The sequence below is a fragment of the Delftia sp. UME58 genome (genome assembly GCF_014170385.1).
In the GTDB taxonomy this organism is placed as follows: domain Bacteria; phylum Pseudomonadota; class Gammaproteobacteria; order Burkholderiales; family Burkholderiaceae_C; genus Comamonas; species Comamonas acidovorans.
This window is the reverse complement of record NZ_LZZV01000036.1, coordinates 1-41,402: the sequence shown is the minus strand read 5'-3', so window position 1 is coordinate 41,402 and position 41,402 is coordinate 1. Positions and strand designations below refer to the sequence as shown.

31 protein-coding genes and 4 pseudogenes are annotated in these 41,402 nt (G+C 69.1%); 10 read left to right on the top strand and 25 right to left on the bottom strand.

Annotation, left to right across the window (positions count from 1 at the left end; translation table 11 throughout):
- The 7 genes and pseudogenes from A9976_RS11355 to A9976_RS11325 all read right to left on the bottom strand — a co-directional run.
- Window positions 1–193: pseudogene (locus A9976_RS11355) on the bottom strand (helix-turn-helix domain-containing protein); the annotation flags it as partial.
- A 107-nt stretch (window positions 194–300) separates the two neighbouring features.
- Entirely contained in the window at window positions 301–6,681 is a 6,381-nt protein-coding gene (locus tag A9976_RS11350; RefSeq protein ID WP_183019089.1) for an Hpt domain-containing protein, read from the bottom strand.
- A 50-nt stretch (window positions 6,682–6,731) separates the two neighbouring features.
- The gene (locus A9976_RS11345; RefSeq protein WP_183019088.1) at window positions 6,732–8,981 is read right to left on the bottom strand and encodes a methyl-accepting chemotaxis protein; all 2,250 of its coding nucleotides are present in this window, start codon (window positions 8,979–8,981) and stop codon (window positions 6,732–6,734) included.
- Between the two features lie 18 nt (window positions 8,982–8,999).
- Window positions 9,000–9,527 (bottom strand): chemotaxis protein CheW, encoded by a 528-nt coding sequence (locus tag A9976_RS11340; RefSeq protein WP_012203503.1) that lies wholly within the window; start codon window positions 9,525–9,527, stop codon window positions 9,000–9,002.
- Window positions 9,528–9,542: 15 nt separating this feature from the next.
- Window positions 9,543–9,908 carry a PleD family two-component system response regulator gene (locus tag A9976_RS11335; RefSeq protein ID WP_013804030.1) on the bottom strand — a complete coding sequence of 122 codons (366 nt, stop codon included), beginning with the start codon at window positions 9,906–9,908 and terminating at the stop codon, window positions 9,543–9,545.
- A complete protein-coding gene (locus tag A9976_RS11330; protein ID WP_016447937.1) occupies window positions 9,908–10,306 on the bottom strand; it encodes a PleD family two-component system response regulator in 399 nt (132 codons plus the stop codon). The genes A9976_RS11335 and A9976_RS11330 overlap by 1 nt, the downstream gene beginning before the upstream one ends.
- 47 nt (window positions 10,307–10,353) lie before the next feature.
- Entirely contained in the window at window positions 10,354–10,506 is a 153-nt protein-coding gene (locus A9976_RS11325) for a rubredoxin (RefSeq protein WP_013804031.1), read from the bottom strand.
- Between the two features lie 115 nt (window positions 10,507–10,621).
- Here A9976_RS11325 and A9976_RS11320 point away from each other — a divergent pair, with 115 nt between their 5' ends.
- Both A9976_RS11320 and hemL read left to right on the top strand, forming a co-directional pair.
- Entirely contained in the window at window positions 10,622–11,578 is a 957-nt protein-coding gene (locus A9976_RS11320; protein ID WP_183019087.1) for a bifunctional hydroxymethylpyrimidine kinase/phosphomethylpyrimidine kinase, read from the top strand.
- Window positions 11,579–11,714: 136 nt separating this feature from the next.
- Window positions 11,715–13,013, top strand: coding sequence for a glutamate-1-semialdehyde 2,1-aminomutase (gene hemL, locus A9976_RS11315; protein WP_013804032.1), 1,299 nt, complete (start codon window positions 11,715–11,717; stop codon window positions 13,011–13,013).
- Between the two features lie 50 nt (window positions 13,014–13,063).
- On the opposite strand, the gene A9976_RS11310 is transcribed toward hemL, so the two are convergent.
- The 6 genes from A9976_RS11310 to A9976_RS11285 all read right to left on the bottom strand — a co-directional run bounded on the left by A9976_RS11310 (window position 13,064) and on the right by A9976_RS11285 (window position 17,862).
- The gene (locus A9976_RS11310; RefSeq protein WP_183019086.1) at window positions 13,064–13,663 is read right to left on the bottom strand and encodes a DNA-3-methyladenine glycosylase I; all 600 of its coding nucleotides are present in this window, start codon (window positions 13,661–13,663) and stop codon (window positions 13,064–13,066) included.
- 2 nt (window positions 13,664–13,665) lie between these two features.
- Entirely contained in the window at window positions 13,666–14,160 is a 495-nt protein-coding gene (locus tag A9976_RS11305) for a c-type cytochrome (protein ID WP_183019085.1), read from the bottom strand.
- Window positions 14,160–15,758: a bifunctional phosphoribosylaminoimidazolecarboxamide formyltransferase/IMP cyclohydrolase gene (gene purH / locus A9976_RS11300; protein WP_183019084.1), complete on the bottom strand. Its 1,599-nt coding sequence runs from the start codon at window positions 15,756–15,758 to the stop codon at window positions 14,160–14,162. Before purH ends, A9976_RS11305 begins: the two co-directional genes overlap by 1 nt.
- A 45-nt stretch (window positions 15,759–15,803) precedes the next feature.
- Entirely contained in the window at window positions 15,804–16,037 is a 234-nt protein-coding gene (locus A9976_RS11295) for a Fis family transcriptional regulator (RefSeq protein ID WP_016447943.1), read from the bottom strand.
- Window positions 16,034–17,104, bottom strand: coding sequence for a tRNA dihydrouridine synthase DusB (gene dusB / locus A9976_RS11290; protein WP_183019083.1), 1,071 nt, complete (start codon window positions 17,102–17,104; stop codon window positions 16,034–16,036). Before dusB ends, A9976_RS11295 begins: the two co-directional genes overlap by 4 nt.
- Before the next feature lie 143 nt (window positions 17,105–17,247).
- On the bottom strand, window positions 17,248–17,862 hold the full coding sequence (locus tag A9976_RS11285) for a hypothetical protein (RefSeq protein WP_183019082.1): 615 nt from the start codon (window positions 17,860–17,862) through the stop codon (window positions 17,248–17,250).
- Window positions 17,863–17,968: 106 nt separating this feature from the next.
- Between A9976_RS11285 and A9976_RS11280 the strand changes: the two genes are divergently transcribed.
- On the top strand, window positions 17,969–18,493 hold the full coding sequence (locus A9976_RS11280) for a YqaA family protein (protein WP_183019081.1): 525 nt from the start codon (window positions 17,969–17,971) through the stop codon (window positions 18,491–18,493).
- A 26-nt stretch (window positions 18,494–18,519) separates the two neighbouring features.
- Here the strand turns inward: A9976_RS11280 and A9976_RS11275 are convergent, their stop codons facing one another.
- A complete protein-coding gene (locus tag A9976_RS11275) occupies window positions 18,520–19,443 on the bottom strand; it encodes a LysR family transcriptional regulator (protein WP_183019080.1) in 924 nt (307 codons plus the stop codon).
- 102 nt (window positions 19,444–19,545) lie between these two features.
- Here A9976_RS11275 and A9976_RS11270 point away from each other — a divergent pair, with 102 nt between their 5' ends.
- The 5 genes and pseudogenes from A9976_RS11270 to A9976_RS11250 all read left to right on the top strand — a co-directional run bounded on the left by A9976_RS11270 (window position 19,546) and on the right by A9976_RS11250 (window position 24,923).
- Window positions 19,546–20,250: a pirin family protein gene (locus A9976_RS11270; RefSeq protein ID WP_012203489.1), complete on the top strand. Its 705-nt coding sequence runs from the start codon at window positions 19,546–19,548 to the stop codon at window positions 20,248–20,250.
- Between the two features lie 68 nt (window positions 20,251–20,318).
- Window positions 20,319–21,017, top strand: coding sequence for a hydrolase (locus A9976_RS11265; protein WP_183019079.1), 699 nt, complete (start codon window positions 20,319–20,321; stop codon window positions 21,015–21,017).
- A 15-nt stretch (window positions 21,018–21,032) separates the two neighbouring features.
- Window positions 21,033–21,122, top strand: a pseudogene (locus A9976_RS31380) (XapX domain-containing protein); the annotation flags it as partial.
- A gap of 205 nt (window positions 21,123–21,327) precedes the next feature.
- The gene (locus A9976_RS11255; protein WP_197957462.1) at window positions 21,328–23,226 is read left to right on the top strand and encodes an amidohydrolase; all 1,899 of its coding nucleotides are present in this window, start codon (window positions 21,328–21,330) and stop codon (window positions 23,224–23,226) included.
- 11 nt (window positions 23,227–23,237) lie between these two features.
- On the top strand, window positions 23,238–24,923 hold the full coding sequence (locus tag A9976_RS11250; protein WP_183019077.1) for an MFS transporter: 1,686 nt from the start codon (window positions 23,238–23,240) through the stop codon (window positions 24,921–24,923).
- A 50-nt stretch (window positions 24,924–24,973) separates the two neighbouring features.
- On the opposite strand, the gene A9976_RS11245 is transcribed toward A9976_RS11250, so the two are convergent.
- From A9976_RS11245 to mdlC, 8 genes and pseudogenes are all read right to left on the bottom strand, one after another.
- A complete protein-coding gene (locus A9976_RS11245; protein ID WP_183019076.1) occupies window positions 24,974–25,612 on the bottom strand; it encodes a response regulator transcription factor in 639 nt (212 codons plus the stop codon).
- Window positions 25,605–26,705, bottom strand: coding sequence for a sensor histidine kinase (locus tag A9976_RS11240; RefSeq protein ID WP_183019075.1), 1,101 nt, complete (start codon window positions 26,703–26,705; stop codon window positions 25,605–25,607). Before A9976_RS11240 ends, A9976_RS11245 begins: the two co-directional genes overlap by 8 nt.
- A 203-nt stretch (window positions 26,706–26,908) precedes the next feature.
- Window positions 26,909–28,264, bottom strand: a complete 1,356-nt coding sequence (locus tag A9976_RS11235) for a TolC family protein (protein WP_183019074.1) — start codon at window positions 28,262–28,264, stop codon at window positions 26,909–26,911.
- A gap of 11 nt (window positions 28,265–28,275) precedes the next feature.
- Window positions 28,276–31,449, bottom strand: a complete 3,174-nt coding sequence (locus A9976_RS11230) for an efflux RND transporter permease subunit (RefSeq protein ID WP_183019073.1) — start codon at window positions 31,447–31,449, stop codon at window positions 28,276–28,278.
- On the bottom strand, window positions 31,446–32,534 hold the full coding sequence (locus A9976_RS11225) for an efflux RND transporter periplasmic adaptor subunit (protein ID WP_232245915.1): 1,089 nt from the start codon (window positions 32,532–32,534) through the stop codon (window positions 31,446–31,448). Before A9976_RS11225 ends, A9976_RS11230 begins: the two co-directional genes overlap by 4 nt.
- A gap of 591 nt (window positions 32,535–33,125) precedes the next feature.
- Window positions 33,126–34,124: a tripartite tricarboxylate transporter substrate binding protein gene (locus A9976_RS11220; RefSeq protein WP_013804051.1), complete on the bottom strand. Its 999-nt coding sequence runs from the start codon at window positions 34,122–34,124 to the stop codon at window positions 33,126–33,128.
- A gap of 192 nt (window positions 34,125–34,316) precedes the next feature.
- A pseudogene (locus A9976_RS11210) lies at window positions 34,317–34,478 on the bottom strand (2-dehydropantoate 2-reductase N-terminal domain-containing protein); the annotation flags it as partial.
- A gap of 28 nt (window positions 34,479–34,506) precedes the next feature.
- Entirely contained in the window at window positions 34,507–36,153 is a 1,647-nt protein-coding gene (gene mdlC, locus A9976_RS11205; protein WP_220808605.1) for a benzoylformate decarboxylase, read from the bottom strand.
- Between the two features lie 130 nt (window positions 36,154–36,283).
- Here mdlC and A9976_RS11200 point away from each other — a divergent pair, with 130 nt between their 5' ends.
- Window positions 36,284–37,213, top strand: a complete 930-nt coding sequence (locus A9976_RS11200; RefSeq protein WP_183019070.1) for a LysR family transcriptional regulator — start codon at window positions 36,284–36,286, stop codon at window positions 37,211–37,213.
- A 178-nt stretch (window positions 37,214–37,391) separates the two neighbouring features.
- On the top strand, window positions 37,392–38,174 hold the full coding sequence (locus A9976_RS11195; RefSeq protein WP_183019069.1) for a 3-hydroxybutyrate dehydrogenase: 783 nt from the start codon (window positions 37,392–37,394) through the stop codon (window positions 38,172–38,174).
- Between the two features lie 38 nt (window positions 38,175–38,212).
- Here the strand turns inward: A9976_RS11195 and A9976_RS11190 are convergent, their stop codons facing one another.
- The 3 genes and pseudogenes from A9976_RS11190 to A9976_RS11180 all read right to left on the bottom strand — a co-directional run.
- Window positions 38,213–39,217, bottom strand: coding sequence for a tripartite tricarboxylate transporter substrate-binding protein (locus A9976_RS11190; RefSeq protein ID WP_183019068.1), 1,005 nt, complete (start codon window positions 39,215–39,217; stop codon window positions 38,213–38,215).
- Between the two features lie 194 nt (window positions 39,218–39,411).
- Window positions 39,412–40,293 carry a carboxylating nicotinate-nucleotide diphosphorylase gene (nadC, locus tag A9976_RS11185; RefSeq protein WP_012203471.1) on the bottom strand — a complete coding sequence of 294 codons (882 nt, stop codon included), beginning with the start codon at window positions 40,291–40,293 and terminating at the stop codon, window positions 39,412–39,414.
- 124 nt (window positions 40,294–40,417) lie between these two features.
- A pseudogene (locus A9976_RS11180) lies at window positions 40,418–41,254 on the bottom strand (NUDIX hydrolase); the annotation flags it as partial.
- Window positions 41,255–41,402: the final 148 nt, after the last annotated feature.

Below are 41,402 nucleotides of genomic sequence, written 5' to 3'. Positions count from 1 at the left end.
GCCCGGATGATGCCGAACTCCAGTTTTGGCGACCATGCTTGCGCAGCCACACCAACACGGTCGAACGGCCCTGGATGCCGTAGCGCTCCTGGGCCTGTTTGTACGTGAGATCGCCTTTTTCCACCTGATCGACCACCGACAGCTTAAAAGCCAGCGTGTAGTCCCGCTGCGTGCGTTTGACCCTTGATTCCATTGACTTGCCTTTTCTGAGAGGAAAAGGTGTCAACCCAGGTCAGGACGGGTCATGGAATAAAAAAAGAGCAGCGGATGCTGCTCTTTTTTTGTTCAGGCCGCCAGCCTTCAAGCCCCTTCGCCCAGGGGCTCGCTGTCCACCTGCAGCGACTGCGGCGCCAGCGGGCCGCCGCTGATGCTGCCGCCCTGCAGGGAGTAGTGCTGGATCAGGCCCAGCAGTTCCTCGTCCGAGTAGGGCTTGCCCAGGTAGTGGTTGGCGCCCAGCTGGCGCGCCATCTCGCGGTGCTTCTGGGCGATGCGCGAGGTGATCATGACCACGGGCAGGTCGCGCATGGCCTCGTCGGCGCGGATGTTGCGCAGCAGGTCGAAGCCATCCATGCGCGGCATCTCGATGTCGGACAGCACCAGGGTCGGGCGCTCCTCGGCCAGGCGCTCCATGGCCTGCAGGCCGTCGGCCGCCAGGGCCACGCGGTAGCCTTCGCGCTGCAGCAGGCGCTGGGTGACGCGGCGCACGGTGATGGAGTCGTCCACCACCAGCACCAGCGGCACCGAGGCCGGTCCCGCGCTGGCCAGCACGGCCTCGCCGTCGCCCTGGCCGGCCGCGCGTTCGGCCTCTTCGGTCCGGACGCGCACCTCGTCGCCATAGACGTTGGCCAGCGCCACGGGGTTGTAGATCTGCACCACGGCGCCCGAGGCCAGCACCGACATGCCGGTCAGGCCGGGCAGACGCGCCAGCTGGGGGCCGAGGTTCTTGATCACCACTTCCTGGTTGCCCAGCACTTCATCCACGTGCAGCGCAATGCGCTGCGCCGCGCTGCGCAGGATGACCACGGGCCGGGTGCGGCCCACGGTTTCCTCGCTGCGCAGCGAGGACTGCCACAGCGCGCCGGCCCAGTAGAAAGGCAGGGTCTCGCTGCCATCTTCGAAGCTGTGGCTGGCATAGGCCTGCTGCAGCAGCTCCAGCGGCGCGCGGCGCACGATTTCCACCAGGCTGGCGGGCACGCCGACCAGCAACTGGCCCGCGCGCAGCATGACCACCTGGGTGACGGCAGTCGTCAGCGGCAGCACGAGGCGGAAGGCACTGCCCCGGCCCGCCTCGCTGTGGGTTTCGATGCGGCCGCCCAGCGCGTTGACTTCGGAGCGCACCACGTCCATGCCGATGCCGCGCCCGGCCACGCCTGTCACCTCGGTGGCCGTGGTGAAGCCGGGCTCGAAGATCAGGCGGCCGGCGTCCTGCTCCGTCAGCGTCTGGTCCTCGGGCCACAGGCCCTGGGCCACGGCCTTGTCGCGGATGCGCTGCAGGTTCAGGCCGGCGCCGTCGTCCTCCACCGACAGCGCCACGTCGTTGCGCTCCTGGCTCAGGATGATTTCAATGGTGCCCATGGCGGGCTTGCCGGCGGCGGCACGCTGCTCTGGCGACTCGATGCCGTGGGCCACGCAGTTGCGCAGCAGGTGCTCGAAGGCCGGCATCATGCGGTCCAGCATGCCCCGGTCCATTTCAATGGTGCCACCCAGGATGTTCAGCCGTACCTGCTTGCCCATCTCCTTGGAGGTCTGGCGGACCACGGCGTACAGGCGCTCGGCCAGGGAGTCGAACTCCACCATGCGCGTGCGCAGCAGGTCGCGCTGCAACTCGCGGGCCTGGCGGCCCTGGGCGACCAGGTCGTCCTCGGCGCCGGCCATGTCGCGCTGCAGGTTGCGCTGCACGGTAGCCACGTCGTTGACCGACTCGGCCATCATGCGGGTGAGTTCCTGCACGCGCGTGAAGCGGTCGAACTCCAGCGGGTCGAAGCCCACGGCCGAGTCCTTGGACAGGGCCAGGCGCGACTGCATCTGGCTTTCGGCCTGGACCTCGATGTCGCGCAGCTGCATGCGCAGGCGCTCCAGGTTGCCGGCCAGCTCGTCCAGCGAGCCGCGGGCCTGGGCCAGGCGCGCATCGACGCGCGAGCGCGCAATCAGCACCTCGCCGGCCTGGCTGATCAGTCGGTCCAGCAGCTGGGCGCGCACGCGCACCGTCTGCTGGGCACCGGCGCGCAGCGGCGCAGTGACAGGCGCTGGCACAGGGGCCGCGGCCGCCGGTGATCCAGCCGCCGCCGATGCGTCGGAGGCCGCAGCCGCTGCGGGCTCGGCGTGGGAGATTTCATCGCCCAGGTCCAGCGGCGCTTCCTGCGCCTGCTCACCGGCCACGCGCAGCACGTCGAAGCCGGCCTGCAGCGCGTCGAAGCTGCCCAGCAAGGGCTCGATCTGCTCGGCGGTCGGAGATTCGCCATCGACCCGCTCCACGGCAGACTCAAGGCGGTGGGCCATCTCGCCCAGGCGCATGGCGCCCGCCAGCCGGGCACTGCCCTTGAGCGTGTGCAGGGCGCGCAGGGTTTCGTGGCGCGCCTCGTCCAGCGAGGGCCGGCCATGCCAGCGGCGCAGCGCGGCGCCCAGGCGGGGCAGCAGCTCGATGGCCTCTTCCTCGAAGATGGGGAACAGGTCGGGATCGACCTCGTCCAGCGCATCGATGTCATCGTCCAGGTCGCTGCCCACGGCCACGGCATGGGCGATGGCCTCGTCGATGCGGCGCTGCAGCTCGGCTTCGTGGCGCGCATCGTTGACCAGGGGACGCATGGAGTAGGCCAGGGGCGCCACCGACGATGTCTGCGCCTGGGCACCGGCGTCGAGCACGGCGTCCGTGCCATCGCTGGCGTCATGAGGCTCCAGTTGGTCCCGCTGCTCCAGCGGCAGCAGCGCGTCCAGGCGGCTGTCCGGCGCGTCTGCGGCTTCGATGTCCAGCGCCAGCAGGGCCTGCAGGGCTTCTTCCACGCCCGGCTGGGGCGTCTTGAGGAAGCCGGCGGCGAACTGGTGCAGCAGGCGCTGCACTTCGTCGGAGGCCGCCACGCAGGCGGCAATCTGGTCGGGCGTGCCACAGCGCTGCGGCTGCAGATGGGTCAGCGTATGTTCCAGCAGGCGCGCCAGGTCCGACAAGGCCTTGAAGCCCACGGTGGCCGAGCTTCCTGCCAGCGAATGCGCAAAGGCGACGGCATCGTCGGGCACGGGCTCGCCGGGCTCGGTCGCCCATTGCTGCAGCGTCAGGTCCAGGCGGCGCGACCATTCGTCGGCCTCGTTGAGGTAGACGTTGTACAGCGGCGCGCTGATGCGCAGGCCATCCACGACCTTGAAGCCATCGGCGTCGATGCCGGACAGATCCTCGTCGCCGGACGCTTCGGCTGCTTCGGCGGCATCGACCACGGCTGCGGTCTGCGGCGCCTGCGGGGTTCCCGCCTCGGTCGCCTCGGGTGCCTCGACTGCTTCAACCGCTTCAACCGCTTCAACCGCTTCAACCGCTTCAACCGCTTCTGGCACCGTGATCATCTCGATCGCTTCGGCGGGTGCCGCTGCCGGTGTCAGGCCCAGATCCAGGTCCAGCCCCTCGAAAGGCGCCAGCGGCACGGCGGCGTGCGGTGCTTCAGTTTCAGCGTCAGCCTCGATGGCTTCGGCTTCGATGGCGGCGGCCTCGGGCAGCGCGGGCGGGTCGCCCGCGACGACGGCCAGGGCTTCCTGCTCGCTGTCGCGCATGGCGGCCTCGAAGGCCGCGAAGTCCAGTTCCTCGACGGCGTCGGTAGCCAGTTCGGCAGGTGCCTCGGCGGCGTGCGGTGTCAGTGTCTCCAGGGGTTCCTGCGGCGCGGCGGCCGAAGGCTGGGGGTCCGGCTCCAGCAGGTCGAAGTCCAGCGCAAAGTCCAGCTCGCCAGAGGGCTGGACGGGCTGGGCGGGCGCGGCCTGCTCGGGCGCATCCAGGTGCTCTGCCTGCGGCTCCTGGGCCACGGGCGCGAATTCCTCGATTGCGGCGGTAGTGGATTCGGGCGCGGGTTCGGGTTCGGGCTGTGCGAGGGGATCGGCACGCGGTGTGCGCGGCACCAGGGCCACGTCGGCACGCAGGCCTTCCAGGCGCATGGCATCGGCCGCAGCGCGGAAAGGCGTGGCCTGCCAGGCGTCGGCCTGGTGCCGCTCTATGGCCGAGGCCCAGGCGCCAAAGGCGCGCAGCGCATCGCTGGCCAGCTCCTGCATGGGCTGGGGCATGGCCTTTTGCTCGGCCAGCCAGGCGTTGAGCATCTGCTCCATGGCCCAGCCGGCTTCGCCGAATTCATCCAGGCCCACCATGCGCGAACTGCCCTTGAGCGTATGGAAGGCGCGGCGCAGCGTGGTCTGCTCGCTGAGGTTGCCCGGCTCGTCGGCCAGGGCGCGCAGGGCCTGCAGGCCGTTGTCCACCACCTCGCGGGCCTCTTCCAGGAAGATGCCCAGCAGTTCGTCGTCCGAGTCTTCTTCCGAGACCGACAGGCCGGCCGGCGGGGGCACGGGCTCGGACACGGATGCAGAAACGGATTCAGAGACGGTTTCAGGCGCAGATTCGGCTGCGGGCCCTGGCCCGGCCAGGGGCTGGTCCAGCTGGAAGACCGGCTCGGCCGGTGCTTCGAGGGCCTTGGCGAACTGCGCCAGTTCCGCGGCATCGGCCAGCGCGTCCTGCTCGGCGGCGGCGGGCTGCGCCAGCGGCTCGGTCGCGATGTCCACGGGAGCCGGGGGTGGCGTGGAGGGCGCGGCAGATTCCGGCTCGGCGATGGCGTCCTGCGGCACGGGCAGCGGCTGGGCCACGGCAACGGCTTCGCGCTGCGGCGGCACGGCGGCGGTGTCCAGGGCGGGCAGTTGCTCGGGCGCCTTGCCCGCATCGTCGGCCCGGTGGCCACGTCGGCCCATGAGGATGCGCAGGCCGCCTTCGGCCTCGTCATAGACGAAGAGCTTGCGCGCCATGCTGCGCTGGTAGCTCAGCATGTCGATCAGAAAGCCCATGGCGCCCAGGCTGTTGCCCAGTTTCTCGAACACCTTGGGACGTTCCGCGTCGTCGATCTCACCCAGTACCAGCCGTTCCACGGTCTCGCGCATTCGCTGCATGGCCTGCGTGGCCTGGTCCAGGCCCAGCACGGACAGCACGCCGCGCATCTGCGCCATCTGGCCCGACACGGGTGCCAGCACCGTGGCATCGGCAGGATTGCGGAAATACTGGTCCAGGTGCCGCTCGGCCTCGGCCAGCGTGGCACGCAGCTCGCCCACGACCGAGCCCATGGTCTGGTGGTCGCTGGCCTGGCGGTACAGCTCCTCCATCCAGGGCTCCAGCGGACGCGCGGGCGCGCCCTGCAGGGATTCCTCCAGGCGCTGGACCAGGTTGGCGGACTGCTCGGCCAGTTCCTCGTCGCCCATGTCCATGGTGGCAAAGGCCGCCTGCAGGTAGAGCACGGAGGTGGCCACTTCCATGGCCAGTTCGGCCGGTGGCGGCTCGCCGATGCGGGCCACGGTTTCGGCCACCTTGATCAGCATGCGCGCCAGGCCATGGCTGGCCGGGTGCAGCTTGACCAGGGATTCGGCCACCTGGGCGAACTGGTCCACCACGGTCTTGGTGCGGGCACGGTCGCCGCCGGCAAGGGCGGACCAGGTATCGGCTGCCGTGGTGATGCGCTTGCGCGCCTGCACCAGCACCGCCGGGTCGTATCGGCCAAAGCGTGTCTGCTGGTAGTCCACCTGGGGCTGGGCCTGCATGCCATAGGCCTGGCGCACCGCCTGCAGGGCCGCGCCAGCCTGCTCGGCAGGGCGGGCCTGGGCGCAGAAGAACAGCAGGTCCTGCAGCAGCCGTGCAGGCGGCGTGCGGTCGCCCTTGGCCATGGCCGCGTACTGCATGAGCACGCGCGAGGCCATGCGCTTGACGTACAGGTCGACCACGATCATCCCGCGCGACTGCGCGTCGAAGAAGCCGGCCGCCACCTTCCAGAAGCTGCGCGCGGTGACATCCTCGGTCTGGCCCACGGCAAAGCGCAGGCACAGGTCGCGCATCTGGGCGGCGGCCTCGCGGTCGTCGCTCTTGACCATGCGCAGCACCACGCCGTCGAGCAGGGCCCGGGCATCGGGGCCGTAGGCCAGCGGCTCGGGCTGGCGCGCCCATTCGGGCTCGCGCGCGCGGCGCTCGGCAGGCCACAGGTCGGCCGGGTGCACCTTGTCGTTGCCGGCCAGCGCCTGGGTGTCGCGATATTGGGGAAACAGGGCCACGGCCGAGACGGTCTTGCCGGCCAGCACGGTCTCCAGGTATTCGATGAGCGCGAAGCTGGCGCGCTCCAGCGTGGCCGCAGCCTGGTCGGTGCACAGCTCGGGGCGCTGCACAAAGCGCTGCACGGCGCTTTCCATGCCGCGCAGCACCAGGGCCGGAGAGCCCAGGCCCACCATTTCGAGGGCGCCGCAGGCCTGGTGCAGTTGCTGGCGGGCGATGCGCAGGGCCGAGGTGTCAAGCTCCTCCAGGTCCGAGGCGCGTGCCGCATCGGCATCGCGCACGAAACGGGCCACCGCCTTGCTCGCCCCTTCCAGCGACTTGCGCAGCTCATCGAGCACCCAGGCCAGCGGGCCCAGGTCCTGTTCGGTGTGCGCGGCCTGCGCCGCGCCCGTTTGCGATTCGTCAACCACTGACATGGACAGTTCCCCAAGCCCCTAGGGCCTGTGCATAGCTATGTTGGACCGGGTCAGGCAATCTTGAAACGCGCCACCGACTGGCGCAGTTCCTCGGCCATGTGCGAGAGTTCGCGCACCTGCTGTGCCGTGGTGCGCGTGCCTTCGCCCGTCTGCTCGGTCACCGCGAAAATGTGCTGGATGTTCTCGGCCACGTCGTTGGCCAGAACGGCTTCGCGCGAGGTGGACGAGGAGATCAGCTCGATCAGCTCGGCCAGATGGCGCGACACGGAGTCGATCTCGGTCAGCGCGGTGCCGGCGGAGTCGGACAGGCGGGCCCCCTCGACCACACCCTGGGTGGAGCGCTCCATGGCGGCCACGGCATCCTGGGTATCGGTCTGAATCGCCTTCACCAGCGCCGCGATCTGGCGCGTTGCGTCGGCCGAGCGTTCGGCCAGGCGCTGCACTTCTTCGGCCACCACCGAGAAGCCGCGACCGGCTTCACCGGCCGATGCGGCCTGGATGGCGGCGTTCAGCGCCAGCACGTTGGTCTGCTCGGTAATGTCGGAAATCAGCTCGGTGATTTCACCGATCTCCTGCGAGGATTCGCCCAGCCGCTTGATGCGCTTGGAGGTTTCCTGGATCTGGTCGCGGATGGAGTTCATGCCGCCGATGGCGTTCTGCACGGCCTTCAGGCCCAGGTCCGCAGCTTCCAGCGACTGGCGCGCCACCTGGGCAGATTCCTGCGCCTGGGTGGAGACCTCGTTGATGCGGCCGGCCATGTCCAGCACGGAGCGGCCGGTTTCGCGGATCTCGCGCAGCTGTTCGGTCGATGCGGCCAGCAGCTCGGTGGAGTTGGCATCCACCTCGGCCGTGGTCTGCGCCACGCGCGTTGCCGTGTTCTGCACGCTGCCCACCAGGGCACGCAGCTCTTCCACCGTGTAGTTCACCGAGTCGGCGATGGCGCCGGTGATGTCCTCGGTCACGGTGGCTTCCTGAGTCAGATCGCCCTCGGCCACCGACTGCAGCTCGTTCATCAAACGCAAAATGGCGGCCTGGTTGGCGTCGTTGATGCGCTTGGCTTCATGCTCCTGCACGCGCGACTCTTCCTGGCGGCGTTCGGCAGCTTCCTGACGCAGACGGCTGTCGAGCAGCTGCACGCGGGACAGGCCCACGCCGCACAGCAGCACCAGCACGGTGGCCAGGGCCAGCAGGCCCATGGGCAGCGAGCCGATGCCGGCGCCGCTTTGCAGCTTGTTCTGCAGATCTTCCAGATGGCGGCGCAGCGGTTCGCTGTCGGCATTGATGGCGGTCTGGGCCTCGCGGGCGGACACCAGGCCCTGCAGGTTGCCCAAAATGGCGCTGGCCTGGCTACGGGTCTCTTCGTAGAGCTTGATCAGCGCCTCGATCTGCTCGCGGGTCTGGGCGTCGCGCGTGGGAGGCAGGCGCAGTTCGCTGCTGCCGCCCAGCAGGCTTTCGGAGATTTCCTTGAACGAGTTCAAGTCCTTGCCCAGCAGGAACACCGCCTCGGGGCTCACGCCTTCGGCAGTCTGGAATTCGTTGGCCGACTTGCCGATACGCTGGGTCAGCATCACGAGCTGGCCGGCGGCGGAGATTTCCGCCGGGCTGGCGCCCTGCTGCAGCTTGAGCGAGGAGATGGTTTCGGCGATCTCCAGCAGATCCGAGGACTGGCGGTTGATGGTGCGCAGCGCGTCGCCGACCTGGGTCAGGATCTGCTTTTGGTCCATCACCACCTTGGCGCTTTGCTCGGCACGCTCCATCAGCGGCGTGATCTGGCCCAGTTCATCGGCATAGGCGCCGCCCAGCGGCCGCACGCCCAGGGAGTCGTCGCCCGAGACAACGGCACGCACGTTGCGCGCCAGCACGCCGGCGCTGTCCTGCACGTCCGCAAAGGAGGATGCCGCGCCTGTCAGCGCCTGCGAAACCGACTTGGCCAGACGCTGCGATTGCATCAGCGCCTGGCCGGTGGCGGCCAGCTGCTGCGCCGAGCCGTCGGCCTGGCGCAGGGCCCAGGCCGCAGCCAGAACCAGGGCCAGCACCGACACGCCCAGCAAGGTGGACAGCGTGCGCTGGTGGCGCGCGGCAGGCGCGCGGCCCAGCAGCGGCAGGACCACCATGTCCTGGTCCAGGGCTGCGCTGGCGTCGCCCGGCATGGCGTCGGGCGCGCCCTGCACGGTCATGGACGCATCGAGTGCGTACATATCCTGGGAGACGGTGTCTCCGAGCATGCTGTTGTCCGCGCCCGAGCCGGCGTCGGCCGGCTTGCGTTGGAAGCGATTTGCAAGACGTTGCAAGAATGACATGGGACGACCTTCAGAAACTCAGGCGCGAATGCTCAGAAACTCGGAGGTTTGGGACAGGCGCTGCAGTTGCAGCTCCTGCCAGCGGTGGCCCGCTTCATCGATATGCACGGGGCCGAAAAAGGCGGGAGATTGCTCGGGCGCAGGCTCGGTGCGCACAAAGGCGTCGGCGCTGCGCAGGCCCTGCAGGCGGTCCACGAGCAGGGAGGCGTTCACTTCCAGCGCGGCATTGAAGGCCAGCAGGCTGGACTCGGCCAGCGCCGGTTCGCTGCGTGCCACGCCGTGGCCCAGCAGGCTGGCCAGGTCGATCACCCCGGCCAGGGTGCCGCGCAGGTTGGCAATGCCCAGGAACCAGGGCTTTGTATAGGGCACGGGCTGCACGCCGGCCCAGGGAAAGATTTCGCCGGACTGACCCAGCGGCATCAGGTAGTTGCGCCCACCGGCCTGTACGGCCAGCCAGGCGGCCACCTTGACGCCTTCGCTGCGTGCGGCCTGGAGGCGGCCGGCCAGACGGGATTGCAGATCGCGCAGTGCTTCACGGTTCGCCATGGGCAGCGCACCGCGTCAGTTCAGCGCCGCGATCTTGGCCTGCAGCTCGCCTGCATCCACCGGCTTGGTGATGTAGTCACGTGCGCCCTGGCGCATGCCCCAGACCCGGTCGGTTTCCTGATTCTTGCTGGTGCACATGATGATGGGCAGGTCCGCGTACAGCGGGTCGCGCGTGATGGCACGCGTGAGCTGAAAGCCGTTCTGGCCGGGCATGACCACGTCCATCAGGATCAGGTCGGGCCGGTCTTCGGCCAGGCTGCGCAGGGCTTCCTCGCCGTTCTCGGCCGTGCGTACCTGCAGTCCCTGCTTTTGCAGCATGTCGGACAGAAACATCAGTTCGGTCTTGGAATCGTCCACGACCAGGACTTTGCGGATGGGCATCAAAGTGCTCCTATGGTTTGCTTGCCGAACTGCTCCACGGCCTGCAGCAGCTGGTCTTTGGTGAAGGGTTTCGTGAGGTAGTCCTGGCAGCCCACCATGCGCCCGCGCGCCTTGTCGAATACGCCGTCCTTGGACGAGAGCATGACCACGGGCGTATCAGCGAAGCGCGCATTGCGCTTGATGATGGCGCAGGTCTGGTAGCCGTCCAGCTTGGGCATGAGGATGTCGCAGAAGATCAGCTGGGGCTGGTAGTCGTTGACCTTGGACAGCGCGTCGAAGCCGTCGTCGGCCAGGAGCACTTCGTGCCCGCCTTGCTTGAGGAAGATTTCTGCGCTGCGGCGGATGGTATTGCTGTCATCCACCACGAGTACGCGCAAGGGTGCGCCCGATGTCGTCACTGAGAAACCTCCCGGAAATGTATGAGTCGGCGCGGGTGGTCCCGCGCTCAGATTTCGACCATCTCAAAGTCTTCTTTACGTGCACCGCATTCGGGACAGGTCCAGTTCATGGGCACGTCATCCCAACGCGTCTGGGGTGCGATGCCATGCTCGGGGCAGCCTTGCGCCTCGTCATAGATCCACCCGCAGATCAAGCACATCCAAGTTTTAGGGTCGGTCACAGCTTAAAGGGCCTTCACATAGAATGCAACGATTGTATCTAGTCATAACCACCCGCCACGGCCTTCGCTGGCGGGGCGCAAACTGGGCAGAGCCATGGCATTGAACCCCTCCAACTCCCCCAGTCCCGACACCGAATTGGTGGACGAAACCGCTCCCGTCTGCGTGCTGGTCTTCAACGCCAGCGACCCCAGCGGAGCGGGTGGCCTGTCGGCCGATATTGCCACCATCGCCTCGGTCGGCGGTCATCCGCTGCCCGTGGTCACGGGTGCCTACGCGCGCGATTCGGCCAAGATCTTCGAGCATTTCCCCTTTGACGACGAGGCCGTGGCCGAGCAGGCGCGCGCCGTGCTGGAGGACATTCCCGTGTCCGCCATCAAGGTCGGCTTCGTGGGCAGCCCGGGCAACCTGGCAGCGATCGCCGAGATTGCCTCCGACTATCCCGACATCCCCATTGTCTGCTACATGCCGGACCTGTCGTGGTGGGAGGAAGACCCGCTCGACCAGTACATGGACGCCCTCAAGGAGCTTGTGCTGCCGCAAACCTCGGTGTTGGTTGGAAGCCACAGTACGCTGTGCCGCTCGCTGCTGCCCGACTGGAGCAACAGCCGCAGCCCCACGGCGCGCGACATCGCCATGGCGGCCGAGGCCCTGGAAGTGCCCTACGTGCTGGTCACCGGCATCCCGCTGCCCGACCAGTTCGTGGACAACGTACTGGCCACGGCGCAGTCCGTGCTGGGCAACAGCAAGTACGAGATGTTCGACGCCACCTTCACCGGCTCTGGCGACACCCTGTCGGCCGCGCTGGCGGCCCTGGTGGCCAGCGGCAACGACCTGGGGCTGGCCACGCAGGAGGCGCTGGAGTACCTGGACCGCAGCCTGGACAGCGGCTTTCGCCCCGGCATGGGCCACTTCATCCCGGACCGCATGTTCTGGGCCCAGCCCGAGCCCGAGGACGAAGACGCCGATGCCGCCGAGCCGCTCACCGAACTCGACTCCGACACCCAAGCCATCGAAGGCTTCGTGATGCCCCCCCATGACACCAAGCATTGAAATGAGCCACCCCTGAGCGGCTGCGCCGCTTCCCCTCTCTCGCTGCGCGGGAGGGGACGACACCCTCGCGGCGGGGCGGCCCTTGCTCGGTGTCCCGCGCTTGGATCTCGCCAGTTTCGCCAAGGCTCTCTGCACTATGACCACTGACCTGAATATTCCCCTGTTCGAACGCGCCAAGGCCGTGATCCCCGGCGGCGTGAATTCACCCGTGCGCGCCTTCAACGCCGTGGGCGGCACGCCGCGCTTCGTGCGCCGCGCCCAGGGCGCGCATTTCTGGGACGAGAACGCCCAGCAGTTCACCGACTACATCGGCTCCTGGGGTCCGATGATCCTGGGCCACGGCCACCCCGAGGTGATGGCCGCCGTGCAGGCCGCCGCGCTGGAAGGCTTCTCCTTCGGCGCGCCCACGGAGCGCGAGGTCGTGCTGGCCGAGAAGATCCTCTCGCTCATGCCTTCCATGGACATGGTGCGCATGGTCAGCTCGGGCACCGAGGCCGGCATGAGCGCGCTGCGCCTGGCGCGCGGCTTCACGGGCCGCAACAAGATCATCAAGTTCAACGGCTGCTACCACGGCCATGCCGACGCGCTGCTGGTCAAGGCCGGCTCGGGCCTGGCGACCTTTGGCGCCTCGTCCTCGGCCGGCGTGCCGCAGGACGTGGTCAAGGACACGGTGGTGCTGGAATACAACGACGTGGGCCAGCTCGAAGAGGCCTTCGCCCAGTTCGGCGACCAGATCGCCTGCGTGATCATGGAGCCCATTGCGGGCAACATGAACTTCGTGCGCGCCAGCGTGCCCTTCACGCGCCGCATCCGCGAACTCACGCGCGAGCATGGCGCGCTCATGGTCTATGACGAGGTGATGACCGGCTTTCGCGTGGCCCTGGGCAGCGCCCAGAGCCTGTACGCCCAGCAGATCGAAGGCTTTGCGCCCGACATCACCGTGCTGGGCAAGGTCATCGGCGGCGGCATGCCCATGGCGGCCTTTGGCGCGCGCCGCGAGATCATGGAAAAGCTCTCGCCCCTGGGCCCGGTCTACCAGGCCGGAACCCTCTCGGGCAACCCCATCGCCACGGCCTGCGGCCTCAAGACGCTGGAGCTGATCAGCGAGCCGGGCTTCCACGACGCCCTGCACGCGAAGACCGGCCGCCTGATGGCCGGCTTCAAGGCCGAGGCCGACGCCGCCGGCGTGCCTTTCAGCGTGGACCACCAGGGCGGCCTGTTCGGCTTCTACCTGCTGCCCGAGCTGCCCAGCACCTGGACCGAGGTCATGAAGACCGATGGCGCACGCTTCAACCGCTTCTTCCACGGCATGCTGGAGCGCGGCCACTACTTCGCGCCCGCGCTGTACGAGGCCGGCTTCGTGAGCGCCGCGCACACGGATGCGGACATCGACAAGACCATCGAAGCCGCGCGCGAAGTGTTCAAGACGCTCTGACGCTGGCCCGTACCTGCCGATCGAGCCCGCCCTCGCGGGCTCTTTTCACGTCAGGGCCGACGAAAAGCCTGGCGCGCCTGCTCGACCTCGTCGCGCACGGCGCAGCCCTGTGCATGGTCGTTGACCAGGCCCATGGCCTGCATGAACGAGTACACGGTGGTCGGACCCACGAACTTCCAGCCGCGCTTTTTCAGCTCCTTGGACAGGGCGCGCGATTCTGCGGTTTCGGACACGGGGCCCGCGCCCTGCACGGGCTCCGGCGCATGGCGCCAGAAGAAGGCCGACAGCGAGCCTTCCGCCTCCACCATCTCCAGCGCCCGCTGTGCATTGTTGATCACGGCCTCGATCTTGCCGCGATGCCGCACGATGCCCGCATCGCCCAGCAGCCGCAGCACATCGTCTTCGGTGAAACGCGCGACCTGTTGGAAGTCGAAGCCCGCAAAGGCCGCGCGGAAGTTCTCGCGCTTGTTGAGGATGGTCAGCCAGCTCAGGCCGGACTGGAAGCCCTCGAGGCTGAGTTTCTCGAACAGGCGCCGGTCGTCGGCCACGGGGAAGCCCCATTCACGGTCGTGGTAGGCCAGATAGTTGTCCGTGGCGGCGCACCAGTGGCAGCGCGGCCGGCCGTCGGGGGCGGTGAACAGGCGGGACATGGTCAGGATTTCCCGGGCTCGGGAGAGGGGAGCGACAGCAGCCAGGCCGCCATCTGCAGGGATTGCGCCGTATCGAGGTGCGGATGGCGCGGCATGATGGCGCGGCCCCATTCGCCGGCCCCGCCCTCGCGGATCTTGCGCGCCAGGTAGTCGGCGGCATCTTCGCGGGCCCGGTAGCGCTCGGCGATCTGCTGGAAGGACGGGCCCACGTAGTGGCGCACCATGCCGTGGCAGCGCAGGCAGTCATTGCCCTCGACCAGGGCCTTGCCGGCAAGCAGCCGGGGGCCTGCATTTGGATCTGCAGCTGCCGTCACGGCAGCTGCCGGCAGGCCCGCAACGGGCGCAACAGCCGGCCCGCGCATGATGCGCCAGCCGATGTTGAAGACACCCAGAGCCACCAGCAGCATGAAGACCACGAGCGCCCAGCCCAGCCAGCGGGGCCGGTGGGGGGCGTCGTCGCCCTCGTCGTCTGCGCCAGGAGGCAGTTGGCCGGCCATCAGTGGCGGAAGTGGCGCACGCCGGTGAAGACCATGGCGACGCCGCGCTCGTTGGCGGCGTCAATGACTTCCTGGTCGCGCATGGAGCCACCGGGCTGGGCCACGCAGGTGGCACCCGCGTCAACGACCACGTCCAGGCCGTCGCGGAAGGGGAAGAAGGCATCGCTGGCCACGACCGTGCCCTGCAGGCTCAGCCTGGCGGCCTCGGCCTTGATGGAGGCGATGCGTGCCGAGTCCAGGCGGCTCATCTGGCCTGCGCCCACGCCCATGGTCATGCCGTTCTTGCAGAACACGATGGCATTGCTCTTGACGTACTTGGCGACCTTCCAGGCGAACAGCAGGTCCTGCAGTTCTTCGGGGGTAGGCTGCTTGACGGTGACGACCTTGAGGTCGGCCAGGGCCAGCTCATGGTTGTCGGCGGTCTGCAGCAGCAGGCCCGAGCCGACGCGCTTGGCGTCCATGGCGTTGCGGCCCTGGTCCCAGGCGCGCTCTCCACCGGCCGGCAGGGCGATCCTCATCAGGCGCACATTGACCTTGGGCTTGAAGATTTCCAGCGCCTCGGCCGTGAAGTCGGGGGCCATCAGCACCTCGACGAACTGCTTGACCACGGCCTCGGCCGCCGCCTTGTCCACCGTGCGGTTGAAGGCGATGATGCCGCCGAAGGCGCTGGTGGGATCGGTCTGGAAGGCCTTGGCATAGGCTTCGTGCGCGTCCTTGCCCACGGCCACGCCGCAGGGGTTGGCGTGCTTGACGATCACGCAGGCAGGCTGCTCGAAGCTCTTGACGCATTCCCAGGCGGCATCGGCGTCGGCGATGTTGTTGTACGACAGCTCCTTGCCCTGCAGCTGCTCGCCCGTGACCAGGGAGCCGGGAGCCGGGTACAGGTCGCGGTACAGGGCGGCCTGCTGGTGGCTGTTTTCGCCGTAGCGCAGGTCCTGCACCTTGGTGAAGTGGCCGTTGCTCTGGCCGGGGAAGGCGCTGCGCTCGGGCACGTAGGTTTCGGACAGCTTCTCGTCCTCGAACTTCACGCTGGACAGGTAGTCGCTGATGGCGCCGTCGTACTGGGCGATGCGGTTGAAGGCGGCCACGGACAGCGCAAAGCGCAGCTTGTCGGACAGCTTTCCGCTGGCCTTGAGTTCGCCCAGCACGGCTTCGTACTGGCCGGCGTCGGTGATCACGCCCACGTCGGCCCAGTTCTTGGCGGCAGAGCGCACCATGGCCGGGCCGCCGATGTCGATGTTCTCGATGGCGTCGGCCAGCGTGCAGCCGGCCTTGGCCACGGTGGCCTCGAAGGGGTAGAGGTTCACCACCAGCAGGTCGATGGTGTCGATGCCGTGCTCCTTGAGGGCCGCCATGTGGGCCGGCAGCTCGCGGCGCGCCAGCAGGCCGCCGTGGACCTTGGGGTGCAGGGTCTTGACGCGGCCGTCCAGCATCTCGGGGAACTGGGTGACTTCGGCGACCTCGGTCACGGGCAGGCCAGCCTCGGCCAGCAGCTTGGCGGTGCCGCCGGTGGACAGCAGCTTGATGCCCAGGGCGTGCAGGCCTTGGGCGAATTCGACAATACCGGTCTTGTCAGAGACGGAGAGCAGGGCGTTCATGGGCGTCGGTGCAGGGAGTTTGAAAAAAAGGGGAATTCGTGCCGCTCAGAGCATGTCGTGCTCAAGCAGCTTCTTGCGCAGCGTGTTGCGGTTCAGGCCCAGCCAGTCGGCGGCGCGGGACTGGTTGTTGTCGGCCTGGCTCATCACCACTTCCAGCAGCGGCTTTTCGACCAGGTGGATCAGCATGTCGTACATGCCATTGGGCTTTTCGCCGTCGAGATCGCGGAAATACCCCTCCAGGCTTTCACGCACGCATTGTTCGATGTTCTGGTTGCTCATACTGTCATTCCTGCGGGCTCTCCGAATTCGGCGCTTGTGGCGCCGGCATCGATGGCGGCCGGTATCCGGTCCATCCGTGCGCCCAGGGCGTCCAGATAGTCGGCCACGGCCTGCCATTGCACCGCGCAGTCCTCGATGGTGTTGATGTGTTGTCTGAATGCCTCGCCGCCCGGCAGGCTGCGCAGGTACCAGGCGATGTGCTTGCGCGCGCTGCGCACGCCGGTGCCCTCGCCGTACAGGCTGTAGTGGTCCTGCAGGTGGTCCAGCAGCAGCCGGCGCAGCTCGGCCACCAGCGGCGGGGCCATGTGCTCGCCCGTGGCCATGAAGTGCGCGATCTCGCGGAAGATCCAGGGCCGGCCCTGGGCCGCGCGGCCGATCATCACGGCGTCGGCGCCCGTGTAGGCGAGCACGTCGCGCGCCTTCTCGGGGCTGGTGATGTCGCCATTGGCCACCACGGGCACGCGCACCGCCGCCTTGACGGCAGCGATGGTGTCGTACTCGGCAAAGCCCTTGTAACCCTGCTCGCGCGTGCGGCCGTGCACGGTGAGCATCTGTATGCCCACCTCCTCGAAGCGGCGGGCCAGCACCACGGCGTTCCTGTGCGCGTCGCACCAGCCGGTGCGCATCTTCAGCGTGACGGGCACGCCGTGCGGGGCGCAGGCCTCGACCACGGCCTGGGCAATCTCCACGGCCAGGGCCTCGTTCTGCATCAGGGCCGAGCCGGCCCATTTGTTGCAGACCTTCTTGGCCGGGCAGCCCATGTTGATGTCGATGATCTGGGCGCCGCGGTCCAGGTTGTAGCGTGCGGCCTCGGCCATCATCTCGGCGTCCGTGCCCGCGATCTGCACCGCGATGGGGCCGGGCTCGCCTTCATGGTTGGCGCGGCGCGAGGTCTTGAGGCTGTTCCACAGGTCCTTGCGCGATGTCACCATCTCGCTGACCGCGTAGCCCGCGCCCAGGGCCTTGCACAGCTGGCGGAACGGCCGATCCGTCACCCCGGCCATGGGGGCGACGAACAGGCGGTTGGCCAGGGCATGGGGGCCTATGGACAGGGGAAGGGAGGACATCGGGAAAGCCGGAGAAAACGCGCGCGCCGAGCACAAAACGGGCGGCAACAAAGGACCAAGATTGTACCTGCCCAAATTTTCAGCAGGGCTAAAACCGGGCCGTCAAGACGGCCAAGCGGCGAAAACAAGACAGCGCAGCGGTTTCATGGTGTGGGAACGAAGGTGCGCACCTGGCCCGGAACGGCCTGCAGCCCGTAGGCACCAAGCCGGCCCTGCCACCAGCGGCGGTTGAATTGCACGTCGGGAGAGACCTGGTCGTCGGGCATGGGGCGCAGGCCGACCTTCTGCAGCCCGGCTTTCTGCGGCCCGGCTGCCTGCAGCCCAGCTGTCTGCGGCCCAGCCTCCAGTCCCAGGTCCAGCGCCTCGCCGTCGGCCAGCGGGCCGCGCACCACGGCCATGGCCTTGCGCCCGTCGGTCACCCAGGCGTCCAGCACCAGGGCCGGGCCGGGCTCGGACCCGGTCAGGCTCACGCAGCCTTGCAGACGCGGCTCCAGGCCCAGCGGCTCCAGCTCGCGCTGCAGCTGCTCCAGCCTGTCGCCCACGGCCGGGTCCGGCAGGGTGCAGCCCTTGGCCTGCAGCGCCTTGCCCCAGGCGGAGGGCGGTGCGGCCTGGGCGGGCGGCGCCTGGGCAGCGGCCTGTGCCACCACGGTGGTGTCCTTGCCTGGCGATGGCTGCAACGCGGCGCAGCCGGCCAGGCCGGCCGCTGCCATTCCCAATGCTGCCCATCCCGCCCATCCTGCAATCCGCCCTGTCTGCATGACGCCCCCTGTGCTTGTGGTTCTGGAACAGGCCTCACGATAGCTTCAGGCCGACAAGGCGTCAGCCAGCGCAGACCTACACTTGGCAGCACCTATGGAAGTCTGGATGCATCAACTGCTGGGCTGGCTGGCTTTGCCGCAGTTCGGCCTCAGCACCGTGTTCATCGTGGCCCTGATCTCGGCCACGCTGCTGCCGCTGGGCTCCGAGCCTGCGGTGGTGGGCCTGCTGCAACTCAACCCCGATCTGTTCTGGCAAACGGTCTTCGTGGCCACGGCCGGCAATACGCTGGGCGGCGCCATCAGCTGGTGGATGGGCCTGGGTGCGCACAAGGCCTGGCGTGCGGCACGCGAGCGGCGGCGCGCCGGACTGCCCGAGGATCTGCGGGCCAAGCCGCCCCGCGCCCTGTCCCGCCACGAGCGCCGCGCCCGCGTGTGGCTGCGCCGCCTGGGCGCCAAGGCCTGCTTGCTGAGCTGGCTGCCCGTGGTGGGCGATCCGCTGTGCGCCGTGGCCGGCTGGCTGCGCCTGCCGTTCTGGCCCTGCGTGTTCTACATGGCCATCGGCAAGTTCCTGCGCTATGTGGTGATGACGGTGCTGCTGCTGCAGTTGCTGCCGGCCTCCTGGACCAGCTGAGGCCGAAGCCCTCCCCTTTTTGCGATCTACGCCTGCGGCTCGCGCGCCCAGGGTGCCAGCGCGAAGTGCGCGGCCAGGAAATCGATCAGCGCCTGCACGCGCGCCGGCCGGGCACGCCCCGGCGGCGTGACGATGTGCAGGGCGATGGAGGGCACCTGCCAATCGTCCATGCAGGTCTGCAGCGCACCCGATTGCAAATCTTCCCAGGCCAGGAATTCGGGCTGCAGGGCCAGGCCCAGCCCGGCGCGCAGGGCCGGGGCCAGGCCCTCGGCATTGTTCACTCGCATGGCCGTGGGAACGACCTGGGCGAACTCGCCGCGGCGCGCATGCACGAAGCGCCAGGCCTCGCCCAGGCGGCTGTGCACATAGCGCAGCGCCCGGTGCTGCGCCAGATCTCGCGGATGGGAGGGGCGGCCGTGGCGCTCGAAGTATTCGGGTGATCCCACCAGCAGCAGGCGCACCGTGCACAGGCGCCGCGCCAGCAGGCTGGAGTCGGGCAGGGAGGAGATGCGCAGCGCGATGTCGAAGCCCTGGGCCACCACGTCGATCAGCTCGTCGCTGAAGTGCAGGTCCAGCGTGACTTCCGGGTGCTCGGCCATGAAGGCGGGCACGGCCGGTGCCAGGTGCGAGATGCCGAACGACATGGGCGCCGCAATGCGGATGGGGCCGCGCAGGCTTTTGGACTGCTCGCTGATCTCGGCCTCCACGGCCTCGCCCTCGGCCAGGATGCGCGCGGCGCGCTCCAGCGAGGCCTGGCCGCCGGCCGTCAGCGACATGCGCCGCGAGGTGCGGTGCAACAAGCTGGTCTTGAGCCGCGTCTCCAGCCGCGTGATGGCCTTGGAGATGGTGGGCTGGGAGACGCCCAGGTCGGCGGCGGCCTTGGCGAAGGAGCCCGTTTCGGCCACCTTGGCGAAGACGGCCCAGGCTTCGAGGTCAGGAAGTCTTGGCATGAAAGTTTTGGAATAGATGTCTTTGCATATTTTCTATTCTCTTCTTGATCGGCAAAACATAAAGTTCATCCATCGCAACACACAACGCAGCAGGAGAACACCATGATCGAACGCCGTCCCTTCCAGGCCCTTGGCGGTGCCAACCACGGCTGGCTCGATGCCAAGCACCACTTTTCCTTCGCCGGCTACCACGATCCGGCCCGCATGGGCTGGGGCGCGCTGCGGGTGTGGAACGACGACACCATCGCCGCCGGCACGGGCTTCCCGCCCCATGCCCACGCCAACATGGAAATCATCACCTATGTCCGTGAAGGCGCCATCACCCACCAGGACAGCCTGGGCAACAAGGGCCGCACCGAAGCGGGCGATGTGCAGGTGATGAGCGCGGGCACCGGCATCCGCCACTCGGAATACAACCAGGAAAAGGACACGACGCGGATCTTCCAGATCTGGATCATGCCCGACGAGCGCGGCCAGCAGCCCCCGTCCTGGGGTGCCAAGCCCTTCCCCAAGGGCGAGCGCTCGGGCAGCTTCGTGGCCCTGGCCAGCGGCCTGCCCGGTGACGAGGACGCCCTGCCCATCCGCACCGCCGCCCGGGTGCTGGGCGCCACGCTGAAGGCCGGCGAGAGCACGGAGTACCGCATCGGCCGCGACCGCCTGGGCTACCTGGTGCCGGCCAGCGGCTCGGTGCAGATCGACGGCGTGACGCTGCAGGAGCGCGACGGCGCCGCCATCAGCGATGTGGACAGCTTCCGTGTGACGGCCCTGGCCGACACCGAGCTGGTGCTCGTCGACACGGCGCGCTGAAGCGCCCTGCCCGCCTCTTCCCAAGAAAACACGTCCCGTACCCCGTCCAACCCCTCCAGGAGATCACCATGACCGACCGCAAGTACCTCGAAGTCCTGACGCCCGCCAACAGCCAGATCATCTTCATCGACCAGCAGCCCCAGATGGCCTTCGGCGTGCAGTCCATCGACCGCCAGGTGCTCAAGAACAACGTGGTGGGCCTGGCCAAGGCGGCCAAGGCCTTCGGCATTCCCGCCACCATCACCACGGTGGAGACGGGCAGCTTCTCCGGCCACACCTATCCCGAACTGCTGGCCGTGTTCCCCGAGCACCAACTGCTGGAGCGCAGCTCCATGAATTCCTGGGACGACCAGAACGTGCGGGACGCACTGGCCAGTAACGCCGCCCAGGGCCGCAGGAAGATCGTGGTCTCCGGCCTGTGGACCGAGGTGTGCAACACCACCTTCGCCCTGTCGGCCCTGCATGACACGGACTACGAGATCTACATGGTGGCCGACGCCTCGGGCGGCACGTCGCTGGACGCCCACAACTACGCCATGGACCGCATGGTGCAGGCCGGCGTGGTGCCCGTGACCTGGCAGCAGGTACTGCTGGAATGGCAGCGCGACTGGGCCCGCCGCGAGACCTACGACGCGGTGATGGACATCGTGCGCGAGCATTCCGGCGCCTACGGCATGGGCGTGGACTATGCCTACACCATGGTGCACAAGGCTGCCGAGCGCGTGCAGCACGGCGAGACCATGGGCCCCAACCCCGCCAAGGCCTGAGCGCCAGCGCCGCCGCCGGTGTGCCTGCCGGGCATCCTGGCCGGCGAGCAGATCGTGCCCGTGGGCCGCCACCTGCTGCAGGGCATGGACCTGCGCAGCGCCTGAAGCAAGACGCAGGCCACCGGGCATGTGCTGCGCCAGCTGCCCGGCCGCAAGAGCACCGATGCCGATAGGCAGCACGGCTGACCTCTCCCCAAACCTTCAAGAAAACTGCACCATGACCACGCGCAGAAAAGTCCTGGGCTCCGCCGCCACCCTCGCCATGGGTGGACTGCTGGGTTGCACCACCGACGCTCGCCAAGGAGCCTCCATGTCCGATGCCACGCCCGAAGTCGTCTTCCACAACGGCCGCTTCACCACCCTGAACAAGGCCCAGCCCACCGCCACCGCCGTGGCCGTGAAGGACGGCCGTTTCATCGCCGTGGGCACGGACGCCGAGGTGCTGGCCCTGGCCGGCAGCGGCACGCGCCGTATCGACCTGCAGCGCCGCAGCGTGCTGCCCGGCCTGTTCGACAACCACACGCACGTGATCCGTGGCGGCCTGAACTTCAACCTGGAGCTGCGCTGGGACGGCGTGCGCTCGCTGGCCGACGCGCTGGACATGCTCAAGCGCCAGGTGGCCATCACGCCTGCGCCGCAGTGGGTGCGCGTGGTCGGCGGCTTCACCGAGCACCAGTTCGTGGAAAAGCGCCTGCCCACCATCGAGGAGATCAACGCCATCGCGCCCGACACGCCGGTCTTCCTGCTGCACCTGTATGACCGCGCCCTGCTCAACGCGGCCGCCCTGCGCGCCGTGGGCTACACCCGCGACACGCCCCAGCCCGCCGGCGGCGAGATCACGCGCGATGCCAAGGGCAACCCCACCGGCCTGCTGCTGGCCAAGCCCAACGCCACCATCCTCTATGCCACGCTGGCCAAGGGCCCCAAGCTGCCGCTGGACTACCAGGTCAACTCCACGCGCCACTTCATGCGCGAACTCAACCGCCTGGGCGTGACCGGCGTGATCGACGCGGGCGGGGGCTTCCAGAACTACCCCGACGACTACGACGTGATCCAGAAGCTCAGCGACGCCAACCAGATCACCGTGCGCCTGGCCTACAACCTGTTCACGCAAAAGCCCAAGGAGGAGAAGGCCGACTTCCTCAACTGGACGCAGAGCGTGAAATACAAGCAGGGCAACGACTATTTCCGCCACAACGGCGCGGGCGAGATGCTGGTGTACTCGGCCGCCGACTTCGAGGACTTCCGCCAGCCGCGCCCCGACATGCCCCCCAGCATGGAGGGCGACCTGGAGGAGGTGGTGCGCGTGCTGGTGCAGAACCAATGGCCGTGGCGCCTGCACGCCACCTATGACGAGACCATCTCGCGCGCGCTCGATGTGTTCGAGAAGGTGCACCGCGACACGCCCATCGACGGCCTGAACTGGTTCTTCGACCATGCCGAGACCATTTCGGACAAGTCCATCGACCGCATTGCGGCGCTGGGCGGCGGCGTGGCCGTGCAGCACCGCATGGCCTACCAGGGCGAGTATTTCACCGAACGCTACGGCGCACGCGCCACCGAGGCCACGCCGCCCGTCAAGAAGATCCTGGAGCGCGGCGTGAAGACCTCGGCCGGCACGGACGCCACGCGCGTGGCCTCCTACAACCCCTGGGTGTCGCTGTCGTGGATGGTGACGGGCAAGACCGTGGGCGGCCTGCAGATGTACCCCCAGCGCAACCTGCTGGACCGCGAGACCGCGCTGCGCATGTGGACCGAGAACGTGGCCTGGTTCTCCAACGAGGAAGGCCTGCGCGGCCGCATCCAGGTAGGCCAGTTGGCCGACATGATCGTGCCCAGCAAGGACTATTTCGCCGTGCCCGAGGACGAGATCTCCTTTCTCACCTCCGACCTCACCGTGGTGGGCGGCCGCGTGGTCTATGGCGCAGGCCCCTTCCAGCAGCATGACGACAACCCGCTGCCGCCGGCCATGCCCGACTGGTCGCCCGTGCGGCGCTTTGGCGGCTACGGCGCCTGGGGCGAGCCCGAGGGCGCGGGCAGGAACTCGCTCAATCCCGCGCGCTACCGCAGCCTGGCGGCGGCCTGCGGCTGCGGCACCCGCTGCGGCATGCACGGCCACAGCCATGCCGACGCATGGGCCTCGAACGTACCGGCGTCCGACCCCAAGAGCTTCTTCGGCGCGCTGGGCTGCTCCTGCTGGATGGCCTGAGGAGCAAGGCCATGCCCATCGATTCCAAGCCGTCTGCCCCGGCTGTTGCCGGCAGTTCCTCCGGCAGTTCCTCCGGCAGCTTCGCGCCGCTGCGCCAGCCCGTGTTCGCCGTGCTGTGGGCCGCCACGGTGCTGGGCAATATCGGCAGCTTCATGCGCGATGTGGCCAGCTCCTGGATGGTGACCGAGCTGTCGGCCAGTCCGGCCGCCGTGGCGCTGATCCAGACGGCGGCCACGTTGCCCATCTTCCTGCTGGCGATTCCGGCCGGCGTGCTGTCCGACATCCTGGACCGGCGGCGCTTCCTGATCGGCATCCAGATCCTGCTGGCCGCCGTCAGCGCCAGCCTGCTTCTGCTGGCACGCACCAACACGCTGACCGTGGAGTACCTGGTGGCGCTGACCTTCGTGGGCGGCATAGGCGCGGCGCTGATGGGGCCGACCTGGCAGTCCATCGTGCCCGAGCTGGTGCCGCGCAGCGACCTCAAGAACGCCGTGGCGCTGAACTCGCTGGGCATCAACATCGCACGCGCCCTGGGCCCTGCGGCCGGCGGCCTGCTGCTGGCCAGCTTCGGCGCGGCGGCGGCCTATGGAGCGGACGTGGCCAGCTACGTGTTCGTGATCGCCGCGCTGGTCTGGTGGAAGCGCCCCAAGGCCGAGGCCTCGGCCCTGAACGAGCAGTTCTTCGGCGCCTTCCGCGCAGGCCTGCGCTATGCCCGCTCCAGCCGCGAGCTGCATGTGGTGCTGCTGCGCGCCGCCGTGTTCTTCCTGTTCGCCAGCTCGGTCTGGGCCCTGCTGCCGCTGGTGGCGAGGCGCATGCTGGGCGGCTCGGCAGGCTTTTACGGCGTGATGCTGGGCGCCGTGGGCGCAGGCGCCATCCTGGGCGCGCTGCTGCTGCCGCGCCTGCGCAAAAGGCTGGATGCCGATGGCCTGGTGCTGCTGTCCTCCGTGCTCAGCGCCGCCGTGATGGCCGCGCTGTCCACCGCGCCGCCGCAATGGGCCGCCGTGCTGCTGATGCTGGTGCTGGGCCTGGGCTGGATCATTGCGCTGACCACGCTCAACGGCGTGGCCCAGGCGGTGCTGCCCAACTGGGTACGCGGCCGCGGGCTGGCCATCTACCTGATGGTGTTCAACGGCGCCATGGCGGGCGGCAGCCTGGCCTGGGGGCTGTTCGCGCAGGGTGTGGGCATTCCCACGGCGCTGCTGATCGGCGCGGCGGGCCTGGTGGCCATCTCGCTGGTGTTCCACCGCATCAAGCTGCCCACGGGCGAGGCGGACCTGCAGGCCTCCAACCACTGGCCCGAGCCGCTGCTGGCCGAACCCGTGGCCCATGACCGCGGCCCGGTGATGATCCAGGTGGAATACCAGGTGCGCCGCGACGACCTGCCAGCCTTCATCGAGGCCATGCAGCATGTCGCACGCGAACGCCGGCGCGACGGCGCCTATGCCTGGGGCATTGCCGAGCACACGGGCGAGCCGGGCCGGGTGATCGAGTGGTTCCTGGTGGAGTCCTGGGCCGAGCATCTGCGCCAGCACCAGCGCGTGTCCAGGGCCGATGCCGATCTGCAGGCCCAGGCGCTGCGCTTTCATATCGGCCCCGGGCGGCCCGTGGTCCACCACTTCCTGGCGCTGGATGCCACCAGTGCCGCCAGTGCCGCAAGCGGGCCTGCGCAGGCACCGGCGCACGGCCACGCCCACTGAAGCGTTGCGGCAGGCCTGGCCCTGGCCTGCGCCCGGCCTGCCAGGACACCTCAGCGGATATCCAGCCGCTCCAGCGCACGCACCAGGTCGGCCAGCGTGCGCACCTGCATCTTGCGCATGGCCTGGCCGCGCCGCACCTTCACCGTGATTTCGCTCACGCCCAGGTCGGCGGCGATCTGCTTGTTCAGCAGGCCGCGCACCACGCCCACAACCACGTCCTGCTCGCCGGGCGACAGCGATTGCCAGCAGGCGCGCAGCCCCTGTTCGCCGGCGTCCAGCGCACGGCGCTGGCGGTCCAGGGCAATGCCCTGCTGGATGGCGTCCAGCAGGTTCTGGTCGCGGAAGGGCTTGGTCAGGAACTCGATGGCGCCGGTCTTCATGGCCTCCACGCTCATGGGAATGTCGCCATGGCCGGTGATGAAGATGGTGGGCAGCTTCAGGCCCATCTCCAGCATCTGGCGCCGGAAGTCCATGCCGCTTTGGCCCGGCATGCGGATGTCCAGCACCAGGCATGCAGGCCCCGCGGGCGGCTGCCGCTGCCAGTGGTCCAGAAACTCGCGCGTGGCGCCGAAGGCGAGCACGCACAGGCCCACCGAGGCCAGCAGGTCCTCGATGGCGGCACGCACCGAGGCGTCGTCATCGACGATGTAGACAAGTGCCTCGGCTTCGGCCGTGGAGGGTTCAGCCATGGCGCAATCCCGTGGAAGACCTGCCGCCCGTGGCCGGGGCGCAGGCAATGGTGATGTGAAAGACCGTGCCGCCGCGCATGTCCTCGCGGTCCGTGGCCCAGATGCGGCCGCCGTTGGCCTCGGCCATGTGGCGGCAGATGTTCAGGCCCAGGCCCATGCCGTCGGGCTTGGTGGTCCAGAAGGCATCGAACAGGTGGGTGCGGGCCAGCGGCGACAGGCCTTCGCCCGCATCGGCCACGGTCAGCACCAGTTGCTGGCCCAGGGCCTGGGTGGTGACGGTGATGCGCCGCTGCGCGGCCGGCGTGCCCTGCATGGCATCCATGGCGTTGATCAGCAGGTTGGCCAGCACCTGCTGGATGTGCACGCGGTCGGCCCAGGCCGGCTGCAGCGCGGGCGCCAGTTGCAGGTCCAGGGCCACGCCGCGCCGGTCCAGCTCGGCGTCCGACAGGCGCGCCATCTCGCGCACGGCGTCGTTGAGGTCGAAGGACTGGCGGCTGGGCGCCTCGCCGCGCGCCATGCTGCGGATGCGGGCAATGACATCGCTGGCGCGCTGCGCATCGCCCAGGATGCGCTCCAGCGCCTGGCCGGCCTTGGCCAGATTGGGCGGGTCCTGGGCCAGCCAGCGCTGGCAGGCATTGCCGCTGGTGACGATGGCCGCCAGCGGCTGGTTGACCTCATGGGCGATGGAGGCCGTCAACTGCCCCAGGCTGGTGGTCTGGGTGATGCGCATCAGCTGGGTGCGCGCCTCATGGGCCGCGTTCTGGGCCGCCACCATCTTCAGGCCCAGATAGGCCGTGATGGCAATGGCCAGAATGCTGATCACCATGTTGATCAGTCCGGTGCGATAGGCACCGGCAGGCGTGAGCGCAAAGCTGGCCAGGGTCAGCACGATGCACAGCGCCGTGAGGCCGATGACCACGCGCGGGCTGAACCAGCGCACCGCCACCAGGATGATGGCGGTATGGAACACGGCGGCCGCCACGGCGTAGTCGGTCAGCGTGTCCAGCGCGAAGATCGCGGCCATGGCGACACCCATGGCCGCCAGGATCAGGGCCCGGGGCCAATGAGGAAAGCGGCGCAGAGCGGTGGTCATGGCGTGCAGGGAAAAGGAATGGACTGTCAGCTGCCAATTCTCATTCAAGAAGGCGCTGCACCTGAATGCAAGCTATACCCGAACCGTACGATACTGGCGCGACCCAAAACAAGGGACACCGAGGAAGGGACGCCCCGCACCGAAGGTGTCGTCCCCCTCCCGCGTAGCGAGAGAGGGGGAAGCCGCGCAGCGGCTCAGGGGGTTCACAACACTGGCCGGCGTCCCACGCTAAGTTGGAGTTCCACGGTGGCCTTGGCCAGCTCGGTCTCTGCCTCCAGCGATCCCAGGTAGGCCTCGTCGGCCGAGCGCTGGGCGGACAGCAGCTCCAGCAGCGAAGCCTCGCCATGCCGGTAGGACAGGCGTATGCCTTCGAGCACGCGCTGCGCATCGCGCAGCACGCCGTCGCGGTAGCGCTGCACGTTCTCGCGCGCGGCGGTCAGGCGAAAGCGCGCGCCGCGCACATCGGCCTCGGCCCGGTTCTGGGCCTGCTGCAGGGCCAGCATGGCCTGGGTCACGGCCGCCTCGGCCTGCACCAGATCGCCCCGGTCCAGGCGCGACAGTGGCAGCGGCACGCTGACCGAGACCGACAGCGTGCGCGAGCGCCCGCCGCCATCGAAGGGATTGCCCTGGGCATCGGTGCCGGCCGCCGTGGACGGCACGGCGGCCATGCCCACGGCCAGCGTGGGATTGACCCAGCGGTTGGCCCGGGCCAGGCCCGCGTTGTCGCGCGCATGCTCCAGCGCCGCCTGGGCGATGCGCACCTCGGCGCGCGACTGCAGCGCCTGGGCGACCAGGGCATCGGCATCCTCCAGCCCCGAGTCTTCGGCCAACTCCATGAAGCCGCATTGCAGCGTGTCGCTGGCAAAGACTTCGGACAGGCGGCGCCCCAGCGGGACGGACAGCGCCAGCCGCGCGGTCTGCGCCTCGGCACGCGCCTGCACCACCTCGGCCTGGAAGCGGTCGCGCTCCACGCGCGACTGCAGCCACTCCACGCCGCCGATGTCGCCGGCCTTGCGCCGCAGCTCGTTGGCCTGCACCACGTCGCCCAGCGCCTTCAGCGTCTGCTGCTTGCGCTCCAGCGCCAGCGAGTCGCGGCAGGCCTGGGTGTAGTCCTGGGCAGCATCGGAGAACAGCTGGCTGCGCACGCCTTCAAGGCCGGCCTCGGACACGCGCACCTGGCTGCGTGCGGACTGGATGCGCGCGGCGCGCTTGCCGCCCGTCTCCAGCTCCATGCTGATCTCGTAGTTGCGCGTGGTGGGCCGGGGCTGGCCGGTGCGCACCTGCTCGCGCGAGGCGCCCAGCGTGAGGCTGGGGTCGGGGCGTATGCCGGCGATGCCGATGCCGGCACGCGCGGATTCCACGCCCTGCTCCTCCGAGCGCAGCAGGGGGCTGTGCTGCTCCACGGCGTTGAGGTAGTCGGAAAAGCGCAGGCCGGCAGGTGCTGCCGTTGCCGTTGCTGCAGCGGCCACGGCGGACGGCGCCGTCTGCGCCTGGGCTGCGGCGCCAAGGCACAGCAGCAGGGCCAGGGCCTGCCTGGGGAAGAAAGGGGTCGTTTGCATGGCGACTCGCATCAATGGGGTTGGCTCGTTGCGGTGTGCCGGCCGCCCTCGTCCTCGGCGGCATCCGGATCGCCGCTCTCACCGCGTTCAGCGGCGCGGCGCTGGCGGCGCTCGGCCGCGCGGGCGGCACGGGCCTCGATCACGTAGTAGAGGTTGGGCAGCAGCAGCAGGGTCAGCAAGGTGGCGCTGAACAGGCCGCAGACGACGACGGTGGCCAGGGGTCGCTGCACGTCGCTGCCCAGGCCCGTGGCCAGCATGGCCGGCGTGAGGCCGAAGGCGGCGACGGTGGCCGTCATCAGCACGGGGCGCATGCGGCTGGAGGCGCCTTCGAGCACGGCTTCGCGCAGGCCCAGGCCGTCCTCGCGGCGCAGCCGGTTGATCTGCGAGACCATGAGCACGCCCGAGAGCACGGCCACGCCGAACAGCGCGATGAAGCCCACGGCGCTGGAGACGTTGAGCGTCATGCCGCGCAGGTGCAGGCCCGCAAAGCCGCCGATCATGGCCAGCGGCACCACGCCCAGCACCAGCAGCGGCTGGCGCAGGTTGCCGAACTCGCCGAACAGCAGCACCAGCATGATGCCCAGCGTCAGCGGCAGGATCATCAGCAGCCGCGCCTCGGCACGCTGCAGGTTCTCGAACTGGCCGCCCCACTCGATGTGCAGCTTCTGGCGGTCGTAGTCCAGGTGCTGGTCGATGGCGGTGTGCGCATCCTTGAGGAAGCCCGCCAGGTCGCGGCCGCGCACATTGAGCTTGACGAGGATGTGGCGCTCGCCGCCCTCGCGCACGATGACGCTCTGGCCCACGGTGGTGGTGATGCGCGCCACGTCGGCCAGCGGCACCTGGGCGCCATTGGCCGCCGACAGGCGCAGCGCGCCGATGGCCTCGGGGCTGCTGCGCGTGTCGGGCGTGAAGCGCACGGCCATGTCGTAGCTGCGCTCGCCCACGTAGAGCTGGCCGATGGAGGCCCCGCCCACGCCGGTGGAGATGAGCTGCGCCACGTCGGAGGCATTGATGCCGTAGCGCGCGGCCGCCGCGCGGTCCAGCGCAATGCGCAGGTTGGGCAGCGGCGGCTCCACGTCCACGGCCACGTCGGCCGCGCCGGGCACTTTCTCCAGCACGGCCACCAGCGCATCGGCCACGCGCCGGTCCTCGGCCAGGTCCTGGCCGAAGACCTTCACCGTGAGGTCGCTGTGCGCGCCGGACAGCTTGTCCTGCACGCCGTCGATCATGGGCTGCATGAAGCCCACGGAATAACCGGGCAGCTGGTCGAAGCGCGCGGCCATCTTGGCGATCAGCTGCTGCTTGGTCAGGCCAGACTTCCATTCGCCATAGGGATGCAGGCCCACGCTGGCCTCGATGTGCGAAGGCGTCCAGTAGTCCGTGCCGTCATCGTTGCGCCCGGTCTGGGTGACGATGTAGGAGACCTCGGGGAACTCCAGCGCGGCGCTGCGCAGCGCGTCGGCCATGTCGCGCGCCTTGTCCAGCGTGATGCCGGGCGGCATCTGCACCTGCAGCCAGATGGAGCCTTCGTCCAGGTACGGCAGGAAGTCGCGGCCCATGGTGCCGGCCAGCACGCCCAGCGCCAGCAGCGAGGCCGCCACGGCCCCCGCCAGCCAGCGCACGCGGCCCACGGCCACGCCCAGGAAGCGGTCATAGCCCACGCCCAGCCGGTGCAGCACGGGGTTGTGGAAGATCTTGCGCGGCCTGCGGAAGGCCAGCCAGGCCAGGGCCGGCGTGAGCAGCAGGGCCACGGCCAGCGCCCCCACCAGGGCCGCGCCCACGGCACTGGCCATGGGCGAGAACAGCTTGTACTCGATGCGCTCGAAGGCGAACAGCGGCAGGTAGGCGGCCGCGATCACGCACATGCCGAAGAAGATGGGCCGCGCCACCTGCAGCGTGGCCGTGATGGCGTCCCTGGGCGTGAGCGGCCGGTTCTGGTCGGCCTCGCGGCGGCGCAGGATGTTCTCGACCACGACCACGGCCCCGTCCACCAGGATGCCGAAGTCGATGGCGCCCAGCGACAGCAGGTTGGCCGGAATCTTCGCGTGGTGCATGAAGATGAAGGCCAGCAGCAGCGCCATGGGAATGGTCAGCGCCACGATCAGCGCCGCGCGCGGGCTGCCCAGGAAGACCAGCAGCACCAGGGTGACGACGATCAGGCCCTCGGCCAGGGTCTTGCCCACGGTGTGGGTGGTGCGCTCGATCAGCGTGGTGCGGTCCAGGTAGGGCACGACCTTCACGTCAGGCGGCAGCAGCTTGCCGTTGAGCTCCTCCACGGCGGCGTGGATGCCCTCCAGCGCCTGCGAGGGGTTGGAGCCCTTGAGCAGCAGCACGATGCCCTGCAGGGTGTCGGAGTTGCCGTCCTTGCCCAGGATGCCGCGCCGCTCCACGTTGCCGTAGGTCAGCCGACCCAGGTCCCTGACCAGCACGGGCGTGCCGCTGTCCGTGGTCTTGACGACCACGTTGCCCATGTCGTCCAGCGAGCCCAGCAGGCCCACGCCGCGCACCACATAGGAGACATCGCCCCGGTCGATGACGCTGCCGCCGCCGCTGGCGTTGTTGGCATTGATGGCCTCGATCACCTGGGACAGCGCCAGCCCGTACTGCAGCAGCCGCGCGGGGTCCAGCTCCAGCATGAACTGCGTGGTCAGGCCGCCGAAGTTGGTCACGTCCACCACGGACTGGGCCTTCTTCAGACGCGGGATCACCACCCATTGCTGCAGCTCGGACAGCTCGCGCAGGCTGCGCACGGGGCTTTCCAGCGTGTAGCGGTAGACCTCGCCCGTGGGCGAGCTGTAGGGGTCCAGCCCGGCGCGGGCACCATAGGGCAGCGTGACCTCGTCGATGCGCTCCTTCAGGCGCTGGCGCGCCCAGTAGCCGTCCACGCCGTCCTCGAAGACCACGGTGATCAGGGACAGCGCGAACAGGCTGCGCGAGCGCAGCACATGCATGCCGGGCGTGGCAAGCAGGGCGCGCTCCAGCGGGATGGTGATCTGCTGCTCGATCTCCTCGGCCGCAAGGCCCGGCACCTGGGTGACGATCTGCGAGGTCACGTCGGCAATGTCGGGATAGGCCTCCAGCGGCAGCTGCTTCCAGCTGAACACGCCATACAGGGCCGCGAAGCAAAAGACCAGCCAGACCACGCCGCGGCGCGAAAAGCCGATGTTGACGATGCGCTCGATCATTGCAGCAGCACTCCCCCGTTGACCACCACGCGCTCGCCGGCCGCCAGGCCCGAGAGGATCTCGGCCTGGCCGTCCTGCTGCGCGCCGACCTGCACGTCGCGCGGCTCGAAGCGCCAGCCGCCCTTGTCCACGAAGACGCGCGTGCTGACCTGGCCCTGCAGCAGGGCCGCGGCCGGCACCATCACGGCCTGGCGCGCCGGGGCGTCGAAGCCCACGCGCGCAAACATGCCGGGGCGCAGCCGCCCTTCGGGGTTGTCCACGGCCACGCGCACCTTGACGCTGCGCGTGGCGGTGTCCACCAGCTCGCCCACGTACTGCACGCGGCCCTGCAGTTGCAGGTCGGGATAGGCGGCCAGCGCGATGTGGGCCTGCTGGCCCACGTCCACATGGGCCAGGTCGCGCTCGCTGACGCTGGCGCTGAGCCAGACCTTGCGCAGGTCGGCCACGGTCATGACGGAGGCATTCACATCGTTCCAGTAGCCGCCCTGCGAGCCCGCCATCTCCACCACGCGCCCGCTGATGGGCGACTTGACCACGTAGCTGCCGCGCGAGCCTTCCTGCACGGACGCACCCAGCTGGGACAGATGATCGGAGGCGGCGCGCGCATCGGCCCCCGCGGCGGCCAGCGACTGCTGCGCGGCCTCGTAGTCCTTGCGCGCGGCGATCTCGGCATCGAACAGCAGCTTCTGGCGGTCGAATTCCTGGCGCGCGTGCAGCAGCGCGGCCTGGGACTTGGCGTGCTCGGCACGCACGCTGGAGATCTCGGAGGAGTCCATGGTGATCAGCGCATCGCCGGCCTTCACCGCATCGCCCAACTGGTGGTGCAGGCGCACCAGGCGGCCCGCCACGGGCGGCGTGATGCGGACCAGCTTTTCAGGCTCGGCCTCGATGGTGGCGGGGGCCGACAGGCGGGTCTGCAGCGGCTGCAGCGCGATCTCGGCCACCTGCAGGCGCTCGCGCAGCGGCGAGCCTTCGGGCACCACGATGAGGTTGCCTTCGCGGCGCACGGGGGCCGGCTGCGGGGCGGCGGTGGCGGGGGTTGCTACTGCAGCCTGGGTTTCGGCCGGGCCGTTGCAGGCGGCCATGGCCACGCTGATCAGCAGCCCGCCCACAGACCATGCAGCCGCCAGCAAGGGATGGCGCTGGTGCAGGCCATGGAGTCGGTCATGGGGTCGGCCATGTGGTTGGCCATGGGGTCGGCCTGGTCGTTCAGAAGCGAGAAAGCGGGTCATCCTGAGGTCTCCGGGCGCCACGGACCCGCGCAGACCTCTCGCCCCTTCAGGCGATCACAGGCCTCCGCCCGGGTCCGGGCAGATCAAGAAATGGAAGAAGGGAAAGACGGAAAGGGACGGCGCGGCAGCGCCTGGCAGGATCGGGATCGGAATCAGGATCGGGGTCCATGGGGTACTCCTTTGCGTGTGGGTGGCGCAGTCCCCGTACAGGCCGGGAGCCCTGTTTGCTGCAGTGCAATATGTGCCCGGAATTATCAAAGGCGAAAGTGCCTGCGGCCAGCCTTTGTTGGGAAGGCTGGCCTGTTCATTGGTGGATGCGGGATATACCTTCGTATAGAAGATGGCCGGCACAAGGCCCCCCTCGGCCCGGCCCGGCCCCGCCCGGAAAGCAAAAAGCCGCCAGCGCGGGGCGGGCGGCTTGCGGGCGATGGCCTGCGGGAAAGCTCAGTCCACTTTCAGGCCGATGGCTTTCACCAGCTCACCAAAGCGCTCGCGCTCAGTGGCGTGGTGGTCGATGAAGGCCTTGCGGCTCAGCGGCGCGGGCGTGGCGCCCAGGGTGAGGATGACGTCGTTGACGTTCTTTTGCTCCAGCGCCTTGGCCACGGCAGTGCGGACGGCCTCGATCACCGATTCGGGCGTGCCCGTGGGCGCGTAGATGCCGAACAGCGTGTCGGCGTCAAAGCCCGGCAGGCCGCTTTCGGCCAGCGTGGGCACGTTGGGGTACTGCGGCGAGCGGTGCGGGCTGCCGATGGCCAGCAGGCGCAGCTTGCCTGCCTCCACCTGCTTGAGGCCCGGGCCCGGGTCGAACCAGAACTGCAGCTGCCCGCTGAGCACGTCGCTGAGCGCCGGGCCCGCGCCCTTGTAGGGGGCGTGCACGGCATCGACGCCGGCCATGCGCTTGAACATCTCGCCGGCCAGGTGCGGCGAGCTGCCCTGGCCCGGCGAGCCGTAGGACAGCTTGCCGGGGTTGGCCTTCAGGTGCTTGATGAACTCGGCCACGTTGGTGGCGGGCACGGCAGGATTGGTCTCCAGGAACACATGCACGCGCGCCACGGCAGCCACGGGCGTCAAATCCTTTTCGGGATTGAAGGCCAGCTTGCTGTAGATCATCGGGTTGATGGTGATGGCCCCGCCCGAGCTGAGCAGCAGCGTGTAGCCATCCTTGGGAGCGCGCACGGTTTCGCTGATGCCGATGTTGCCGCCCGCGCCGGGCTTGTTGTCCACCACCACCGACTGGCCCAGCACCTGGGACATGGTGGGCGTGATGGCGCGCGCCAGCACATCGGCCGCGCCGCCGGGCGCGAAGTTGACGACCAGGCGCACGGGACGCTCGGGCCATTTGTCGCCGGCCTTCTGCGCCAGCGCAGGGACCGAGGCCGTCGCGCCCAGCAGGGCCAGCAGGCCCAGGCGGCGCCAGCGGCTGAAGGGGGTTGTCTTGTGCATGAGCTATGTCTCCTTGGGTTATGAGTTCTTGATAACGGTGAGGGCGCCTGAAGCAGCAGCGGCGCAACGGCGCAAAGATCAATCCAGCCGTATGCCCGCCGACTCGATGACCTGGCCCCAGCGCCGGCTTTCGCTGCGCCAGTAGTCACGCATCTGCGAAGGCGTGCCGGGCAGCGGCTCCTGCGACAGCGCCTCATCGGTGTGGCAGCGCGCGCCATCGCGGCGCAGGGCCTGCAGCAGCTCGTCGTTCACATCGACCAGGGTCACGTCCAGGCCGACGCGGGCCAATCGCGCAGCGAACAAGGTGCCCATGGCTTCCGCGCCGAGGATGCCTATGCTTCTTGTGTTCTCCATTGCCGTGTCTCCTGCAGGGGGCTTCGCCTCAGGCGACTTCGACCTCGACCACGATGGGTCGGGGATGGGCCAACGCGCGGGCCAGCACATCGGCCAGCTCGCCCGCCTTCTCCACATGCACGCCGTCGCAGCCCTGGCCACGCGCCAGCGCCACGAAGTCGATGTCGGGCAGTTCCGTGCCCTCGACCTTCTCGCCCTCGCGGTAGCCGAAGACATGGGCGAAGTCCTGCAGCGCCGCATAGCGGCGGTTCTTGAGGATCACGAAGCTGATGGGCAGGCGCAGCTGGGCTGCGCTCCAGAGGGCCTGGATGGCATACATGGCCGAGCCGTCGCCGATGACGGCGACCACCTTGGCCTCGGGCTTTGCCAGCGCCACGCCCACGGCGGCCGGCATGCTGTGGCCCAGGCCGCCGCTGCACATGGTGTAGAAGGTGCCCGAGTGGAAGATGGGCAGGTAGGTCTGGATGGTGGAGCGCGAGCTGGGCGCCTCTTCCACCACGATGCTGTGGCGGTCGCGCACCTGGGCCAGCGTGTGCATGGCAAAAGCCACCGACATGCGCTCGCCTGCGGCGGGCGCGGCCGGCACGGGCGCTGCGGGCCGGGGTGCGGGCGCCTGGCGCGGTGCGGGCGCGGGGCGCTGCAGCAGCTCCTCCACACCCATGCGCACATTGCCCACGGCGGCCGTGCCCACGGGGGCCCAGGCGGCAATGGCCGGGTCCTCGATCAACTGGTAGAGCGCCGTGCCCTCGGGGATATGCGGGCCCTCGCCTTCCACGTGGTAGGTGAAGGCGGCCGCGCCCACGGCGAAGACCACGTCATGGCCGGACAGCAGCTGCACGATGCGCTCGCGCATGGCGGGCAGGAAGCCGGCGAACAGCGGATGGTCCTCGGGGAAGCTGCAGCGCCCGCTCATGGGGGCCACGAAGACGCGGGCCTGGTGGCGCTCGGCCAGCGCGACCACGGCATCCCAGCCCTGGGCCCGGTCCACGGCCGCGCCCACGACCAGGGCCGGGGCACGCGCGGCGTCCAGCGCCTGGCCGATGAGGTCCAGCGTGCGCGGATCGGGCCGCGTCTCGAAGCCCACATGGCGCAGCGTGACGGGCTCGGCCGGCTTGTCCCAGTCATCGGCGGGAATGGAGACCAGCACCGGGCCGCGCGGCTCCTGCATGGCGATGTAGTAGGCGCGCGCCAGCGCCTGGGGCACGTCTTCGGCGCGCGCGGGCTCGCAGCTCCACTTCACATAGGGCTTGGGCAGCTCGGCGGCCTGGCTGGAGTGCAGGAAGGGATCGAACTGCAGCAGCGAGCGCGCCTGCTGGCCCGCCGTGATCACCATGGGCGTGCGGTTCTTGAAGGCCGTGAAGATGTTGGCCATGGCATGGCCCACGCCCGCGGCCGAGTGCAGGTTCACGAAGCTGGCATTGCGCGTGGCCTGGGCATGACCGTCGGCCATGCCCACGACCACGGTCTCCTGCAGACCCAGCACATAGGAGAAGTCTTCGGGGTAGTCGCGGAACAGCGGCAGTTCGGTCGAGCCCGGGTTGCCGAAGATGCGCGTCATGCCCAGCTCGCGCAGCATGGCGATCACGGCATGGCGCACCGTGCAGGTCGCGGTGCAGGTCGCGGTGGAAGAGGATGCCTCGGCGGGCTGGCTGCGCGGTGGGGTGGGTGCTTGCAAGATGGGGTCTCCTGGGGAATGGGCCGGCCGCCCGGTGCCTGCCGCGCAGTGGCCATGGAAGTCGGTGCCCATGGTGCAGGCGCTTATGATTTCCAGCAATTGAATAAATCATCTAAGAGATATTCGCCAAATGGATATCAAGAACCTGGACCTCAATCTGCTGCGCGTCTTCGACGCCGTGTACCGCCACTGCAGCGTCAGCCGCGCAGCCGAGGAATTGGGCATGTCCCAGCCCGCCGCCAGCCAGGCCGTGACGCGGCTGCGCCTGCTGCTGGGCAATCCGCTGTTCGAGCGCGTGCACGCAGGCGTGCGCCCCACGCCGCGTGCCGAGCGCCTGGCGCTGGCCGTGCGCCAGGCGCTGGAGGTGCTCGAAGTCGCCATGTCCGAGGCCCAGAGCTTCGAGCCGCTGCAGGCGCGCCAGCGCTTTCGCATTCACATGAGCGATATCGGCGAGGCGCGCTTTCTTCCACCGCTGATGCAGACCCTGCACCAGCGCGCACCCCATGTGCAGCTGGAGACCCTGCCCATGCCGCTGGACGGCATTGCCGATGCGCTGGACCGGGGCACGCTGGACATCGCCATCGGCTTTCTGCCTGGCGCCACGCGGACCCGGCAGACCGTGCTGCTGTCCGACCACTACGGCGTGCTGCTGCGCGGCGGCCACCCCGCGCTGGCGCAGGTGCCCGAAGGCGCGCCGCTGGCGCTGGACACGCTGCGCCAGCTGGATTTCGTGGCCGTGCGCTCGCATTCGCAGACGCTGCGCATCCTGCAGGCGCTGCGGCTCGATGAGCGCATACGCCTGTCGGCCGCGCACTTTATGGCCGTGCCCTCCATCGTGGGCAAGACCGACCTGGCGGTGATCATGCCGGCCGAGATCGCGGCCGGCTTCGTCGAGCGCGATGGCTACGCGGTGCGCGATGCCGATCTGCCCGATCACCGCTTCGACGTGTCGCTGCACTGGAGCTGGCGCTTTGAGCAGGAACCGGCCAAGCGCTGGCTGCGCGAGCTGGTCTGCGAGCTGTTCCAGCAGCCCCGGCACCGCGAGGCCGCCGCGCCCTGAGGGCCGGCCGTCACGGCCATGACTTGCGGGCTGCCAACACTGGGGAGCCGGGCCTGCCGACTCAGTTTCGTCTAAGAAACCGGCGCCAGACTGGTCCCTGCGCCGACAAGGGCACGCGGCCGGCCGCGCCGAAGATGGACACCGGCCTGTTTCATCCACTCTCCAGGAAAGACTCACCATGCAACTCAAGGACAAGGTCGCCTTCATCACCGGCTCGGCCAGCGGCATCGGCAAGGAGATCGCCACGCTGTTCGCCAGCGAAGGCGCGCGCATCGTCATTGCCGACCTCAACAAGGAGGCAGCCGACGCCACGGCGGCCGAGCTGCGCGCCACGGGAGCGCAGGCCATGGGCGTGGCCGTGGATGTGACCGACGAGGCCCAGGTCAACGCCTCGGTCGAGGAGGCCGCCCGGGCCTTTGGCGGCATCGACATCCTGGTCAGCAATGCCGGGATACAGATCGTGCATCCGGTGGAGGAATTCAGCTTCGCCGACTGGAAGAAGATGCTGGCCATCCACCTGGACGGCGCCTTCCTCACCACGCGCGCCTGCCTCAAGCACATGTATGCGCAGGGCCGGGGCGGCAGCGTGATCTACATGGGATCGGTGCACTCCAAGGAGGCCTCGCTGCTCAAGGCGCCCTATGTCACGGCCAAGCACGGCCTGATCGGGCTGGCCAAGACCGTGGCCAAGGAAGGTGCCAGGCACGGCGTGCGCGCCAATGTGATCTGCCCGGGCTTCGTGCGCACGCCGCTGGTGGACAAGCAGATTCCCGAGCAGGCCCGCACGCTGGGCATCAGCGAGGAGGAGGTCATCAAGAACGTGATGCTCAAGGAAACCGTGGACGGCGAGTTCACCACCACCGAGGACGTGGCCCGCGTGGCCCTGCTGTTCGCGGGCTTCCCCAGCAATGCGCTGACCGGCCAGTCGCTGGTGGTCAGCCACGGCTGGTTCATGCAGTAAGTCGCCAGTCGGCCCTTCTCTGGCCCTTCTCTGGCCCCTCAATCGGCCTTCAGGCCCAGCGCCCGGGTCACGGCGGCATAGCGGTCGATGTCGGCCGCGATCAGCGCCTGGAATTGGCCCGGTGTCTGCCGCGCCAGGGTGTAGCCCTGGTCGCGCAAGCCGGCGCTGACGGCGGGATCGGCCAGCGCCTGCTCCAGCGTGTCATGCAATGCCTGCACCGTGGCCCGGGGCGTGGCGGCAGGTGCCAGCAGGCCATGCCACTGCTCCACCGCAAAGCCCGGCAGGCCGCGCTCGGCCACCGTGGGAACGCCGGCCAGCTGCGGCAGTCGCTGCGGCGCCGTGACGGCCAGGGCGCGCACGCGGCCTGCAGCGATCATGGCCGCAGCACTGCTGGCCGTGACCATGCCCGCCGCCACCTGGCCTGCCGCCACGGCCGTGATGGCCGGGCCGCAGCCCTTGTAGGGCACATGCTGCACAAAGCGCTTCGCCTCCCGGGCCAGCATCTCGCCGGCCAGGTGCTGGGGCGTGCCGTTGCCGCAGGAGGCGAACAGCAGCGGCCGTTCCTGGCGCGCCTGGGCCAGAGCCTCCTCCAGCGTCTGCAGCGCGCTGTCCGCCGGCACGACCAGCACCGAGGCGATGGAGCCTGCGTTGAACACTGCCGTGAAGTCCTTGCGCGGGTCGAAGTCCAGGCGTTCGTAGACACCGGGGTTGATGGCGAACGAGCTGTTGGCCATCAGCAAGGTGCTGCCGTCCGCTGCGGCCTGGGCCACGGCATGGGCGCCGATGTTGCCGCTGGCGCCGGGACGGTTCTCCACCACCACGGGCTGGCCCAGGCGCTGCTGCAGCTGCTCGCCCAGGCGCCGCGCCAGCAGGTCCGTGCCGCCGCCCGGCGGAAAGGTCACGACGATGGTGATGGGCCGCTCCAGGCGCGTGCCGGCCTTGCCCGGCGCCGCCAGCCACAGCCCCGATGCGCCGGCCAGCAGCGCGCAGGCCGCCAGCGTCCAGAGTCCCCGTCGCTTCAAGGTACGCCCTTCAAAAAACATGGCAACTGCTCCACTGGGCTAGGTGCAAAAAACCGGCGCAGCCCAACTCAGGGCCACCGAGCAAGGGCCTAAGCCGGCCGCGCCGCCCCGCAGCAAGGGTGTCGCCGGTTGCCAGGACGCCCCCCTCCCGCGCAGGGAGAGAGGGCGCCGTGCACACGGGGGAAGCCGCGCAGCGGCTCAGGGGGTGCCTCATTTCAGGTGTCGAGGCCGATGTCGAGAACCCGGGCGCTGTGCGTGATCCAGCCCACGGCGATCTGGTCCACGCCGGTCTCGGCCACGGCGCGCGCCGTCTCGGGCGTGATGCGGCCCGAGGCTTCGGTCACGGCGCGGCCGCGTGCCATGGAGACGGCCGTGCGCAGCGTATCCAGGTCCATGTTGTCCAGCAGCACCACCTCCACGCCCAGCGACAGCGCCACCTCCAGCTGCTCCAGCGTGTCCACCTCCAGCTGGATCTGCACCATGTGGCCCACGCCCGCGCGCGCCCGGGCCAGGGCTTCGGCCACGCCACCGGCCAGCGCGATGTGGTTGTCCTTGATCAGCACGGCATCGTCCAGGCCGAAGCGGTGGTTGCTGCCGCCGCCCACGCGCACCGCGTACTTCTGCAGCGCGCGCAGGCCCGGCATGGTCTTGCGCGTGCAGGTCACGCGTGCGCCCGTGTCGGCGATGGCCCGCGCGATCGATGCCGTGGCCGTGGCCACGCCGCTCAGGTGGCACAGGTAGTTGAGCGCCACGCGCTCGGCCGTGAGGATGGCGCGCGCGCTGCCGTGGATGCGCGCGATCTCCTGGCCGGGCGCCAGTTCGCTGCCATCGCGCAGCACCGGCTCGAAACGCGACTGCGCATCCAGCGCACGGAACGCCAGCCGCGCCATGTCCAGCCCGGCCAGCACGCCCTCCTGGCGCGCCACCAGGCGCAGTTCGGCCTGCGCGTCGGCAGGGACGATGGCATCCGTGGTCAGGTCGCCCGCGCGGCCCAGGTCCTCCAGCAGGGCCGAGCGCACCAGCGGCTCCAGCATCAGGTCGGGCAGCGGCGGTACCGGCAGGCGGGCACTGAGGGCATTGGCAGTATTAATGCTCATTTTGAGTATATATAGGTCAAAAAAATGTGGCGCGCGGCCTTGCGGGCTTGAGCGAGGAACTTATGCTAGATACGAGCATAAGTGCTGTCAAGCGATTGTCACAACCGGCCAGAGGCCGCAGGGATCAGGGGGAACCGTCGATGCCCTTGGCCAGGGGCAGCTTGCTGCCCGAGATGGCCCGCTCCAGCAGCACATCGCTGCGAAAGCGGAACAGCTTGGCCGGCCTGCCTGCCGAACCCACCGTGAGCTGGCCGGTTTCCTCGACCAGATCCTGCTGCTCGATCAGGCGGCGGAAGTTCTGCTTGTGCAGCCCGCGCCCGGCCAGGGCCTCCACCGTCTGCTGCAGCTGCAGCAGCGTGAACTCGGGCGGCATCAGCTCGAACACCACGGGCCGGTACTTGATCTTGGCGCGCAGCCGCGCCATGCCCGTGGCCAGGATGCGGCGGTGGTCGTGGTGCATGGCCTCGCCGGGCAGCATGGCGGCCGCGCCATGGACGCGGTGGGCCGCCTCCTGCACCAGTCCGGCCTCGTACAGCAGCTCGTAGCGCTGCAGCACCATGTCCTCGTTCCAGGGCCCGCCGTCCAGGCCGAAGGCGATGTCCGCGCGCTGGCGCCGCAGCGCACGCTGGGCGCCGCGCGCCTCGGCCATCCAGGCATGCAGGCGCGGAGCGATGTGGGAGCGCAGCAGGGCCGGCTCGCCGGTGCGCCAGTCTTCCCAGGGAAAGTAGCGGTACCAGTCCTGCCAGACGGCCTGCCCCGCGCTGCGGTCGGCAGACTCGCGCGTCAGCCCCAGGTAGCTGACCGAGATCACGCGCGCCCCGCTGGCATCGGTGCGATCGCCATCGGCAAAGGTGTAGAGCTGCTCCATGTAGCCCAGCGGGTGATGGGTCTGCTCCTCCACCCAGGCGCGCAGGCCGGCCTGCAGCGAACGGTGCCCCACCTCGAACGGCCCCGCCGGTAGCAACTGCCGACCGCAGCGCGGGGCAGGCCGTCTGGCAGGACTGGTACCGCTACTTTCCCTGGGAAGACTGGCGCACCGGCGAGCCGGCCCTGCTGCGCTCCCACATCGCTCCGCGCCTGCATGCCTGGATGGCCGAGGCGCGCGGCGC

Coding starts and splice junctions, on each gene's coding strand:
- A9976_RS11350 (WP_183019089.1), bottom strand. CDS start 6,681: ATGTCAGTGGTTGACGAATCGCAAACGGGCGCGGCGCAGGCCGCGCAC.
- A9976_RS11345 (WP_183019088.1), bottom strand. CDS start 8,981: ATGTCATTCTTGCAACGTCTTGCAAATCGCTTCCAACGCAAGCCGGCC.
- A9976_RS11340 (WP_012203503.1), bottom strand. CDS start 9,527: ATGGCGAACCGTGAAGCACTGCGCGATCTGCAATCCCGTCTGGCCGGC.
- A9976_RS11335 (WP_013804030.1), bottom strand. CDS start 9,908: ATGCCCATCCGCAAAGTCCTGGTCGTGGACGATTCCAAGACCGAACTG.
- A9976_RS11325 (WP_013804031.1), bottom strand. CDS start 10,506: ATGTGCTTGATCTGCGGGTGGATCTATGACGAGGCGCAAGGCTGCCCC.
- A9976_RS11320 (WP_183019087.1), top strand. CDS start 10,622: ATGGCATTGAACCCCTCCAACTCCCCCAGTCCCGACACCGAATTGGTG.
- hemL (WP_013804032.1), top strand. CDS start 11,715: ATGACCACTGACCTGAATATTCCCCTGTTCGAACGCGCCAAGGCCGTG.
- A9976_RS11310 (WP_183019086.1), bottom strand. CDS start 13,663: ATGTCCCGCCTGTTCACCGCCCCCGACGGCCGGCCGCGCTGCCACTGG.
- A9976_RS11305 (WP_183019085.1), bottom strand. CDS start 14,160: ATGGCCGGCCAACTGCCTCCTGGCGCAGACGACGAGGGCGACGACGCC.
- purH (WP_183019084.1), bottom strand. CDS start 15,758: ATGAACGCCCTGCTCTCCGTCTCTGACAAGACCGGTATTGTCGAATTC.
- A9976_RS11295 (WP_016447943.1), bottom strand. CDS start 16,037: ATGAGCAACCAGAACATCGAACAATGCGTGCGTGAAAGCCTGGAGGGG.
- dusB (WP_183019083.1), bottom strand. CDS start 17,104: ATGTCCTCCCTTCCCCTGTCCATAGGCCCCCATGCCCTGGCCAACCGC.
- A9976_RS11285 (WP_183019082.1), bottom strand. CDS start 17,862: ATGCAGACAGGGCGGATTGCAGGATGGGCGGGATGGGCAGCATTGGGA.
- A9976_RS11280 (WP_183019081.1), top strand. CDS start 17,969: ATGCATCAACTGCTGGGCTGGCTGGCTTTGCCGCAGTTCGGCCTCAGC.
- A9976_RS11275 (WP_183019080.1), bottom strand. CDS start 19,443: ATGCCAAGACTTCCTGACCTCGAAGCCTGGGCCGTCTTCGCCAAGGTG.
- A9976_RS11270 (WP_012203489.1), top strand. CDS start 19,546: ATGATCGAACGCCGTCCCTTCCAGGCCCTTGGCGGTGCCAACCACGGC.
- A9976_RS11265 (WP_183019079.1), top strand. CDS start 20,319: ATGACCGACCGCAAGTACCTCGAAGTCCTGACGCCCGCCAACAGCCAG.
- A9976_RS11255 (WP_197957462.1), top strand. CDS start 21,328: ATGTCCGATGCCACGCCCGAAGTCGTCTTCCACAACGGCCGCTTCACC.
- A9976_RS11250 (WP_183019077.1), top strand. CDS start 23,238: ATGCCCATCGATTCCAAGCCGTCTGCCCCGGCTGTTGCCGGCAGTTCC.
- A9976_RS11245 (WP_183019076.1), bottom strand. CDS start 25,612: ATGGCTGAACCCTCCACGGCCGAAGCCGAGGCACTTGTCTACATCGTC.
- A9976_RS11240 (WP_183019075.1), bottom strand. CDS start 26,705: ATGACCACCGCTCTGCGCCGCTTTCCTCATTGGCCCCGGGCCCTGATC.
- A9976_RS11235 (WP_183019074.1), bottom strand. CDS start 28,264: ATGCAAACGACCCCTTTCTTCCCCAGGCAGGCCCTGGCCCTGCTGCTG.
- A9976_RS11230 (WP_183019073.1), bottom strand. CDS start 31,449: ATGATCGAGCGCATCGTCAACATCGGCTTTTCGCGCCGCGGCGTGGTC.
- A9976_RS11225 (WP_232245915.1), bottom strand. CDS start 32,534: ATGGCCGCCTGCAACGGCCCGGCCGAAACCCAGGCTGCAGTAGCAACC.
- A9976_RS11220 (WP_013804051.1), bottom strand. CDS start 34,124: ATGCACAAGACAACCCCCTTCAGCCGCTGGCGCCGCCTGGGCCTGCTG.
- A9976_RS11200 (WP_183019070.1), top strand. CDS start 36,284: ATGGATATCAAGAACCTGGACCTCAATCTGCTGCGCGTCTTCGACGCC.
- A9976_RS11195 (WP_183019069.1), top strand. CDS start 37,392: ATGCAACTCAAGGACAAGGTCGCCTTCATCACCGGCTCGGCCAGCGGC.
- A9976_RS11190 (WP_183019068.1), bottom strand. CDS start 39,217: ATGTTTTTTGAAGGGCGTACCTTGAAGCGACGGGGACTCTGGACGCTG.
- nadC (WP_012203471.1), bottom strand. CDS start 40,293: ATGAGCATTAATACTGCCAATGCCCTCAGTGCCCGCCTGCCGGTACCG.